Source organism: Rhizobium sp. No.120, assembly GCF_054558365.1.
The window spans coordinates 555,128-610,817 of sequence record NZ_BAAJNQ010000001.1; the positions used below are offsets into that span (position 1 = coordinate 555,128).

The following is a 55,690-nucleotide window of genomic DNA, read 5'->3' on the forward strand; positions in this document are numbered from 1 at the left end:
TCCGTGCGGAATTGGCGGGCGATCTGCCATTGATGGCCGGTGATCGTGTCCAGCTTCAGCAGGTGCTTCTCAATCTCATTATGAATGCGATGGAAGCCTTGGCGGAGGTAGAGGCGGAAACGCGGGAGTTGCTGGTCAGCGCTGCCGCGGACGAACGGAAGGTGACCGTCAGCGTGCGCGATACCGGCAGCGGCATCCCGGCCGAAAGGCTCGACAACATATTCGAAGCCTTCTACACGACCAAGCCGAAGGGCATGGGGATGGGGCTTGCCATCAGCCGGTCCATTATCGAGGCGCATGGCGGGACCATTTATGCCGCGCCGAATTTTCCGCGCGGAGCCGTCTTCGGTTTCACCTTGCCGTTCGGCGGAAAGGCGAAGGGGTAGGAAATGCAGGGAAAGCAGCCGACCGTTTACGTCATCGACGACGATCCATCCGTACGGGAGGGACTGGACAGCCTGTTGCGCTCCGTCGGTTATGAAACGCGTGCTTTTGCGTCGCCGCGGAATTTCCTGGCATCCTCCCGGCCTGCGGGGCCGGCCTGCATCGTGCTTGATGTTAGGATGCCGGATGCGAGCGGTCTTGATTTTCAGGATGAGCTTGCGCGGATGGGTTATGCGATCCCGATCATTTTCCTCACCGGGCACGGCGACGTGCCGATGTCCGTCAAGGCGATGAAAGCGGGCGCGGTTGAGTTTCTTCTAAAGCCGTTCCGGGAGCAGGATCTTCTCGATGCAATCAGGCAGGCACTTGAAATCGATCGCGCCCGCCTGCTTAAGCAGGCGGCGGAAGTCGATCTTCAGGAACGTTTTTCCACACTTACGCCACGCGAACGCGAGGTGATGGCGCTCGTGGCGCGAGGGCTCCTCAACAAACAGATCGCTGCCGAGATCGGCCTCAGTGAAATCACCGTAAAGGTCCATCGCGGGCAGGCCATGCGGAAGATGCGCGCCGACTCCGTCGCCGATCTCATCCGGATGGCGGATAACCTCGGCCTCACAGACGGCAAAGCCAGTGATACGGCGCATGGGCTCCGCTAACCTTAGTGCATTTACAGCAGTCGCAAGGATTTCATGGCTTGCAAAGGTGGTGCGCCGGGTTGCCATATTCAGTCCTGCGGAACCGTGGGCGTTCCCTGGTGGAAGATCATCTGCCACCGCCCATCGATGCGCTGCCAGATCGAACTCCGTAGAGTATGCCGCTCCAGGCCACTCTCTCCGGCCTGTCGGATGCTTCGATAAGTGACGAGGATGGCATTGGGCGAGATCGATCGAAAGGCGTAGTCGCGGGAAATGATGGGCGGAGCGGCTTCTTCCGATTTTTCTGCAGCCAGACCTGCCATCAGTTCATCCCTGTTGTCGTAGACCGTACCGGAACTGCCGAATTCAACGAAGCTTTCGGCCAACAGTTCCGCCACGACTGCCGGCGACCGCCGAATTTCGGGGAGATGCAGCTTCTGCTCCAGAAGGCGGATTTCTTCAAGCTCGTGCTGGGGGACGTTCATGGTTTCGGCGACCTCCCGTGAATATCGATGTTTGTATGTCGTGAATCTCAGTATGTCGCGGATGCTTCCAGTTTTCTCTCCCGCTCGAACTTGCGGTTTTGATCATAGTCAGCTTCTCTGGATTGCTCCAACGCAGAGACGAAAAGTTCAGCGGCGTCACGACCCGCTTGTGTTCTGTCATCTTCGATGACCGCCGCTATCCGCCGGAACAATTCGGACTCAAAGCTACCGGCGTTGTTTGAGGTATTCGGCCGCGCCAGCCTCGCGCCCCCATTCAGTCTGATTGCAGACACATAGAATTCGTCCTCGTAATCAGCTCCTGCTGAGGTCAGCTCAGCACGCCCGTATAACAGCAACCCGCTTTCCCAACGATCGCATAGGCGTATGCTGAGTTCATCGAACGAATATTCGTAGGAGAATTCCGGAGCGTACATCATCATTCTCCCACCGTGGCGATCCACGATAGTCCAGCGATGCCAGCTCCCCTGAGGGTATCTGCCAGTGCAATGATGAAAGCATTCGCCCTTCTCGGCATGAATGACACTCTCCTTCCGCGGCCCTAAGGCCTTTCCAATCGTTACACTTGGCCTTTCCGGTTTCGCTGACTTCGGGCGAGATCTTGCTCTTGCCCGGGCTCATTCCATTCAGGGCCAACGGCTCTTATCGGTGAAGTTGCCATTCAACATGATATATGTCAACATATTTTATGTTTATTGTGTAGCTCAAAAAATATGTCTGTGGCTAAATTGGTTCTATTTGCGTGCTATATGACCGCAGATTCGGCCGATGATCGTCAAGCGGTCCAATTCGACGGTGAAAGTTTCGAGTGCCGGATTGTCGGAGATGATCTTGACTTCGCTCGGCCGGCTAAAGGGAACTCGCTGGAGCCGCTTGATCTGCGGTTCCGTATAACCGTCGCTGATCGCATAGACGGTATCGGTGGTCATTTGGTTCTGGGATAGATCGACGATGACGCGATCGCCGGGCATGTAGGTCGGCTGCATGGAATCGCCGACAACTTCCATGATGATCGTGTGGTTTGGGGAAGCCTTGGCCTCGTTTCGCAGATAGCCTGTGGGAATAAGCCACTCCGCGACAATCTTGTGCCCTGCAACATTGCCCGAGCCGACTGGAAGGTTGATGACTTCGCCGACAATGCCGCTGCCGGCGCCGAGCTTGACATCCACCTCCGGTGTTGCGCCTTCGATCTGCGGCTTCCAGTGCTCCCGGCTGTAGCTGAGTACGTCGCCGCTCTCGGCAAATCCATCGTGATCCTGCTCGTCGGGATCGAAGGACATGACGATGTTCGGTGCTGGGCGTGCCGTTTTGCGCACGCCTTCGCCGGTCAGAAGATAAGCCGCGGTCGTGCCAAATTTCTTGGCATAGCGATTGGCAATTTCGGCGCTGAATTCATTCTGACCGTTTTCATGTGCGCGATAGGTGGACAAGCTCACGCCCAGCGCTTCTGCCGCCTTCGTGGCTGATGGATAATTTGCGGCTTCCCGCGCCGCCCTCAGTCGTTCGCCCATGGATTTCTGCATCTTTCAACCCTTGCAAAATTTATGACACAAATCATGTTGACAACATCATTATTATCAACATAATTTGTGTTTATCAAGGCGCCTATGGCGGAAGCCGCTAATTGGCACGTGAGCAGCTGACGCGTACGCGGCAGATAATGTTTTTAGAGGTGAAGTCATGATTATAGGCAGTGGGAGCAGGAGGGCGGCGTCGCGGGCTGGATATTTCGATCGTTTCTGGGGGTGCCCCGGATGCCTCCGAATTTTGTCGATCGCGGAGATCATCGAGCTGCATTGTGAGAATTGTGATGCAGCTGTCGAGCCTGCGGAAATGACGGAGATCAAGTCTTCTTTCGAAGCTGCTGATCAGGAGATGCTGCCATGATCGAAATGCTTCAAAGCCTCCTCGCTTGTTTTGGCGCGGCGTTGTTTTTCGTCGCTATGGTGATTGCGATGAAGTCGGCCATTCGGAATTCGCCAAAGCCATCCTTTGAGGATGAAGACTCCGGTGCTCCGGAGGGAGACCAAATTCACTTCCGCATTGTCGAATGCTCCACGCTTGAGCCCAGGGAGCCGGCACGACCGGCGAAACTGCGCAGACAGTAGGCGGGCACCCAAACGTCAAAACCCAATCGGAAACGCTAGAGATAGACCTGGCCAAGTGAGCCGGGGGAGGTTGCTATGAACGAATTTCAAATTGGAACAGAGGCCGTTGCCGGTGGTCACCTCGGCTGGATCCGCAAGGTTCACCGAGCCACACATGAGATCCTTCGAGATAATCGGGGTGAACCGATCATCTTCGCAACGCAGGATGCTGCCAAGGCTGCAGCCGGCGAGGCGATGGTCGCTTATCTCAACACGCCTATGCTGCGCGACGGGGCGAGGGTGGAAGCGATTTCCAAGGCGGAGGCCTTCTTCAAACCCAAATCGGCCAACGCTACCGCCGCCATCGGAAGCGCCTCGTGAGCCCTCCAGGGATGGAAGAGGCATTAAATTTACCAACGAAAGGAGTTGAACTGTCATGACCAAAGGCAGGCTGGACCTTCTTCTCGATGGGCTCGGCATCAAGCTGGTTCCGGTTCATCGGCGCCGCGCGCCGGCGGAGAGCCATGCGCGCGGTACGATGCAGGAAATCCGGGGCCGCTACGGTGACGGCCATCTAGTCTTTGTTCTGCGATGCATCCGGCAAACCGGGAGCAATCGCGATGAACTCTGGTCGGACACGATCGGTGCGGTATCCGATGTCCTGGCGCAGCGACAGGATTGGGCGCTGCAGCGCCCAGGCGATCTTCTGGGCGCTTTCGACGACATTGCGCTCGCCACATTGCGTACGGATGCGGTGGCGCGGCGGCCGTGGCCCGTTCGCGCGACATTGCGAACGCTGATTTATCAGGAATTGGAGAAACGACTTGATGCACCGGTCCGCCTCGCAGTTTGATGACCTGTCCCTTCGCGCGGCCGAGATCGCCGATCTGAGCCTGATCATCCGTGCACGTTTCGTCGAAGCTGCCGATACGATGGTTCATCTCGACGTACGCGGCATCCGGCCCGACAGAATGCGGACGCTCTGGCCAGAGGTTTTGCCCGAGCCGACGGATCATGCCGATATCCGTATTCGCTACCGGCCAAGTGCTGCGGCCATCAGCCGGGCAGAGGAGGTTTTGCAGGAATGGCTCAGGGTTCACGTCCAGGATGAGGAGCGGCGCATCCTGCTTTCGCGATGGTCCATTTGTCTCGCCGCGCCCTATATCGCCGGTTCGTTTCGAGATTTCTGCGCTCGAACCGGACGCGTCCGACGCACCGCCGAGCGGCACATTCAGAGCGAATTCCAGAAGCTTGCGGATGTGCTTCTCGCTGCCTCACCCATGCTGCAGGAGCCGGATTGGTCGCGCATAGCGCCAATGATGCCGAATGCGCCCGGCGGGCTCGACCGGGTAAAGCCCAAGGCGCCCAAGCATGAAACACATTGGCTGCCGGATGATGCGCGGCCTGTCTTCGATGCGGGAAGTCCGGAACTTGCCGAACTGGCCAAGCGGCTGGAGCGCGGGAACCGTAGGCGCGCCAGGATGAAAGCCTAGTCTTGGCGTCAATGCGGTCCGAACCCGCATTACTGCCGAATATCCCCGATTGGTGACTTCCTCTATTCGAAGGCGAAGACGCCGGCTGGTCCGGTGCTTGCGATATCCTTGCCGAAATCCGAGACCGCGTATTCTGCGAGCAGTCGAAGACGCGACGTAGGCAGATGAGCCCGCCAAGGGTCGCCGATCAGAATCATAATTTCCCGAGTCAGGCAGCGATCCAGAAATGCAATGACGCTTTCCGCAAGGGCTGCCTGATAGAAAAGATCTCCGACGCATATGACGTCGACCTCAGGCGGCTCGCCTTCCGTCAAATCGGCGAGCAGCGAATCGATCATCACATCATTGAGTGCGGCGTTGAGCTCGGTAGCTGCGATTGCGTAGGGATCGACCTCGGCGGCATATACTTTCGCAGCGCCTGCCTTTGCGGCGGCAATCCCGACAATTCCCGAGCCGGCGCCAAGATCTAATACGCGGCGACCCGCCACGCTTTCCGGCCTGTCGAGAAGAAAACGAGCCAGAACCAGACCTCCTCCCCAGTAATGCGCCCAGTAAGGTGAGTCGAATTGCGGATCTTGTTCTGCGAGGCGCCGCAGCCCGCTTTGCGGGCCTGCTTTGTGCAGGCGCATATCGGGGATACCGGGAACAGGCAGGACCGGGAGATTGGCGGCGATGAACCGCCGAACCCAATCTCGACTCACGGGACCATCGCGATCGTCATCTGGTGTTGATCTGCTCAAGCGCTTCCCTCGACTGCATTTGATCGCCAACGGTAAGGGTTGAAGGGTATGTCGTTCAATTTGTCGGACTGCAAAGTTCTATATTTTCATGAAGTTTCAGTATGTTATTGGCAGTTCCCGTCAAAGTCCTCATTCCTTGCGCGCTGGTCGGTCTTCAAGGGTGTCGCCAATCGCACCGAAATGAAGTATCTATTTTGGCATGATGAGAACAGTTGCAGCGACGCACTGTCGATCGCAAGCGTTGATTTGAACTGTTTGTTTTCTTTCAAAATTCCATCGGAAATCTGAAGCATGACCAATGCCGACAAGCCGGTCGAGCCGCGCAGGCCGCGTGCGCGCCGTCGCAAGGCCGTGTCCGCCGACGACACACCGCTTGACTACATGTTGAAAGTGATGCGCGACGACGAGGCGGACCAGAAGCGGCGCGATGAAATGGCGAAGATCGCCGCATCCTATGTTCATCAGAAACCTAGTGAGCGCGCCGGGGCCAAAGGAGGCCGCGGCGTCACCATCGACCTAACCAATGCCACGGATGAGCAGCTTGCGATACTCGAATCTCTCTTCGGTCCGCTTGTCGGATCCGGCGACGATGATGGCAGCGATTCAAGAGGAGAAGGCGAGGCGGAGAGCTGAGCGCGAGCAAGCCGCGCATGCCAGACAGCTTGCGATGGACGCGGAACAAATTCGCGCCAACTGCCAGTCGCTGGCCGGCTTCGTACGGGAGGCCTGGCATGTCGTCGAGCCCTCGGTCGATTATGTCCATGGCTGGCACATCGATGCCATCTGCCGGCATCTCGAGGCGGTAACATCTGGCGAGATTACGCGGCTATTGATCAATGTGCCGCCGGGCACAATGAAATCGCTCCTATGCGGCGTCTTTTGGCCGGCATGGGAATGGGGGCCGAAAGGCAAGCCGCAACTGCGTTACCTCGGTGCGTCTTACTCGGAACATTACGCCAAGCGTGACAATAGGCGCATGCGCGACCTCGTTGCCTCCGAATGGTATCAGTCCCTGTGGGGTGATCGGGTCAAGCTGACGAGAACGGGCGAGATGGCTTTCGCCAATAGCTGCATCGGCTCGCGGCAGGGTGTGCCGTTCTCCAGGTTGACGGGCGGCCGCGGTGATCGCGTCATCATCGACGATCCGCATTCCGTCGATGGGGCGGAATCGGAGGCCGAGCGCCTGTCTACTGTTCGCACCTTTCGTGAATCCGTCCCGACGCGGCTCAACGATCCTCAACGCTCGGCGATCGTCGTCGTGATGCAGCGGCTGCACGAGGCGGATGTCTCGGGTACCATTCTGGCGCTTGGGCTCGGCTACGAGCATCTGATGCTGCCGATGGAATTCGAGCCGGAGCGCCGTTGTCGGACCTCGATTGGATTTGCTGATCCGAGGACAGAGGAGGGCGAACTGCTCTTTCCTCAGCGTTTCCCTCGGGCAGTGGTCGAGCGTGACAAGATCCCACTCGGTTCCTATGCGGTGGCCGGCCAGTTTCAGCAGCGGCCTGCACCTCGCTCGGGTGGTCTATTTCAGCGCGGCGATTTCGAGATCGTCGAAGTGCTGCCTGCAGGTGCAAAGCGTTGCCGCGCCTGGGATTTCGCGGCTTCGAAAGCGCGTCCCGGTCGCAAGCCAGACTGGACCGTCGGTCTACGCATGGCTTGCGTCGATGGTATCTTTTACGTCGAAACCCTAGCGCGGGGACGCTGGTCTCCGGCCGAGGTGGAGCGCAATCTCAAGAATACGGCATCGCAGGACGGGCCGACGGTGACGATCCGCATGCCGCAGGATCCGGGAGCGGCCGGCAAGGCCGATGCGGAAACCAAGATCAAGCTGCTCGCCGGCTTTCCTGTAAAAACCATATCACCAACCGGCGACAAGGCGACGCGCGCCAAGCCGGCCTCGGCGCAGGCTGAAGCGGGAAACGTCAAGCTTTTGCGCGGGGATTGGAACGAGGCATTTCTGGATGAGATCTGCACCTTCCCGAATGGGCAGTTCGACGATCAGGTCGATGCCTTCGCTGATGCTTTGAACGAACTCGCGCTGAGTTCGTCCTTCAGCTTCAACAACTTCTAGGCTGGTCTCGTGCGAGCCTCTTCATCACAGCATATCAAAGGACAATCCATGGGGCAGGTATTCTCGATGGTTCGCGACGGATTGGTGAGCCTTGCATCCCGCATGGGCACCGAACGCGATAAGGCGGCATCAGTTTTCTATACGCAGCCGATCCTGACAGACGAGCAGATCATCGCCGCCTATCGCGGCTCCTGGCTGCCGCGCAAGATCATCGACATTCCGGCTCTCGATAGTTGCCGGAAATGGCGAAACTGGCAGGCTGCGAGCGATCAGATCGAATTGATCGATGCCGAGGAGCGCCGGCTCAATCTTCGCGGCAAGCTGCTGGAGGCGTCGACGAAGGCGCGGCTTTTCGGTGGCGCTGCCTTGTTCATCGGGTCCGGGGACGGCGATCCAGCCTTGCCATTGGAGATGGAGCGGATCGGAAAGGGTGGCCTCAAGCATTTGACGGTGCTGACGCGACGCCAATTGGCGGCCGGCGATATCGACAGCGATCCGACCTCGGAATGGTACGGCACGCCGAAATTCTACACGCTGACCGGTGCCAATGGCATGCAGGTGACTATCCATCCGTCTCGGCTCGTCATCTTCAAGGGGGCGATGGCGCCCAGTGAAGAGTTTGGCGTGATGGGTAGTCAGCCTTGGGGCGAAAGCGTGCTGGCCGCGACACTCGACGCGATCAAGAATGCCGACAGCACGGCCGCCAATATCGCCAGTCTGGTCTTTGAAGCCAAGATCGACATCATCAAGGTTCCGCAGTTCTCTGCCAATATTGGTAATCAGGCCTACGAAGATGCCGTGCTGCGCCGCTACGCGCTTGCCAACACCATCAAAGGGGTCAACGGCACGCTGATCCTTGACGCTGAAGAGGAGTACGGCAGCAAGAGCGCGCCACTCTCCGGCCTGACTGACATTTTGATGGCCTTCCTGCAGATCGTCGCCGGCGCGGCCGACATTCCTGTCACGCGATTGCTCGGCCAATCGCCAGCCGGAATGAACGCGACCGGTACGGCCGATATGAAAAAAATTGGTTTGATCTTTTGCCGGGACCGACGGAGGTCAATCGGATTCTCGACGCTCTGCACGGTAAAGTCGGCCTCAATGGAGATTTCGGCAACTGGGAGCGAGAGGGCAAATATGAAGATTTAGCAAAGATCATGGGCCGCGCCGAACTCTGCCACGCAAAGGGACAATATTCAGCAGCAGGCCTCGATAAGGAGGATTATATTCGCTGCGTTAAGCTTTCCAGCTCGGCTGGCTATCAAGGTCCTTTCACGCTGATCTACGACTCCGCTTATCATCAGGATGAATGGGCAGGGATCCTCGAAGAGCGAGACTGCATCGCCAGCGTCTTGGGAGAGAAGTCCGTAAAATAAAGGTCACTCCCGCCGCATCTGCGGATGCGCTGCTGGAAGATTGTGCTCAGGTTTTAGATGTAAAGCTGGTCGGCTGCGCAAGGCATCAATGCAAATCGTAATTGTGTAATGCGCGAAGCAGCTGATCCTGTGTTTGATAGCCAGCGTTATAGAGGTCAATCGCCACATTGGCTGCAGACAGACCTTCCTGACTTTGCAATTTGATACAGCGCTCGGCACACCATGCAAAAAGTGCGCCTGCGAGGACATCGATGTCATCGGGGGAAAGCGGCGCATTGACCATCATAGACATTCGCTACACCATTCATGTTGGAGCTTGGCATTAGGGGTGAAGGGAACACTGCTTTGGTTTTGGAAATTTGCAACGAAGTTTACCGCGCGACGTTAATGGTCGCCTGATGTGGGATAGACTCTGTATCTGAACGTAACACACGTTCATTATGGGACACATTATTGCCGGTTTTGATGCCGCTCGGGCTGTGCCAGAGAATGGGTAAGCTTGTTACCTGTATCGTGAGGTGCAACCAGCAACACAATGCCGAGCGCAATTGCCAGCGCCACTAAGACGGATAATATCAGCCTTGGCCGGGAAGGCATCATTGAGGCATGGGATGCGACGCTTTAACCGCGGCCTCTATCAACTCTTCGGCGTATAAAAGTGCCGACGCCGTATCTTCTCCATCAAGTTTCAACTCTTTACATTTACGATGCATAGCTCTGCGAATTTGGGCCAGCAACGCTGCATCGATATCGACTTCCCCTTCTTCGAACACATGCATTAGCGCGGACTGGGCGACAATTTCCAGAACCGCAACCCGGCCTTCGATTTCACCTAGAGAGGGTATCGCGTTCCTCTTCACATGCTGTTTACAATCGCGATGGGTAGTAAGCATCTCGGTCACCTCCTTCACGAAGAAGAATAACTATCGAGAAAGGAAAAAGTTCGACCGCTTCTAAAAAAACTGCGCTCTCGCAATGCGCGCAGTTATGTTGCGCTGGAGTTATACATTCTCGACAGCCTTGTCATTTCATAGGGCAAAGCTTGGGATCCGATAGTACATCGGCACAACGGGGTGAGCGGCGAAAATCATCATAGTAAAGCGTCCATATAGTGGTATCCGCGGCGCGATAGGGGCCGAATTTGAAATATTGGTTCTGTCCCAACCCGTGATCTGCGTGTCCTATATGGCCTGTGACAGTAACGATCCATTTATTGTTGGCAAATATTTCGATATGACCCGAGCCATCCGGGCCTGGTTTGCTGTAAATGGCAAAATCGATCCAGCCAGATGCGGGCGTTGGCAACTTGTTTCCACGATTTATTACTTTTATCGCGTCTGTGCAGCCTGTAAATTCTTGCCCATCGGCTTCGCCCCAATTGGCGTCCGTGGCTACCAATGCGCGCATTTGATTAGTATCGGGACGAAACCAGACGGGCGCCTCATCATCGTTGCAGGCCTTGCCTTTATTTCCAGGCTCCTTGTTCTTGATGGGCGCAACGTAGTTGGTTTCGACGGTCGCGAAGAGCTTCCCATTATTGAGTCGCAACGCAAGAAAGGGACTGAAGTCCCCTTCGGCTTTCGGCCCGATTTCCCGCTTCCATTGAGCAATGAGGTAGCGATGGTCGCCAGAGGGTATGGGATCGGCAAACTTTACGGCGAAACCGTACCAAACTCCCTGATTGTAAGGCACGCGATATTTAGTGCGCTCCCAGATCTCCGCTCTTTCGCTGCAGTTTGTTTTATCCGGCGGGCAAAATGGCCGGACGCTCAGTTTCAATGCACCCGTGCCGGTACGTTTCACATCTGATTGAAATTCGATCGTTCCGGCCTTTTGTTCGTCATTATCGCGATAGTAGAGGCGCCCAGATCGAGCGAAATCCTTGCCATCGAAACCGTCGCGCAGCACTAATTGCGCTGGACTGTCGGCCAGAGCCGATGTTGTTGCACAGGTGCAGGCCAGTATGGCGGGCAGCGCATATTTTGCATTCATGCTGGAGTATTCCTCTGGCGGGACATTCGTAGAGCTTTATCAATGACCTGTTCGCTTTCTGCAAGCAAGCAAGAGCGCCATACCGTCAAGACCGGATAGATGGCTTTTCGAAATACCAAAGAGATAGATGGACAAATCGTTCTCTCCGGGTTTGATAGGCCAACCCAATTTTTAGAGAAGGTTTCCATGACGATCGACCAGGATCTCGCTCGTATCGAGCTGCAAGAGGAAATGCTGCGTTTCGATGCTTTTGACCTTTCGACCGCTTGGGTGCTCGGCAAGCTGCTTCACGACCTCGCCAGCGAGCGCAATATGGGCGTTGCCATCGATATCACCCTGCATTCCATGCCGGTTTTCTATATAGCCTTGCCCGGTTCGACACCTGATAATTCCAACTGGATTCGCCGGAAGCGCAATATGGTGCTGCGCTACTTCCGCAGCAGCTACGCCAGCACGTTGCGGCTGCAGCAGCAGGGCAAGACGATCGAGGATAACGGGCTTTCAAGTACAGAATATGCCGCTTCCGGCGGCAGCTTTCCGATCTTCGTCAATGGCACGGGCTGCATCGGCGCCGTCACCGTTTCAGGTCTGCCACAGCGTGAAGATCACAATCTCGTTGTCGAAGCCCTCGCTCTCACTCTTGGCCACGAGCTCCACAATCTCAGCCTCGCATAGAGGACGAGGCGGCGCGCCACACGTCGAGCGCGCCGCTACCGATCTCAGATCTTGCCGCCAGCCTCGGCGATGACTTTGGTCAGGCTTCCTGTTGCCGGGAAGAGGGGGATGAGGCAGGCCTGCAAGGCATGGTAGATATCGCCCTTGCCAGGGAACAGCGTATGAGCGGGAACGAGATCTTCCGTTAGCTCTTCATGCCAGCCGCCATTGACGCGATCGATGAAGGCTTGGCTGATCACACTCCAGATCCTGCGGTAGCTCTCTTCGTGGAAATCGCTCGGGACGTGTTCGTTCAGATAATGGGCGGCACCAGCCCCCTCGCAGGCAGGCCACCAAAGCTTGTTGCGCTTTGCGGGCACATCTTCCCAATCAAGTGTATAGAAGAATCCGCTCTTCTCATTGTCCCAACCAAGCGACATGGACTGAGAGAAGAGACCCTTGGCGGCTTCAGGCATCCAGTCATGCCGCTTGTCTCCAAGCGCCCAAAGCTGCAAGATCAGACGCGCCCATTCCAGCCAATGCCCTGGCGTCGTACCCGACGGGCGAAACATCTCATTGCCGCGGTAATTCTTATCGAGCACCCAGTCGGCGTTGAAGTGTTCGGCAACGCGCCAGCCGACGGACCCCGCCGAACGACGAATGACGAGATCGGCGATGCTCTCTGCCTTCTCTAGATATGCCTTGTCACCGGTCGCTTCGAAAGCAGCCATCAGCGCTTCTGTTAGGTGCATATTGGAGTTCTGGCCACGATAGGTACCGCCGTCGATCGATGACCAATCCCGATTGAATTCCTCCGCAACTGCGCCGTGTTTTTCTTCCCAGAACTTCGTATTCAGAATTTCCGTGACATCCGCGAGCATGCCATCAGCCAGCGGATGTCCGATCGTCTTCGCGGACGAGGCGGCAAGCAGCACGAAAGCGTGACCATAGCCTTGCTTGCTGGAATCGACGGGGCCGTCGTTGTTCAGCGACCAAAAATAGCCGCCACACTCGGTATCGCGATGATGATTCCATAGATAGTTCATGCCGTGGTCGACAATTTCGTTTGCACCGGGACGGCCGAGTAACGATCCGATCGAGAAGCAGTGTACCATGCGGGCGGTCGAATGAATGCCACGTATGGGATTTGCTGCATCCAACGGCTTGCCGGCATCGTCCATATCGTAAAAGCCGCCTTTAGGATTGACGGCGCGATACTGGAAGAAATCAAAAAGCGCATCCGCTTGATCAAGCAGCCAGCGCCGGTGATAGGCGCGCGTGCTCCAGTTTCCGAGCGCTGCGGGTTCAACCTGTATATTCATACCGTCATCCTCCATGAATTTTTTCTTGAAGCCGTATAGCGCCGCCCGAAAGCGCTGTCATGGCGTTATAGATGAAACTGTGTCGTCAGCACCGCATTGTCCATGGTCGGATGGGCAATTGGTCGAGAGGCGCGGTTATTTTCCTAAAATAGCCTGGAGTAGGAAAGCATCGTGCTTGCTGACTGATAGGTGAAAGCATAGATATGTTGACATAAAGATATCTTTATGTGATTTGTTTGAGGAGTCGCAATCAGGCCAGAGGAATTCGCTTATGTTTGACAATCTTTTTGGTTCGGAAACGGCGAAGCGAGACGGCAGCGAGGTGTTCAAAGCTTTGAAAAAGGCTGCGAGCGAACGAATCCTCGTCCTTGATGGCGCTATGGGCACGCAAATCCAGGGCCTTGGGTTCGATGAGGATCAGTTTCGAGGGCATCGTTTCATCGGCTGTGGGTGCCACCAGAAAGGCAACAACGACCTTCTCATTCTGACTCAGCCTGATGCGATTGAGGATATTCATTATCGCTATGCCAAGGCCGGTGCGGATATCCTTGAGACCAACACTTTTTCCTCCACCAGCATCGCGCAGGCGGATTACCAGATGGAAGGGGCGGTTTACGATCTCAACAAGGAAGGCGCGGAAATCGTGCGCCGAGCCGCACTCCGCGCCGAGCGCGAGGATGGAAAGCGCCGTTTCGTGGCCGGTGCGATCGGTCCGACCAATCGGACAGCGTCCATTTCCCCCGATGTCAACAATCCTGGTTATCGTGCGGTGACGTTCGATGATCTGCGGCTGGCCTATGGCGAGCAGATCGATGGTCTGATCGACGGCGGCGCTGATATCATCCTGATCGAAACGATTTTCGATACGCTGAACGCCAAGGCGGCGATCTTTGCTTGCGAAGAGCGCTTCGAGGCCAAGGGTATCCATTTGCCCGTCATGATTTCGGGCACGATTACCGATCTTTCCGGCCGCACGCTGTCTGGCCAGACACCGTCGGCATTCTGGAATTCCGTGCGCCATGCCAGCCCCTTCACGATTGGTCTCAATTGTGCGCTCGGGGCTAACGCGATGCGGCCGCATCTGCAGGAGCTTTCGGCGGTTGCGGACACCTTCATCTGCGCCTATCCGAATGCCGGTTTGCCGAACGAATTCGGTCAGTATGATGAAACGCCAGAGATGATGGCGGCCCAGGTCGAAGAGTTTGCGCGCGAAGGACTCGTCAATATCGTTGGCGGCTGCTGCGGATCGACGCCAGAGCATATTGCGGCGATAGCTCAGGCGGTTTCGAAATATCCGCCGCGCCAGCTTGCCGAACATCGTCCATTCATGTCGCTTTCCGGGTTGGAGCCGTTCGAGCTCACCAAGGACATTCCCTTCGTCAATGTCGGCGAGCGCACGAACGTCACCGGCTCGGCGAAATTCCGCAAGCTCATCACCAATGCCGATTACACGGCTGCACTTAGCGTCGCCCGCGACCAGGTCGAGAACGGTGCGCAGGTGATCGACATCAATATGGATGAGGGCCTGATCGATTCCGAAAAGGCGATGGTAGAGTTTCTCAACCTCATCGCCGCCGAACCGGATATTGCCCGTGTTCCTGTCATGATCGACAGTTCGAAGTTCTCAATCATCGAGGCCGGCCTGAAATGCGTTCAAGGCAAACCGATCGTCAATTCCATCTCTCTGAAGGAAGGCGAGGAGAACTTCCTCAAGCAGGCTCGTTTGATGAGGATGTACGGCGCGGCCGTCGTCGTGATGGCGTTCGATGAACAAGGGCAGGCGGACAGCTATGAGCGCAAAGTCGAGATCTGCTCGCGTGCCTACAAGCTGCTGACGGAAGTGGCGGGCCTGTCGCCGGAAGATATTATCTTCGATCCGAACATCTTCGCTGTGGCGACCGGTATCGAAGAACACAATAATTACGGAGTCGACTTCATCGAAGCGACGAGGACGATCCGGAAAACCATGCCGCTGGTTCATATTTCCGGCGGCGTCTCAAACCTATCCTTTTCATTCCGTGGCAACGAACCCGTTCGCGAGGCCATGCATGCCGTATTCCTGTACCACGCCATTCAAGCGGGTATGGACATGGGCATCGTCAATGCCGGGCAGCTCGCCGTTTACGATAATATCGATCCGGAATTGCGGGAAGCCTGCGAGGACGTTGTGCTCAACCGCCGCCCCGACGGCACGGAGCGCCTGCTAGAAATCGCCGAGCGTTTCCGTGGGTCTGGCAGCAAAGAGGCCAAGGCGCAGGATCTTTCCTGGCGTGAATGGTCGGTCGAGAAACGGCTCGAGCATGCGCTGGTCAATGGCATTACCGAGTACATCGAAGCCGATACCGAGGAGGCGCGTCAGGCCACCGAGCGGCCGCTGCATGTCATCGAAGGTCCTTTGATGGCTGGTATGAATGTCGTCGGCGACCTTTTTGGTTCGGGCAAGATGTTCCTGCCGCAGGTGGTGAAGTCCGCCCGTGTCATGAAGCAGGCGGTTGCCGTGCTGCTGCCTTATATGGAAGCCGAAAAGCTCGCCAATGGCGGTAGCAGCGAGCGGCAGTCAGCCGGCAAAGTGCTGATGGCGACCGTCAAGGGCGACGTGCACGACATCGGCAAGAATATCGTCGGCGTCGTACTCGCCTGCAACAATTACGAGATCATCGATCTTGGCGTCATGGTGCCGGCAGCGAAGATACTGGAAACGGCGGTCGCCGAAAAGGTCGACATCATCGGCTTGTCGGGATTGATCACGCCATCATTGGACGAGATGGTGCATGTTGCTGCGGAGATGGAGCGGCAGGGCTTCGATATTCCGCTGCTTATCGGCGGCGCAACCACCAGTCGTGTCCATACGGCGGTGAAGATCCATCCGAGCTATCATCGCGGGCAGACGGTCTATGTGACGGATGCAAGTCGTGCTGTCGGTGTTGTCTCAGCTTTGCTGTCGCCCGACGCGCGACAAGCCTATATCGATACCGTCCGAGCCGAATATTCCAAGGTTGCTGCCGCGCATGCGCGGAGCGAGGCCGAGAAGGTACGCCTGCCGATCGCAAGAGCGCGTGAGAATGCCGAAAAAGTGGATTGGTCGGGCTATAAGCCCGTCAGGCCACAGTTCTTCGGAACCAAGGTATTCGAGACCTACGATCTGGCTGAACTAGCGAAATATATCGACTGGACGCCGTTCTTTCAGACCTGGGAACTCAAGGGGCGTTTCCCAGCCATTCTCGAGGACGAGAAGCAGGGGGAGGCGGCACGGCAGCTCTATGGCGACGCACAGGCGATGCTGGAGAAGATCATCGCGGAAAACTGGTTCCGCCCACGCGCGGTTATCGGCTTCTGGCCGGCGGGCGCGGTCGGAGACGATATCAGGCTTTTCACGGATGAAAGCCGTAAGGAGGAACTTGCGACTTTCTATACGCTGCGCCAGCAGCTGTCGAAGCGCGACGGCCGGCCCAATGTTGCTCTATCGGACTTTGTCGCACCGGTTTCCAGTGGCATCGGTGATTATGTTGGTGGCTTCGTCGTCACGGCCGGCATTGAAGAGATGACCATCGCCGAGCGCTTCGAGCGTGCCAATGATGATTATTCGTCGATCCTCGTCAAGGCGCTGGCTGACCGTTTTGCAGAAGCCTTTGCCGAGCGAATGCATGAGCGAGTGCGGCGTGAGTTCTGGGGTTATGCCCCGGACGAGAATTTCTCAAGCGAGGAACTTGTTCTCGAAGCCTATGCCGGTATCCGTCCTGCACCGGGCTATCCGGCGCAGCCAGACCACACTGAGAAGGATACGCTTTTCCGCCTGCTGGATGCCGAAGCGACAACGGGCGTAAAGCTCACGGAAAGCTATGCGATGTGGCCGGGCTCTTCCGTTTCGGGCATCTATATCGCTCACCCGTCATCCTACTATTTCGGCGTCGCCAAGATCGAGCGCGATCAGGTGGAAGATTACGCTGCCCGCAAGGGCATGGCCGTGGGCGAGGTGGAGCGCTGGTTGGGGCCGGTTCTCAACTATGTGCCGGAGAAGCGTGAAGCCCCGGTCGATGACGCGGCCTGATCGCGAGTCATGTCAAAGACTTGCAGTGTTTAATTTAGAATTTGATTCTATATACAAGCGCCACCTCAGCCATTCGGTTGGGGTGGCGTTTTTTTGATTCTGGGATTTTTACGGTTTCGCAGGCGTCGTTAGTTCGCGCCGATCGTCAGTTCCGCGACGAAGTCATAGGCGTCACCGCGATAGAGCGACCGTGTGAATTCCACTGCCCGGCCGGAACCGAGATAGGAGATGCGCTCGATCGAAAGGCCGGCCGCGCCGACGGGAACGCCGAGCAAGCCCGCATCGGCCTCCTTCATGTTGGTCGCGGATATGCGCTGCACCGCACGAACAGGGCGCACCTGACGCTTTTCCAGCTCCGCGTAGAGCGATGTGGTCACGACAGACGGATCCGGCAGGAATTCGCCGGAGACACTGGCATGCTCGATCGCCAGTGGCTGATCGTCCGCGATGCGGAGACGGCTCAGCCGCGATACCTTTGTGTCGGCGGCAAGGCCGAGGATCATCATTTCATCCGGGGAGGGCGTGTGAATACCCTTGTGCAGCCATTCCGAACGAGCCGTCATCCCGCGCCTCGCCATGTCCTCAGTAAACGATGTCAGCTGCGAAAGCCGCTGCTCCACCTTGGAAACGGGCTTTGCGACGAATGTACCCGAGCCGTGGCGACGAACGAGGATGCCTTCAGCCACAAGGTCGTCGATCGCCTTGCGCACCGTGACGCGGCTGACCGCAGCGAATTCGGCAATGTCGCGCTCAGGGGGAAGCGCGTCCCCATGCTTCAGTCTACCGACCTTCACAGCCTCTTCCAGCGTGCGTCTTAGTTTAACATAAAGCGGACCCGTCCCACCTCCGGAAAGGCGCTCCGGCGAGAAGATCGCGCTCAAATCTTCGGTCATGCCCTGTTTTCCTCTCCACCCCGCAGCAATTTCGCCGCCAGTTCTACTGCTCCGCGCAGAACGTCCCCTCTTGGCTCCGCGAGAATCGCCTTGTGGCGTTCATCAAGCCAGGGACGATAGGCTTGGGCAAGTCCGCCGAGAAGGCAAATCGACGGGCATTCCGGCCAAAGCAGCGCGTCCAGGCTTTCGGTTATCGATTTGGCCGCAGCTCTCACGATGTCGATGGCGACCGCATCCTCCAGGCCTGCATATTCGAAGATAACAGGGGCGTAGCGGGCGAAATCCTTCGGCTTGGAGGCGTGCGCAAATTCTACGATCCGTTCAGGATCATTGCCGTATTCCGCCATGATCGATGCCGTCAGTGCTGAGGCCGGCGTCACCCGGTCATGCGCCAGAAGTGCTCTTTCCAGCAGATCACGGCCGAGGCGGGCGCCGCTCGCCTGATCGCCAATGACGAAACCCCAGCCGCCGATGCCCCAAATGCTGCCGTCGCGGCGGGCGTTGTAGACGGAGCCGGTGCCGAAAGCGCCGATGATCCCGTCGGCATCGCCAAGTGCGCCCTGCAGCGCTATCGTTGCATCTGTGACGACACGCGTGCTTGCAAAGGGCAGGGCGCCTTCTACCTGTTTGCCGTAGTTGCCGATATTGGCTCCTGCGGTTCCGATGACGGCAGGTAGCGTCTGCAGCAAATCGGGGGCGAGCCTAGCATCGATCAATGCTTTTTTTGCCGAAGCGACGATATGGACCAGCGAGTTTTCCAGATCCGAGAGAATGTTCGCCGCGCCCGCCTTGCCGGTACCGAGCACCTGCCCGCTATGATCTATAATGGCTGCACGACAACTCGTGCCGCCGCCATCGATACCAATCGCAAACTGCCCCATCATGCCTCCGGATGCCGCCTGTTCCCCGTTTTATATACAATACCAAAAAAATACCATTTACCAATAGGTAAGGCGGGCATTTTTGTTTGTTTTCATCCTATTGAATTATCTATATAAATTAATGGACTTCAATCTTTTTGAGCCTGAAGGTTAAATTCGGCTGGACAATTGGTATTTTTTTGGCCTTAATTCAGTTCAAGGGAACAGAGCGAATAGACATCGGCGAAGCCAGCAAAAGAACAACAGCGGGTGGACAAGGCGAAAAGGCATGCACCTCCTCGTTGTCTCAAGCCGTCAAGATCAGGAGGATCTCGCTTCGGCGTTCGTCATGAGTTTCCCATGTGGTTCTTGCAGCGTTCCGCCCAATGGCGGCAGGTGGCAGTTGATCTGGCTGATGGGCCGATGCCTTTGAAGCCTTTTGCATCGAGGGGTCGGCAGGATTGCCGGTCCCTTTGGAGCGCTGACCGTTTCCTCGGATAGGCCAGCGGATTTTCAGATCGAGAACAGCGCCTTGCTATGGCGCGGAAAACAGGAGAGGGAAATGAAAACCAATGTTCTGAAAGGCTTGCTTCTCGCATCGAGCTTGCTGACCTCAGTCAGCCTGGCACATGCGGCCGATGTGACGCTGACGGTTGAAAGCTGGCGTAACGACGACCTGCAGATCTGGCAGGAAAAGATCATCCCGGCTTTCGAGGCGAAGAATCCGGGCATTAAGATCGTCTTCTCGCCAACGGCGCCGACTGAATACAATGCATCGCTGAACGCCAAGCTCGATGCAGGTTCCGCAGGTGACATCATCACCTGCCGTCCATTCGATGCTTCGCTCGACCTCTTCAACAAGAAGCATCTTGTCGATCTGACGAGCCTGAAGGGTATGGAAAACTTCTCATCTGTCGCAAAGGCCGCATGGTCGACCGATGACGGTAAGTCCACCTTCTGCGTTCCAATGGCTTCCGTCATCCATGGCTTCATCTACAACAAGGACGCCTTCGACAAGCTCGGGCTCAAAGTGCCGGCGACGCGTGACGAGTTCTTCGCCGCTCTCGACAAGATCAAGGCCGACGGCACCTACATCCCGATGGCCATGGGCACGAAGGACCTCTGGGAAGCCGCAACCATGGGCTACCAGAATATCGGTCCGAACTACTGGAAGGGTGAGGAAGGCCGCAAGGCTCTCATCGCTGGCAAGGAAAAGCTCACGGACGCACCGTGGGTCGACCCTTACAAGGAGCTGGCCAAGTGGAAGCCCTATCTCGGCGACGGCTTCGAAGCACAAAGCTATTCCGATAGCCAGAACCTCTTCACACTCGGCAAGGCCGCGATCTATCCGGCTGGTTCCTGGGAAATTGCTCTCTTCAACACCCAGGCTCAGTTCAAGATGGGTGCATTCCCGCCGCCGGTCGCCAAGGCTGGTGACACCGCCTATATTTCCGACCATCCGGATATCGGCGTCGGCCTGAACGCTAAGAGCAAGCATCAGGAAGAAGCGAAGAAGTTCCTGAGCTGGGTCGCTTCCGACGAGTTTGCCAACATCTACGCCAACTCGCTGCCGGGCTTCTTCAGCCTGAACTCGCACCCGGTAAAGATGAGCGATGCGCTTGCGCAGGAATTCGTTTCCTGGCGTGACAATCACAAGTCGACCGTTCGCTCGACCTATCAGATCCTGTCGCGCGGTACGCCGAACCTGGAAAATGAAACCTGGACCGAATCCGCAAACGTGATCAACGGCACGGATACGCCGGACGATGCTGCCAAGAAGCTCCAGAAGGGCCTCGACAGCTGGTATAAGCCCGGCAAGTAACGGCTGAGTTCTACGGGCTAGGGGTCTTCAGGCTCCTCGCCCTTTTCGTTATTTAGATAATCGGATTGGCGATCGTTCGCCTTTGCATTCGACACGCCTGATGTTGTTTTCATTCGGTTGCAGGGCCGGGCAGCGGGCGGATTTGAACCATTGAGCTGCCGCCTCACCAAGCAGCCAAGAAAAACAGGCAGAAAGCCATGAGCGACGCCGCGACATCAGATGCCCTTGAGGTCACGCCGATCAGGCGCTCCAAGCGCTGGCACATCCTCGTTTTCCTTTTCCCGGCCTTCGTTGTCTATACGGCGGTTATGATCTTGCCGCTGATCGAGACATTGCGGCTGTCGCTTTATAATGTCGTCGACAATCAGTCCGTCTTCGTCGGGCTCAATAATTTCAAGGTCCTGTTCGGCGATGAACGGTGGGCGCATGATTTCTGGAATGCGCTGCGCAACAACCTGATCTTCTTTGCCATCCATATGTGCGTGCAGAATCCGATCGGTGTCGCGCTGGCAGCACTCCTGTCCCTGCCGAAGCTGCGCTTCGTCGCCTTCTACCGCACGGCCATTTTCCTGCCGACGCTGCTCTCTTTCGTCGTTGTCGGCTTCATCTGGAAGCTGATCCTCTCACCACTCTGGGGCGTCGCACCCGAGCTGTTGAACGTGATAGGTCTGAAATCGGTTTTCGCGCCCTGGCTCGGCAAGCCCAGCACGGCGTTGATCGCCGTGGCCCTGATCTCAGTCTGGCAATATGTCGGCATCCCGATGATGCTGATCTATGCCGCGCTGCTCAATATCCCTGAAGAGGTCATCGAAGCCGCCGAATGCGACGGCATTACCGGCTGGAGCCAGTTCTGGAAGATCAAGCTGCCGCTGGTTCTGCCGGCAATCGGCATCATTTCGATCCTAACATTCGTCGGTAATTTCAACGCGTTCGACTTGGTTTATACCGTGCAGGGTGCGTTGGCGGGGCCGGACGGCTCGACGGATATTCTCGGCACGCTGCTCTACCGCGTCTTCTTCGGCTTCCAGCTGCAGCTGGGCGACCGCTCGATGGGCGCGACGATTGCGACGGTGATGTTCCTGATCATCCTGGCCGGTGTGTCCTTCTATCTTTTCATCGTCCAGCGGCGCATCCGCCGCTATCAGTTCTGAGGAGGGCGCTCCATGTCCAAGGCACGCACTTCCCTTGTCCGCACTGGCTTCGTCCATCTGGCGCTTATTGCCTATACGCTGGTCGCCATCTTTCCGGTGTTTCTGACCGTCATCAACTCCTTCAAGGATCGCGCGTCGATCTTCCGTGCGCCCTTGAGTGTCCCGACACCATCCTCCTTCAGCATGATCGGTTATGATACCGTTCTAAGGCAGGGAGATTTCCTGACCTATTTCCAGAATAGCTTCATCGTGACGATCGTCTCGATCATCCTGACGCTGTTGTTCGGTGCCATGGCTGCCTTTGCGCTGTCGGAATATCGTTTCCGCGGCAATACGGTCATGGGTCTTTATATGGCGATCGGCATCATGATCCCGATCCGTCTTGGTACGGTCGCGATCCTGCAGGGCATGGTGGCTGCCGGCCTCGTCAACACGCTGACGGCACTGATCCTCGTCTATACGGCGCAAGGCTTGCCTCTCGCGATCTTCATCCTGTCTGAGTTCATGCGCACGGTTTCGGACGACCTGAAGAATGCCGGCCGCATCGACGGTCTCAGCGAATACGCGATCTTCTTCCGCCTGGTCCTGCCGCTGGTCCGCCCGGCCATGGCGACGGTTGCCGTCTTTACCATGATCCCGATCTGGAACGATCTTTGGTTCCCGTTGATCCTGGCGCCGAGCGAAGCGACCAAGACCGTGACCCTCGGATCGCAGATCTTCATCGGCCAGTTCGTGACCAACTGGAATGCGGTGCTGGCAGCGTTGACGCTCGCCATCCTGCCAATCCTCATCCTTTACGTCATCTTTTCGCGTCAACTCATTCGCGGCATTACCTCGGGAGCAGTCAAGTGAGCCCATCCGAAAAGCCGATCCGCGTTCTCGTTGCCGGCCTTGGCAATATGGGTCGCAGCCATGCGCTGGCCTATCATAATAATCCCGGCTTCGAGATTGTCGGTCTCGTCAACCGCTCCAAGCCGGAACTGCCCGAGGCGTTGCGGGGATATACGATCCATCCGGATTTCGAGGTGGCATTGAAGGAGTTGAAGCCGGATCTTTGCTCCATCAATACCTATTCCGACAGCCACGCCGATTTCGCCGTCATGGCCTTCGAAGCCGGCTGCCATGTCTTCGTCGAGAAGCCGCTGGCCACTACGGTGGAGGATGCCGAACGCGTCGTCGCTGCCGCCAAGACGGCCGGCAAGAAGCTGGCAATCGGCTATATCCTGCGTCACCATCCCTCGTGGATGCGGCTGATCGCCGAAGCCCGCAAGCTCGGCGGCCCCTATGTCTTCCGCATGAACCTTAATCAGCAATCGAGCGGCCCGACCTGGGAGACGCACAAGGCGCTGATGCGCACGACCTCGCCGATCGTCGATTGCGGCGTGCATTACGTCGACGTCATGTGCCAGATCACCGATGCCAAGCCAGTCGAAGTGCGCGGCATGGGCCTGCGGCTATCGCAGGAGATAAAGCCGGACATGTACAACTATGGTCATCTGCAGGTGATATTCGAGGATGGCTCTGTCGGCTGGTACGAAGCCGGCTGGGGGCCGATGATTTCGGAAACCGCATTCTTCGTGAAGGATGTGATGTCGCCGAACGGCTCGGTGTCGATCGTCATGGATCAGAACGCCAAGTCCGATGATATCGACATGCACACCAAGACCTCGGTCATTCGGCTGCATAGCGCCGAAACTGGCCCGAATGGCCAGTTCATCCGGCCGGATCAAGACCTGCACATGGATGGCGAGCCAGGCCATCAGGAGCTCTGCGACTTCGAGCAGGCCTTCATGCTGAAGGCCATCCGCGAGGATCTCGACCTCAATCGCCATATGGCCGATGCCGTTCAATCGCTGCGCATATGCCTCGCCGCCGATGAGAGCGTACGCACCAGCAAGCCCGTTTATCTATAAGGACAAAAGACTGTGGGATCGCTTCAACTGAAATCCATCCGCAAGGCCTATGGTACGCATGACGTGCTGAAGGGCATCGACCTCGAGGTGAGGGACGGTGAGTTCGTCATCTTCGTCGGCCCCTCCGGCTGCGGCAAGTCGACCCTGCTGCGCAGCATAGCAGGTCTCGAAGACGTGACCTCCGGTGCGGTGCTGATCAACGGCCAAGATGTGACCGTGACGCCGCCTGCCAAGCGTGGCATCTCGATGGTTTTCCAGTCCTATGCGCTCTATCCCCATCTGACCGTCAAGGACAATATGGGCTTGGGTCTCAAGCAGGCCGGCACTGCGAAGGCGGAAATCGACAGCCGCGTCGAAAAGGCTTCCGGCATGCTCTCGCTTGCGCCCTATCTCGCTCGTCGTCCGGCCGAACTTTCCGGCGGCCAGCGTCAGCGCGTCGCCATCGGCCGCGCCATCGTGCGCGAGCCAGAACTCTTCCTCTTCGACGAGCCGCTGTCGAACCTCGATGCGGCGCTGCGTGTCCAGACCCGTCTGGAGATCGCCCGGTTGCATCGCAGTCTCAAGGCAACCATGATCTACGTTACCCACGATCAGGTGGAGGCAATGACGCTTGCCGATAAGATCGTCGTGCTCAATGCCGGTGCGATCGAGCAGATCGGCTCGCCGATGGAGCTTTATAACCGCCCCGCCAATACCTTTGTGGCCGGCTTCATCGGCTCGCCGCAGATGAATTTCATCGCGGCCGAGCGTCTCGGCGAAAGCGGCGCCAAGACCGTGGGCATTCGCCCCGAGCATATCACGCTGTCGCGCGATCAGGGCACATGGGCCGCCAAAGTGATCCATGTCGAGCATCTCGGTGCGGACACGATCATCTATCTGGAGTCGGAGGCCACCGGTCTTCTCACCGCGCGTCTCTTCGGTGAACACAAATACGAGCCGGACGAGATGGTTTATGCCACCCCGGATGCGAATCAGATGCATCGTTTCGATGTGAACGACAAGGCGATCCGGGCGTAAGCTGCCTCCTGCCGCATGTTACGATCGGTTATTCGCCGTGCGGCTTTGAGGGATTGCCTATTGCCAATGCAGCTCGTTCTATGACTTCGCCGATATGGCTGGAAAGGGCGGGATCGGAGACAGCGCGAGCAATGGTGACGCCGCCGCTGAGCGTAGCGAGAAGAACGATGGCGCGATCCTCTGCCGTTGTTTCACCAGAGCTTGTGCTCTCCGGCAGGCCGGCGGCGACGTCGGCGATGAGTTTCTTCAATTCCACCGTATAGACGCGACGTGTTTCCTCATCGGCGCGCATGACATCGGGAGAGAGGCTTGGCAGTGTGCAGCTGTCACCGAGATCGCAAGTGCGCTTGTAGCCGAGGTAGAAGCTGGCAAGTGCCTTCAACCAATCTTTCGGCCGATTTTCTCTAAGCGTCAGGATTCCTTGGCGTAATTCTTCCAAACCCTCCATGATGGCAGTGCGAAAGGCTTCGCTCTTGGACTTGAAGTGTCCGTAGAAGGCGCCGTTGGTAACGCCGGCCGCTTTCGTCAGCGCATCGATCCCTGCGCCGCCATAGCCTTCCCTTCGAAAAACTTGCCCTGCAGCGGCAACGACTCGCGTCCGGGTCTCTTCCTTGTGTTCGGCACTGTAGCGCATTGTCGTCTCCATTGAGAGCGATCTCTCTTTATTGCTTGCATAGAGAGTGATCGGTATGTATCGTTAAAGAGTGATCGGTATATATCAATTGCCGTCACAGGTCCAATAAGGAGATACCTCATGCCCATTACACTCACCGTATCCGAAGGACTGCTTTCATCCGAAGCACAGGCGCAAGCCTTTGCCGGATTAACGGACGCAGTTCTCGATGTTGCCGGCTTGACCGGGAATGAATTCATGACGGCCAATGTCATCGGCTCGATCAATGTGCTTCCGGCCGAACATGTGCTGGCAGCCGGAAAGCCCGTTGCCGCGGCATTCATCGAACTCAAGCTGCCCGAAATCGCACTCGTGACCGCCGAAGCCAAGCGCGCTTTCATTGCAAGGGCGACCGATGTCATCGAGCAGGCAGCCGAAGGGCGGATCAAGCGTGAGCATATCTGGTCGAATATAGTTTATGCGCCCGAGGGAGCCTGGGGCATTGCTGGGCAAAGCTACAGCAATGCCGATCTGGTCGGTGCCATTGCGAGCGCCGCAGCGACTGATGTCCAAGCTCATCGCGCCTGAGACGGGGTAATTGGCATCAATACCGGGCGGCCGCGCGGGCCGCTCGTCCGACAACAAGGGAGGCAGGAGATGCAACTCGCCAATTATCTGTTTTTTACGACGCATTGCGAGGACGCGCTTGCCTTTTATACCGCCTGCGGGCTCGGCCAAGTGACGCTGTTGGTCCGTCATGGTGCGGATGTGGTGCCACTTGCCAATGAAGCGATGCGCGGCAGGGTCATGCATGGTCGCTTTGAGGGGTCAGGTGTCTTGTTCTTCGCCTCCGACAATTATGATGCTGAGCCGATGAGAGGTTCCGCTCATATGCTCATGGTGGATGATCGCGAGAGTGCCGAGAGGATTTTTGCGCGATTGGCAGAAGGCGGCAAGGTGACGACAGCACTCGCCGTTCAGCCTTGGGGGAGCTACTACGGCAAGCTGACGGATCGGTTCGGCGTGCAATGGATGGTGGACTGCCTGCAATAGGAGCCAACCGATCACACGTGAAGGGTTATAACTATTAGTCCGGTCGTCCGGACGAATTCACATGAGTGTCATGGAGCTCGACTATCAAGATGTCGGTTAACTCTAACAGCGAGAGCATCATGACGAGCGTAGCAACGACCTATGCAACCTGGCACAAGGAACCACAGGGCGACGCCGCAATGGCAGAATCGCATAGCCCTTATTGGCGCCACTTCATCGAGACCGTGCCGGAGCGGGATTTCTCTTCGAAGACCGTCCTGGATTTCGGCTGCAACCGGGGCGGCTTTCTGCGGCTGCTTTATGCCATGCGGCCGTTCCGACGCGGTGTCGGCATCGATATCGCTTCGGAGTCTGTGGCTGCTGCTGTCGAAGCTGCAGGCAACATGCCGCTCCAGTTTCATGTCACGACCGATCTGGCGCCCTTTGCCGACAGTTTCGACGTGGCCTTCAGCTATGAGGTGATCTATCTGCTGCCGGAGTTGAGAGAGCATGCCGAGGGGATGTTCCGGGTCCTGCGCAATGGGGGCGTCTATTACGCTGTGACCGGGTGCCACAATGAAATGCCGCTTTGGCCGAAGTGGCTCGATCTGATCGGCAACAATAGCAATGCGCCCATGCAGAATCGCTCGCCACAGGACTATATCGAAGCCTTCACGGCGGCAGGCTTTGATGTTTCCGTCAGGCGCTTCGGCTATGATGGTTTTGTGCGTGCCACCAAGGATCGAAAATATTATCCGAGCATTCTCGATGCGTTGAGCTATCCAGCCGAATACAAGCTGCTGTTCCGGCTGGAGAAACGTATCTGATATGGAAACGATCGACCGAAAGGGCGGCAGCGCGCTCTGGCATCAGATCGGCGAGATCCTGGCGGCCGATATTGCCGCTGGGACTTTCGCGCCCGGAGAGAAATTGCCAACCGAGCCGGAGCTGATGCAGCGATTTGGCGTCAGCCGTTTCACCGTGCGCCAGGCGCTGGGGCACTTGGAGCAGCGTGGATTGGTCCGCGCCGAACAGGGGCGGGGAACCTTCGTTCATAGGGGTGTGCTCGACTATACGCTGTCGAAACGCACCCGTTTTCACAAGAACCTGATCGAGCAGGGGTTCGAGCCGGGCGGCGAGCTGCTCGTTCACGAGATCGTGCCGGCGACCGAACGCGTCGCGGCCTATTTGAAGATCGCAATCGGCGCGCCGGTTATCCATCGTCGCGGTGTCATGACGGCCGACGGTATTCCAGTGGAATTGGGGGATTCCTATTATCCTGCCGAACGTTTTCCCGATTTCGATCAGACTAGGTTGCGGCATCCGACAATCTCCGCAGCGCTCGCCAGCTACGGCGTCACCGACTATGAGAGGCTATCGACGGAGATCGAGGCGCGTATGCCGACGGCCAACGAGGCGCGGATCCTGCGCCAGCCGAAATCCACGCCGCTTCTGGTGAAGCGCAAGGTGGATGCGGATACCAACGGAGTGCCGATCACCTATTCGGAATCGATCTGGCCGGCCGAGCGCACCACATTCAATCTCGATCTGCGGTGAGGGTTCTCGGGGAGCCCTTGAAGCTCTCCGTGAGCTTGAACTAGCGATGTGAGAGGATATTGACGACCTTGCCGAACGGGTCGCGGACATAGAAGCGGCGAACGCCCCAAGGTTCGTCTGTCAGATCATACAATATGCCGAAGCCCATGGATGTAGCGCGGTGATAAAGTGTGTCGACATCGTCGACTTCGATGGAAAGGTCGGGGACGAGCGTTCCCGAACCGCCTTCGCTGGCGACGCTGATCTGCGGCACCGTTGCCGCTTCGGAGGCGAAGGTCAGGATCCAGCCGTGATCCATGACGATGTCGAGGCCAAGCAGGTCGTGGTAGAAAAGACGGGCCGTGGCGGGATCGGCGGCGGGCAGGTTTGGGATGATGCGTAGGACGGTCAACTGACGTTTCTCCCTTGTGGACATGGAGGCGGGTCTTCACCGCGCCTCCACTATGCAGGCTTAGACTGTGACAGCTGGCAGCAGCTTGGCGCGTTCCGCGAGAATATGGCGGCAGGCGCTGGCGGCTTCCCGGCCTTTGATGATGAAATGTTCCTTGAAGAACTGGATGTGGGCTTCCGACTCCTGGAAGTGATGCGGGGTCAGGACTGCCGAGAGGATCGGCACGCCGGTGTCCAGCTGGACTCGCATCATGGCGTCGAGAACCGTGTTTGCAACGAACTCATGGCGATAGATGCCACCGTCGACAACGAAAGCGGTGGCGACGATTGCGGAATAACGGCCATTGCGTGCAAGCGTCTGGGCGTGCAGCGGAATTTCGAGCGCGCCGGGGACATCGAAAATGTCGATCGGCGATGCGCCTTCCACTGTTTGCCATTCGGCAACGAAGGAGTCGACCGAACGATCGACAATATCGGCATGCCAACGAGCCCGAATGATCGCGATGCGGCTCGGCTGGGTAGAAATCGAAATGGTCATGAATTTTGCCTTTCAAGGGTTGTTGTCAAATATCCCTTGGGCGAACACGCAAGATCGCGGCACCCCTCGCGCAGAGGAGGTGCGATTCTGCTTGCTCTCTTCCATCCGGACTATACCGTCGGCTCCGGCATCTCACCGGATCTGCTGACCCTTCCGAAATCTCGGAAGGCGCTCGCGGGCTCGAGGAAACTCCCCATACCGCCGGTGGGGAATTGCACCCCGCCCTGAGAACGCGTGAACTATAGATGTTTTGCCTCAGGAAAATCAAAGAAAAACGCCGGGCTTTTGACCCGGCGTTTGCGAATAATTTTTCAAAGTTTCCCGGTAGCGCGGAGGCGTACTCAATCCTGAATGACGAGCAGGTCGGAAGAAGCGAAGCGCAGCGTCACCTTCTCGCCGACGCTCGGAGGCATCATGCCCGGGCTATTGAACATGTCGAAGGAAATCGTATTGCCGGCGACATTCATGCGGGTGCGGATGACCGAGCCCAGGAAGTGTGCCGAAGAGACTTCGCCCGTGAGAGCCGTATCGCCTTTGGCCGATTCCGCCAGCGAACCGGCTTCCGGACGCAGGGCAAGCGATACAGTATCGCCCGGCTTATAGGCCGTCACCGACTGCTTCAGGGTTACGCCCTGATCGCCGATCATAATACGGTTGCTGTCGGGATCGATGACCTTGCCTTCGATCAGGTTCAGCGTGCCGACGAAGGAGGCGACGAAGCGGGTTGCCGGCGTGTTGTAGATCTCGAAAGGCGTGCCGATCTGATCGGCGCGACCGGCATTCATGACGACGATGCGATCGGAGATCGATAGGGCTTCTTCCTGGTCGTGGGTCACGAAAACGGTGGTGATGCCGAGCTGCTGTTGGATGGCGCGGATTTCTTCGCGCAGCGAGACGCGGATCTTGGCGTCAAGCGCCGAAAGCGGCTCATCAAGCAAAAGCACCTGAGGCTTGACAGCGATGGCGCGGGCAAGTGCCACGCGCTGCTGTTGGCCCCCGGACATCTGATAGGGATAACGGCTGGCGAGATGGTCGAGCTTGATGAGAGCAAGCATCTCCTTGACGCGCTTGTCGATGTCGGGCTTCGCCATGCCTGCAACCTTGAGGCCGAAGGCGACGTTGTCGTGCACCGTCATGTTCGGGAACAGCGCGTAGGCCTGGAAGACCATGCCGATATTGCGTTGGTTCGGCTTCAGGGCGCGCTGGTCCTTGCCGTTGATCGACAGGGTGCCGGCGGTCGGCGTTTCGAAACCGGCGATCATGCGCAGCACGGTCGTCTTGCCGCAGCCCGATGGTCCAAGGAAGGAGATGAATTCTCCCTTCTCGATTTGCATATTGAAATCGTGAACGACCTGAACTTCGCCGAATGATTTCTTGATGTGGGTGAGTTCGAGAAAAGCCATGGTGAGAAGCCTTATGCCTTAATCGGAGCGGATTTTGAGAAACGGGAAACAAGCTGCAGCAAGCCCATGCTGAGCCAGGTAACGGCAAGTGCGATAATGGCCAGAGCAGAGGGCTCGTAAGCTCTGTTGGCACCCATGAGCTGCATGTAAGGCCCGAACGCGGGACGGTTGAGCAGCGATGCCATGGTGAATTCGCCCATGACGATCGCAAGGGTGATAAACGCTCCGGAAAGCACACCGCTCATCACATTTGGAAAGATGCATTTGAACATGATGGTTGTCCATTTTGCACCAAGGCTTTCGGCGGCCTCCGTCAGCGTGCCGACATCAATGGTACGCATCGCCGTATCGACCGAGCGATACATATAGGGCAGCGACAAGACAATGTAGGAGCAGACGAGCAGAATGTTCGTCGTCGAATTATAGCCGGTCAGCGGCAGGATCGACGACGAATTATAGAGTCGCAGATAACCGAACACGATGACGATGGCCGGAATGACCAGCGGCATCAACGTGATGAATTCTACGAGAGGCCGAAGCTGCGGCAACCGCAACCGCACCCAATAGGCCGTGGGCACAACGAGCAACATGCCGAAGATGATGGTCAGAAGCGCCATCAACATGGAGAAGCCAAAGGCTGTTATGAAGCCGAAATCCGAAAAAACGGAGGCATAGGCGTCGAAGCTGTAAGCGTTGCGCCGCATGCGCAGCGAGAATTCCAGCGTGCCGATAAGCGGAACGATGAAATAAATGGCACCGATGGCAATGGCGATCCAGGCGAAGAATTTTTGCAGCTTCATTTCTGCCACCGTTCAGCGCGCATGCGCATCAAGATATAAATGACGTTCGAAATACCGGTGATGACGATCATGCCGAGCGCCAGTGCATAGCCCAGGTTGGCATTGTGCAGCACGTCGCCGCGAATCTGCGCATAAAGTACGATCGGAACGATATTCAGCGAGCTGCCTGTAAGTGCAATTGCCGTCGCGATGGCGCCGAACGAATTTGCAAACAGCAGCAGCGTCGTACCTAGCAGGCTCGGCCAGAGGATCGGCAAGGCGACCATCCACCAATATTGTCCATTAGTTGCGCCGAGAATGGATGCGGCTTCGTGCCATTCCTTCTTCATGCCGTCGAGCGCGGGCGTAATGATCAGCACCATCAGTGGAATCTGGAAGTACATGTAGGTAATGGTCAGACCGAAGAAGCTCAGCAGGTTGAAGCCGGTGCCGTAGAGGTTGAAGCCGAAGTGAGCGAGCAATATCGTGACCAGACCTTGGCGGCCCAGGGTGGCGATGAAAGAGAAGGCCAGTGGCACGCCGGCGAAATTCGATGCGACCCCTGAGAAGGTCAGGAAGGCGTGACGGATCCAGGTAGGAAGCCCGCCAAGGACCAGCGCCCAAGCCAGGTAAAAACCGATGATCGCGCCACCGAGCGCCGAAGCAACCGAGATTTTGATACTGATCCAATAGGCGCTCATGATCGTCGGCGTGAACAGATCGCCGATATTCTTCAGCGTCAGACTGCCGTCCGGCGTCAGAAAGGCGCCTGCAACCAAATAGATTGTCGGCAGAATCAGAAACAGCAGCGCGAAGATCAGGAAGGGTGCGATGCCCAGCCAATCGACGACCACGCGTTTGTTGATCATCGGAGTGGAACTGACCGTTGATGTTGTGACGATGCTCATGACTGGTCCAATCCGCGGCGTCGAAAAAAATGGAAAACCTCCCCGCCGAAGCGGGGAGGTCATGCGAGGTCGGATTACTGTACGTTCGAACCGACGACAGAATCCCACTTAGTGGTGATGGCGGTCTTGCCGGCAGCCTGTTCATCGAGCGTCGGGAAGACGGCCTTTTCGTAAGCGGCAGCCGGCGGCAGCTTGTCGAGAAGTTCCTGCGGGACCTTCTTGTTCTTTGCCAGGTCGTTGAAGCGGATCGGGTGGCAATAGCCCTTCAGCCAGCCGATCTGGCCTTCGTCGGAATAGAGGAACTCCATCCAGAGCTTGGCAGCGTTCGGGTGCGGAGCGAAGGCCGAGATCGCCTGGACGTAGACGCCAGCGATAACGCCCGAGGCCGGAACGGTGACGTCAACCGGCGGGTTGCCGTTCAGGCTGTCGCGCCAGGAGAGACCGTTGTAGTCCCAGGCGACGACGATCGGCGTTGCGCCCTGAGCCAGCGAAGCGGACTTGCCGATGACCGGAACGAAGTTGCCGGCCTTGTTGAGCTTCGCGAAGTAGTCGAGGCCAGCGGCGCCGACTTTGGTGGCATCCTTCTCGCCGGCAGCGAGGCCGGCGGCGTAGACGGCCTGAACGGCCTGGTTCGACGTGCGCGGATCGCCGGCGAGCGAAACGGTGTTGGCATATTCCGGCTTCAGGAGGTCAGCCCAGTCCTTCGGCGGGTTCTTCACAACGTCCTTATTGGTGACGAAGGAAAGAACGCCGTAATAGTCGCCGTACCAGTAGCCTTCGGCATCCTTGGCGCTGTCCGGAATGGAATCCCAGGTCGACACCTTGTACGGCTGCAGCAGGCCTTCCTTCTTGGCCGTCGGGCCGAAGGAGAGACCGACGTCGATCACATCAGGAGCCTGCGGGCCGGTGTTGCCCTTGTTGGCGCGGATTGCTTCGACTTCATCGCCCGAACCGGCATCCGGGTTCAGTTCGTTGACTTCAATGCCGTATTTTGCCTTGAACGCAGCGATCAGGTCGCCATAACCGCACCAGTTGTGGGGCAGGGCGATGGTGGTCAGCGTGCCTTCCTTCTTGGCGGCAGCGATGAGATCGGCGCTCGGTTCTGCGGCGGCAATTGCCGTCGAAGCGACGAGCATCGCCGTAGAGATTGTCAGAAGACGATGAATTTTCGAGATCACTGCATTTCCTCCTTTTGGGTTTTCAGTGTCTGGCGTTGCTGTTAATGACGTTACATGAAGCTTGTGTGACGGCTTCAAAGCGTTGGGTTTGCTGAAAACGCAGTCGATTTTTGCTTCTAATCGACAAGTATGACAGTCGCTGTATTTCACATTCTCCGCGGGCCGTTATTTTCTGTTTTATTCCCCTTCAGCTTAGCTTGCGAAACAGCTTCGTTTGTTCGAAAAGACCTTCCAGTGTCTTCATGCGCTCGCTCGTTTCGTCCCATGTCGAGCTTTGGACGGCTTCGATCAGAGCTTCGACGATGAACAGGGTGACGACCGATGAATCCCAAGCGGATGGCGCCTCGATTTGCACGCGGAACGTGTGCTTGGCGTGCTTAGCGGCCGGCGTTGCCCACTGATCGGTGAAGACGATGATTTCAGCGCCATGGCGGCGGGCGGCAGCCGCCAGATTGACCATTTCCTGCTCGTAGCGCCTGATATCGAAGATCACGAGCAAATCGCCCGGATTCATGTTCAGGACATATTGCGGCCAGGCACTTGAGTTCGAGGAAAGCAAGGTCGTATTCGGCCGGATGACCTGCATATGGGTGAAAAAATATTCGGCAAGCGCCCCAGTAATGCGGCCGCCCACGAAATAAAGAGCGCGTTTTCTTTCTGACAGCAGTGCTGCGACGCTGTCGAAAGTCGCTACGTCGAGGTCCGATAGGGTCTGCCGCAGATTGCCTGTGATTGTATCGGCAAAGCGATTTAAGATGTGGGTGCCTGGAGCGTTCGATGCCCAGCGATCGTGCTTTGTCAGCGGGTTGGAGATCGTCGCCTCGACTTCTTGATGAAGATGGGCCTGGAAGTCCGGATAGCCTTTGTATCCGAGTTTCTGCACCATGCGGGCGACTGTGGGGGTTGAAACCCGGGCATTTTCGGCGACGGTGGTGATGCTGCCCAATCCGGAAACGGGATAGTTGTCGAGCAAGCTCTTGGCGAGCTGCTTTTCGGCGCGCGTCAAGGTGTCAAAGCGCGCATTGATCACGTCCGAAACTGTCTTCGACGCATTGCTCACTCGATTTTTGCTCCCCGAACGGTCTGATGCCGCTTTCTTTCCACGATATAACAACGCTGTCACAATTCGAGTCAATGTCACAAATGAAGAAATAATTTCAGTTTCCAGTTGACAGCGGAGAAAACCTGAAGAATTCTTTTCTTATAAAGATTTTATTAATCGGCATGAGGCGTCTCTGATGCTTGCGCAGCAAGGCATTTTGTCGAAGGCGGACGGCGGTTGCGTTGCGGTCGAAAGGCCGGACGGAAGCAGCGCAGTTTTGCTCATTTGCGAGCATGCTTCGCGTGAGATTCCGGAGCGGTTCGGCGATCTCGGGCTTTCAGCCGAGGCGCTTTCCAGTCACATCGCTTGGGACCCGGGTGCACTAGCGGTTGCAAGGGGAATATCCGCGGGCCTTGATGCCACTCTGGTGTTTCAGCGCTTTTCGCGTCTCATCTATGATTGCAACCGGCCGCCGGAAAGCGCCGGCGCCATGCCGGAGACGAGCGAAATCTACACGATTCCCGGCAATCAGCATCTTGGCGAAGCCGACAGGCAGGCTCGCACGGAAGGGCTCTACATCCCGTTTCACGACTGCATCCGGGCGCTTCTGAAGGAGAGGGCGGCGCGCGGACAAAAAACCTTGATCGTGACAATCCACAGCTTTACGCCGATCTATAATGGCAAACCGCGAGCTGTAGAGCTTGGCATTCTGCACGACGAAGACCGCTGGCTGGCCGATCGCATGTTGGACACAGCGGCCGAGGCGCCACTCTACAAGACTGAACGCAATCAGCCTTACGGGCCTGAAGACGGCGTCACCCATACGCTGAAACTGCATGGGCTTGCCAATGGTCTGCATAACGTGATGATCGAGGTCCGCAACGACCTCATTCGAGATGACGTCGGCCAAGGGGTCGTGGCCGATTATCTGACGAGGCTTCTCCAGAGCAGTCTGGAAGCCTGAACATACAAGAAAAAGACCCCGGGGAGCAGTTCAACTGCGATCAGGCCGCATGGTGAAATGCCAGCGGTCAACGTGACACATGGTTTTCCGCAATCCCGCGGACGACCGGGCTTTTAGGGGGAATGGCATGTCTGATTATTCAGAGTTAGACAAAAAGCAGGATATCCAGATCCTGCACTCCATGGGCTATGCTCAGGAACTGGAACGGCGGATGAGTTCATTCTCGAATTTCGCCATTTCCTTCTCCATCATCTGCATTCTATCCGGCGGTATCAATTCGCTCGCACAGGCAACTTCGGGCGCTGGCGGCGCGGCAATCGGTATCGGTTGGCCGCTCGGCTGCCTGATTTCAGGTGTTTTCGCGCTCTCAATGGCGCAGATTTCCTCGGCTTACCCCACGGCCGGCGGCCTCTATCACTGGGGCTCGATCCTCGGCAATCGGTTCACCGGATGGCTGACGGCTTGGCTCAATCTTCTTGGTTTGATCACCGTGCTCGGCGCGATCAATGTCGGGACGTGGGGCTTCTTCAGCGGCTCCATCGCCCCATGGTTCGGCATCGCCGTCGACACCACGACTTCAGCCGGTTTCGCGAACCAGATCATTTTCGTCGCCATCATCACCGGTCTGCAGGCTTTGATCAATCATTTCGGCATCAGGCTCACCGCAAAGCTGACCGACATGTCCGGCTATCTAATCTTCGCTGCCGCGATCGCGCTGACCATCGTCTGCCTGATCGGCGTGAAGAGTTGGGACATCAGCCGCATCTGGACCTTCACCAATTATTCCGGCACGCCGGAAGGCGATGCCTCCGTCTGGCCGAAGATGGACAACATCTGGTACGTCTTCGCCCTTGGTCTGCTGTTGCCGATCTACACGATTACGGGTTATGACGCGTCGGCGCATACGTCAGAAGAAACCGTGAAGGCTTCCAGCTCCGTGCCGCGCGGCATGGTCTCGTCGGTTTGGTGGTCGTCATTGTTCGGCTACATCATGCTGTTGGCCTTCCTTCTGGCCATCCCGGACATGAACGAGGCATCGAAACAGGGCTGGAACGTCTTCTTCTGGACGATTAACAGCATCACCAATCCCGTCGTTGCCAATATCCTCTATATTGCGATCTTCATCTCGCAGCTGCTGTGCGGCCTGGCGACGGTCACCTCCGCATCACGCATGATCTACGCCTTCTCGCGTGACGGCGGCCTGCCATTCTCGAGGTCGCTCGCCAGTGTCAGCCCGAAGTTCCGCACGCCTTCGATTGCCATCTGGACGGCTGCTATCCTGGCGGTACTGTTCGTCTGGGGCGCTTCGCTCGTGACCATCGACGGCTCTTCCGCCTATACCATCGTCGTGTCGTGCACCGTCATCTTCCTGTTCCTTTCCTTTACCGTGCCGATCGTCCTCGGCATCAAGGCGATCGGAACTGCGAAATGGCCGAAGATGGGGCCTTGGAACATGGGCATCGGCACCTATAAGCTGGTCTCCGTTCTGGTGGTCATTGCTATGGCAGTCATCTTCATCATCGGTGTGCAGCCGCCGAACGAATGGGCGCTCTATATCACGATCGGCTTCCTCGTCTTGACTGCAATCATCTGGTTTGCCTTTGAGAAGCGCCGTTTCCAGGGGCCGCCGATCGGTGATGTGATCGCCAAGCGTCAGGCCGATATCGCCGCCGCCGAACGAGCTGTCGGCGAAGTGTAATCCTATCCATTTCAATCCGGCAGGGGCCGCAGCCGCGGCCCTCATTCAACTTGACAGCGGCTTAGAGATATATCCGACAAATGCCGCTGGCCGACCCACTTCTATCTTTCAGGCGGACCAAATTATGAGCAGCAGCTATACGTTCGACGACCTCAAGCGAGATGTGGCCGAAGGGCGCATCGATACGGTTCTGGCATGCCAGGTCGACATGCAGGGCCGGTTGATGGGCAAACGCTTTCAGGCGGAATTCTTTATTGAAAGTGCCTGGAAGGAAACGCATAGCTGCAACTATCTGCAAGCGACCGATATCGAGATGGAAACCGTCTCCGGCTACAAGTCGACGAGCTGGGAGAAGGGCTATGGCGACTATACCATGAAGCCGGACCTTGCCACGCTGCGCCGCATTCCCTGGTTGGAGGGCACGGCCTTGGTGCTCTGCGATGTGCTCGACCATCATACGCATGAGGAAGTCGCACATTCGCCGCGTGCGATCCTTAAGAAGCAGGTCAAGCGCCTTGAGGCGATGGGCATGAAGGCCTACATGGCTTCCGAGCTTGAATTCTTCTTGTTCGACCAGAGCTATGACAGTGCCCGGGAATCCGGCTATCGCAATCTCAATCTCGTCAGTGGCTACAACGAGGATTACCACATCTTCCAGACCACTAAGGAAGAGGATGTGATGCGGGCGATCCGCAAGGGGTTGCAGGGCGCCGAGATCCCCGTTGAAAACTCCAAGGGCGAGGCTTCGGCAGGGCAGGAGGAAATCAACGTCCGCTATGCTGACGCCCTGACCATGGCGGACCGCCACGCGATCATCAAGAACGGTTGCAAGGAGATTGCCTGGTCGAAGGGCAAGGCCATCACTTTCCTGGCGAAATGGAATTACAGCGCGGCCGGCAGCTCCTCGCATATCCATCAATCGCTCTGGAGCGCCGATGGCAAGACGCCGCTGTTCTTCGACAAGGAACAAGAACACGGTATGACGTCGCTGATGAGGCATTACGTCGCCGGCCTTTTGAACCATGCCAGCGAAATCACCTATTTCCTTGCGCCCTATATCAATTCCTACAAGCGCTTCGTTGCCGGCACCTTCGCGCCCACCAAGGCGATCTGGAGCACGGATAACCGCACTGCCGGTTATCGTCTGTGCGGTGCCGAGACCAAGAGCATCCGCATCGAATGCCGCGTCGGCGGCTCCGACCTCAATCCTTATCTGGCTTTTGCTGCCCTGATTGCCGCCGGCATCGACGGCATCGAGAACAAGCTCGAACTGGAGGCGCCCTTCGTCGGCGACGCCTATGGAGCACGCGAAGTTCGCGAGATACCGCGCACCCTGCGCGGCGCAACCGAGGCCCTGACCAATTCGAAGATGCTGCGTGCCGCCTTTGGTGATGATGTCATCGATCACTACACCCGCGCTGCCGAATGGGAGCAGGAAGAGTACGATCGTCGCATCACCGATTGGGAAGTGGCGCGCGGATTCGAAAGAGCGTAAGGCTTTTGCGATCTGCCTCCTGCCCGATTTTTATTCTCGGATCGGACAGGGGCGTCGGGATGCTTGTTGACTTGCTGTTTCATCCTAGAGGCGGCCAAAGGTTCTGCAACATCCGGGCAATCAATGGATGACCAAGAAAACAGGAATTCGATCATGACCATGATCACATGCGTCTCCCCGGTGAACGGAGAGGTTTATGCCGAGCGTCCGGTGCTGTCGCTGGAAGCCGCCAAGGACGTTGTGGCACGCGCTCGCAAGGCGCAAAGGGATTGGGCGCGTCGCCCGCTAGAGGATCGTGTCCAGCTCGTGCTGAAGGGTGTGGCCCGGCTCAACGAGATGGCAGACGTCGTCGTGCCGGAGCTTGCCTGGCAGATGGGCCGGCCGATCAAATATGGCGGTGAATATCGCGGCTTCAATGAGCGCTCGAACTATGTAGCCTCGATCGCCGCCGATGCGCTTGCTCCCTTAATCGTCGAGGACAGTGCGAATTTTGCGCGCCGCATCGAGCGCGAGCCGCATGGCGTCGTCTTTGTCATCGCTCCCTGGAACTATCCCTACATGACGGCGATCAACACCGTCGCACCCGCGCTGATGGCTGGCAATACCGTCATCCTCAAGCATGCAAGCCAGACGCTGCTCGTCGGTGAGCGGTTGGTCCAGGCTTTCGTCGAGGCCGGCGTTCCCGCCGATGTCTTCCAGAATGTCTTCCTCGACCATGAAACGACCTCGGCGCTGATCGCGGCCGGCAGCTTCAATTTCGTCAATTTCACCGGCTCCGTCGAAGGCGGCCGGTCGATCGAGCGTGCTGCTGCCGGTACCTTTACCAGCCTCGGCCTCGAGCTTGGCGGCAAGGATCCGGGCTATGTCATGGAAGACGCCGATCTCGACGCAGCGGTCGATACGCTGATGGATGGTGCGACCTACAATTCCGGCCAGTGCTGCTGCGGCATCGAACGCATCTATGTCCATGAATCGCTGTATGACAGCTTTGTCGAGAAATCGGTCGCTTGGGTTTCGAACTATAAGCTCGGCAATCCTCTCGATCCCGACACGTCGCTCGGGCCGATGGCCAACAAGCGCTTCGCCAAGGTCGTGCGAGAACAGATCGCCGATGCGGTTGCCAAGGGCGCCAAGGCGTTGGTCGATCCGAAGCTGTTTCCGGCCGATGACGGCGGCGCCTATCTCGCGCCGCAAATCCTTGTCAACGTCGATCATTCCATGGCTTTCATGCGGGAAGAAACCTTCGGCCCGGCCGTCGGCATCATGAAGGTTAAGAGCGATGCGGAAGCGCTGGAGCTGATGAACGACAGCCCCTACGGCCTGACGGCTTCACTCTGGACCAAGGACGTGGAGCGCGCCTCGCGCCTCGGTCGCGAGATCGAAACCGGCACCGTCTTCATGAACCGCGCCGATTATCTCGATCCGGCTCTGTGCTGGACCGGCGTCAAGGAAACTGGTCGCGGCGGTTCACTGTCGATTATCGGCTTCCACAATCTGACGCGCCCGAAATCCTATCATCTGAAGAAAGTAACAGCATGAGCACTATCTCTGCCAATTGGAGCTATCCGAACGCCTTCAAGCTCGGCCGCGGCCGCATCAAGGAGCTCGCGGACGCCTGCAAGAGCCTGGGCATGAAGAAGCCGCTCCTGATCACCGATCGGGGACTTGCCTCAATGGCGATCACGGCGACGGCATTGGATATTCTGGAAGATGCAGGTCTCGGCCGCGCCATCTTCGCTGACGTCGATCCGAATCCGAACGAGAAGAACCTCGAAGCCGGCGTGAAAGCGTTCAAGGATGGCGGCCATGATGGTGTTGTTGCCTTCGGCGGCGGCTCCGGCCTCGATCTCGGCAAATGCGTCGCCTTCATGGTCGGCCAGACGCGCCCGGTCTGGGATTTCGAAGATATCGGCGACTGGTGGACCCGTGCCAATGTTGAAGGCATCGCGCCGATCGTCGCCGTGCCGACGACCGCCGGCACCGGTTCGGAAGTCGGCCGCGCCAGCGTCATCACCAATTCCGCTACGCATGTGAAGAAGATCATCTTTCATCCGAAGTTCCTGCCGGGCGTCGTCATTGCCGATCCGGAGCTGACCGTCGGCATGCCCAAGATAATCACCGCCGGCACTGGCATGGATGCCTTTGCGCATTGCTTGGAAGCCTATTCCTCACCCTTCTATCATCCGATGTCGGCCGGCATCGCGCTGGAAGGCATGCGGCTCGTCAGGGAATTCCTGCCGCGCGCCTATCGCGAAGGAACCGATCTCGAAGCGCGGGCCAATATGATGAGCGCCGCCGCCATGGGCGCGGTCGCGTTCCAGAAGGGTCTTGGCGCCATTCACGCGCTCTCGCATCCGATCGGCGCCGTCTACAACACCCATCACGGCATGACCAATGCCGTCGTCATGCCGGCTGTCCTGCGCTTCAACCGCAAAGCCATCGAAGAAAAGATTGCCCGCGCCGCCGCCTATCTCGGCATTTCGGGCGGTTTCGACGGCTTCTATGACTATGTACTGCAGCTGCGCTCGGAACTCGGCGTGCCGGAAAGCCTTTCGGCTATGGGCATTGCACCTGATCGGATCGACGAACTCTCCGCCATGGCAATCGAGGATCCAAGTGCCGGCGGCAATCCGGTGCCGATGACGCTCGAAAACACGAAGGCTTTGTTCCGCGACTGCTTCTGATACGCCGCCGAACTACGTGACGCGCTCGATGAAAATAGCGGCGCTCTGATATTTCAAGACAAAGAAAAACCGCCGCGGAAACTCGGCGGTTTTTTTGTTTAGGCATGTTTGGCAATCAGTCTACGAATTCGACGACGACGCCGGGCTTGACCATCTTTGCCAGTTCGGTTGCATCCCAATTGGTGAGGCGCACGCAGCCGTGACTCTGCGACTTGCCGATCCGCGAGGGATCCGGCGTGCCGTGGATGCCGTAGGTCGGTTTCGATAGGGCCATCCAGACCGTACCGACCGGGCCGTTCGGGCCAGGCGGAATGTTCAACACCTTGTCGTTGGCGCCTTGCTGGAAATTGATCTTCGGATTGTAGGTGTAGCCCGGATTGAAGGCGACGCGCTCGACCGTGACGGTGCCTGACGGCGAGGGCGTGTCGGCGGAACCGATGCTGGCCGGGTAGGCTGCGATCAGCGTGCCGTTGGCATCATAGGCGAAAACCTGCTTGCGCCCCTTATCCGCCAGGATCTTGGCAACTGTACCGGTCTTGCTAGGGCCTGTATTGACGACCTTGATGGTGCTGCCGGGCACGGTGAAATCGACGCCGGGATTGAGTGCCTTCAGGTAGCCCTCATCCATATGAAACCGTTCGGCCAGCATTTCGGTCGTCGACGTGTAGCCGAGGGAAGGCATCTGGGACTTGGCAGCATAGTCCTCGGGGATCGAGGCGACGTAGGGACCAGCGGCATCGGCAGCGGTGATCGTATAGTTGACGATTGGCATGCCGCCAGACATGCGCAGCTGCTCGAGGATCGCGTCGGTATTGTTCGGGTCAAGCGTCTGGCCGGTCATCTGTTGATAGGCATAGATCGCCTTTGTGACGTTTGCGCCCATTCGTCCGTCGATCGCACCAGGCGAAATACCCTGCCGTGCGAGGAAGACCTCCAGCGCGGTGATCTCCATCTTCGACTTGCCTTTGAGCGTGATGACGGGTTCAGCCGGTGCCGGCTTGTTGACGATGTCAGGCGCGCTCTGCTGAGGATCGATCGACGCATAATCGCTGCCGTTCGGGTTCGCCTGGCCTTGGTTCTTGTCTGGCAAGGGCTGATTGTCGAGCGGCTGGCGCTGGATATCGCCGTCACGCGGAATGCCTCCGGTGATCACGCCACGATCCTGCTGACCGTAACCATTATCGGGAGCGCCGTCGTAATTTCCGTAGCTATCGGTACGATACTGACGATAGTCCTGGTAGTTGCCGTTGTCGGAAAGCTGCGTGTCGCCATAGCGGCCGCCATTATTGCCATAGGTATCGCGGGCTGGGGCGCGGGGATAGTAGGTGCTGGCCTTCATCTCCGTGGCGACGACATTGCCGTAGGCATCGATCAGAACCCGGCGGCCGCGTCCATCGCGTGCCATGGAGTACCCACCACCGTAAGGATATTGATCGAGGATCCGGCCGTCAGGAGTGACAAGGACCGTGTTGCCGTTGCCGCTGCGATAATATTGCGCCTGCGCGTCCGTGAGTGCCAGCATAGATAGAGCGGCAGTCGTTGCCAGGGCAAAACTCAATTTTACGAACCGGTTCACGTCTGTCGGATCCTCGGGATGGTCGTTCGGCTGACACACAGATGGCAATTTTGACGCCAGTATGGAGATTTAGATTATCATGCTGAATAAAATATAAAAATTTATGTGATCAAGGCTTCAAGTTAAGATTTGGTAAGCCAAATAGTCGTTTATTTCAGTCGCGTGCTACCTTGGGACAGCACCTGCGCTCGGCGCCGATCAGGGAGGATTTGGGGGATGATCGATTTTTCTGCGGCCAAGGGGCCGAAATTGACGCTGGATGAGGGCTCCGTCCTGGATATCGGCGCCTGCATCGTCGACGGCAACAACCTTGCGCCCGGAAGCGCCGTTCCCGATGATGGCGATCCGCGTATCAGTCATTCCGTACAGGGCTTCCTCTTCACCTGCGGACCGGATCATATCCGCCACCCCGAGCCGATGTCCGGCGCCTATGAGGGCAAGCGCTACCCGCTTCACGGTTCCTTCTCGTCCCATCCGGCCAAAATTCTCTGGACCAAATTCGAGAATGGCAATGCGGAATGCCGCGCTGATATCGATGTAGTCACCGCTGAGAGGCGAACGGCAAGGCTCGAACGACTTTGGCAGATCGACGGCGCGACGGGCGAGGTCTCGCTTGCGGACCGTGTAGTCAATACGAGTACGGAGGCGATGCCGGTCTTCCTGATGTATCATATGAACATTGGCGGCAAATGGTTCGACAGCGGCACGCGCCTTGCCGGACAGATGCTTGACAATGGCGGCTTTCCCTGGACCTTCGGCGAGGAGGGGGGCGATATCTTCTGCGTGCCGGCGCAGGACAAGGGCGAGGATTGGGCAGAAATCAGCCTCGGCCCCATCGAGGCCATGGGCGGCAAGACTTTGAGGGTGCGCTTCGGCACCGATACGCTGCCATTCCTGCAGGTCTGGCGCAATCAGCGCGCGCCTGCCCATGTGCTTGGCATCGAGCCGGTTTCGCATCGGTGGGTCTCCCGCGAGGAGCTTGAGGAGGCGGGCGAATTCAATATTCTCCAGCCCGGTGAAACCCGCAATTTCATGCTCAACTTTGCCTTTGTTTGAGAGTGCGCCGCGGTTGACGCTTGCTCTGCCGCGGCGTAGATCAAGGCCACGGTTTTAGAGAGGACATGAACCATGGATATCCGCCCGATCGACGATGAATACTCGGTGTCAGGCCAGATCACCGTCGAGGATCTCGACCAGATCAAGGCTCTGGGGTTCAAGTCCATCGTCTGCCATCGCCCCGATGGCGAAAGCCCGGATCAGACGCCGTTCGGAGCCATCGAAGCCCGCGCCAAGGAACTCGGCCTGGAGATCGCCCAGGTGCCAGTGGGTCCGATGGGTGTGACGGAAGAGGCCGTGCAGGGCATGGTTGATGCGCTGGACGAGTTTCCGCTCCCGATGCTCGGCTATTGCCGCTCCGGCGCGCGTTCGACGGCGATCTATCAGAAGACGCATCACATCCGCGGCTGAACGGATCCTTTCCCGGCCTTTTTGATCGCAGGGCGGACCATGGGTCATGCCCTTTTATCTGTCGAAGAACAACATCAGGAGAAAACCATGAGCATCAAGCGCATCGACGTTGGCGCCCGCATGAGCGGCGCTGTCATCCATGGCAACACTGTCTATCTCGCCGGCCAGGTTGGCGAAGGCGAAAGCGTCACCGATCAGTGCAAGTCGGCACTGGCCGAAGTTGATCGCCTGCTCGCTGCAGCCGGTTCCAACAAGTCGAAGATCCTGCAGACGCTCATCTACCTCTCGGACATCTCCTACTTCGCCGAAATGAACGCCGCCTGGGAAGCTTGGGTCGATCCGGCCAACACGCCGGCCCGTGCGACCAGCGAAGCCAAGCTCGCTGCACCGAAGTATAAGGTCGAATTCATCGTGACGGCAGCACTCGACTAAGTCGATCTAGCAGATTCATGAAAAGGCCGGTGGGCTCGCGCTCATCGGCCTTTTGTTTGCGCGATTTCCGTCAGGGTGCGGGAGGGCGTGATCGCTGCCGGATCGAGCGCGATTTCGATGATCGCCGGCTTGCCGCTAGCGCGCGCCCGTTCGAAGGCCGGGCCAAACTCTTCCGTCGCCTTCACCGTCTCGCCATGGCCGCCACAGGCGCAGGCAAGGGCCGCAAAATCAGGGTTGTCGAGCGCCGTGGCGCTGACACGGCCGGGATATTCCCGCTCCTGATGCATGCGGATGGTACCATACATGCCGTTGTTGATGACCAAAGCGATGAGCGGCAGGCCATATTGGACGGCGGTCGCGAATTCCTGCCCGTGCATCATGAAGCAGCCGTCGCCGGCAAAGCAGATCACTTCGCGCTCTGGAAAGAGCTGTTTCGCGGCAACCGCTGCCGGCAGGCCATAGCCCATTGAACCCGATGTCGGCGCCGCCTGCGTGTTGAAACGGCGAAAGCGGTGAAAGCGGTGCAGCCAAGTAGCATAATTGCCGGCACCGTTGGTGAAGATCGCATCATCGGCTGTGTTCGCTTCGATCCAATCCATGATGCGGCCCATATGGACGGCGCCGGGGCTCTTTTCCGGTGTCTTCGACCAGGCAAGATAGGCGGCGTGCATACGCTCGGTTCGGTCCGCCCAAGGCATTTCGTGCAGTGGCTCCAAATCCGCGAGAGCCGCAACGAAATCCGCCGGGCTGGCGCAGATTGCCAGGTCCGGACGATAGACGCGGCCCAGTTCCGAGGGATCGGGATGGATGTGGACAAGCTGCTGGCGCGGATAGGGGATATCGACCAGCGTATAGCCGGAGGAGGGCATCTCGGAGAGGCGGCCGCCGAGAAGGATCAGCAGATCCGCTTCCTTGATTTCCTTTGCCAGTGCCGGGTTGATGCCGATGCCGACATCGCCGGCATAGTTCGGATGCAGATGGTCGAACAGCATCTGCCGGCGGAAGGAGCAGCCGACCGGCAGCTTGAGGCGCTCGGCGAATTGCGTGATGCCGGCAACGGACGCTTCGTTCCAGCGCGTGCCGCCGAGAATGACCATCGGCCGCTGCGCAGTCGCAAGGCGCTGGTTAAACTCTGCAAGCTGGCCGCGGCCCGGATGCGCGGCGACAGGGACATAGGGCAGTGCTTGCGGTGCTTCGACTTCGTCACGTAGCATGTCTTCGGGCAGCGTCAGCACGACCGGACCGGGGCGACCCGATGTTGCCACAGCAAAGGCCCGCGTGACGAATTCGGGAATGCGGGCGGCATCGTCGATCTCGCCGACCCATTTGGCGAATTCGGTAAAGGCGCGGCGAAATTCCACTTCCTGAAAAGCTTCGCGTTCGCGGGCCTCACGCTGGACCTGACCGATGAACAGGATCATCGGGATCGAGTCCTGCCGTGCGATATGAAGGCCGGCGGAGGCATTGGTAGCGCCGGGGCCGCGGGTGACCATGCAAATACCCGGTTCGCCGGTTAAGCGGCCCCATGTATCCGCCATCATAGCCGCGCCACCCTCCTGGCGACAGACAAGCACCTTGATATCGCTGTCATACAGGGCGTCGAGCACGGCGAGAAAACTCTCACCCGGCACGCAGGAAATGCGCTGCACACCATTTGCCTTCAAAGCCTCGACGATGAGCTGCCCGCCCGTTCGCTTCATGTGATCGCCTTTCCCTCCAGCTCGACCAATTCAGCCAGAACTTCCTCCTGATGTTCCCCGAGGCGCGGGCTCGGCCGCGTATAGATTAGCGGCGTTTCCGACAGTACGATCGGCGTGCGGACGCTCGGAATGACAGTGCCGGCGCTATCTTCGAGATCGATCCTCAGGCCACGTGCCACAATCTGCGGGTCGGCGAACATATCCTCGATCGTGTTGATGGCGCCGGCCGGAACGGCGTTGGCCTCGCATGCTTTCAAGAGCTCCGCCTTGTTCCACTTCAGCGTCTCCGCCGAGACGAAAGCCCGTACCTCGTTGCGGTTGGCGACGCGGGCCTTGTTGGTCGCATAGCGCTCATCGTCGGCACGCGCCTCCACGCCGAGAATGGTACAGAGGCGGCGGAATTGCCCGTCATTGCCGACCGCAAGAATGAGATAGCCGTCGGCCGTGGGCACAACTTCATAGGGCGAGATATTCGGATGGGCGTTGCCGAGTCGTACGGGCGGCTTGCCTGAGATCAGATAGTTCATGTTCTGGTTGGCGAGCACGGCCGATTGCACGTCGAGCAGTGCCATGTCGATGAGTTGTCCTTCTCCGGTCTTCAGAGCGTGGATCAGTGCGGCCTCGATTGCCGAGACGGCATAGATGCCGGTGAAGATATCGGCGATCGCGACGCCCGCCTTCACCGGCTGTCCGTCCGGTTCGCCCGTGATCGACATGAAGCCGGACATGCCCTGGACGATATAGTCGTAACCCGCGAGACCGGCATAGGGTCCGGTCTGCCCGAAGCCGGTGATCGAGCAGAAGACGATGCGGGGATTGATCTTCCTCAAGCTTTCGTAATCCAGTCCGTATTTGACAAGGCCGCCGAGCTTGAAATTCTCGATTACCACATCGGCCGTTTTTACCAGCCGGCGTACCAGTTCCTGCCCTTCCTCGGTCTTGAGATCTGCGGTGATGGAACGCTTGCCGCGATTGGCGGAATGGTAATAGGCGGCGGAGAGATTTTCGCCATCCTTGCCTTCGACGAAGGGCGGGCCCCATTGACGCGTGTCGTCGCCGCCGTCGGGATTTTCCACCTTGATGACATCGGCGCCGAGATCGGCCAGCATTTGCCCCGCCCAGGGGCCGGCAAGGACGCGGGCAAGCTCGATAACGCGAATACCGGACAGCGGAGGTCTCTTGGTCTTTTGTTCTGTCATGTCTGTCCGCTCTCCCGCTTAGGGCGTGAATGCTGTTTCAGATGTATCTGATACCGGTCTGGAAGCAAAGCGTCGCTCGCGCCAGAGGATGTATAGCCCGGAGCCCATGATGATGAGGATGCCGAGCCATTTGATCGCATCCGGGAAATTGTCGAAGACGAGCCAGCCGAAGATCGTGGCGGAAACGATCTCGAAATACTGCAGCGGCGCAAGCGTCGAGGCTTGTACTGCGCGATAGGCATACACCGTTAGGATACCGGAGGCGGCCGCAGTCGCGCCGACGCCAAGCAAATAGAGCATTGCCCCCAGATCCGGAATAACCGGATAAAGGATTACGGATCCCGTCGCCTTGCCGATGCCAAGCAAGATCAGACTGAAGCCTATACCCCATAGTCCCGTTTGGAACTGCAGCGGCCACGCATCTTCGGTGTGGGAGACGACGCGCGTAATCATCACATAAACCGCAACGCAGAGTGCCGTAACAACGGGCAAAAGGGCTACGAAACCGACTTCCTGAAAGCTCGGCTGGATGATTAGCATGGCACCAAGAAAGCCGACAGCGCAGGCTGTATAACGCCGCCAGCCAATGGTTTCCTTGAGGAATATACTGCTGAGGATGGTGAGCATCATCGGCTCGACGAAAAAGATGGCAATGGCATCGGCCACTTCCATGACCTGCAGCGCGGTCACGAACGAGACCATGGACAGCGTCAAAAGGGTGGCGCGGATCGCGTGCACGCCGCTCTGGCGCCACGACCATACGCCCCACTGCCCGCGCAAGGCCATCATGGGCAGGGCAAAGAGCGACTGGAAGATGAAGCGTGCAGCGGTGACTTCAGCCGGCGGAATGGTGGTTGCCGCGAGTTTGGAGAAGATATCCATGACCGGCGAGAGGACGACGGATAGAAACATCATCGACAGGCCGAAGGTCAACTCCGATTGCAGCAATCGGACCGAGGAGCCGCTGGAGGTGGTCATTGCAAAATTTCCTTGAGAATCAGGTCTTTGCCGTTACGCTCTTGCACCAGTCGGCGAAGTTGGAAATAGCTTCCTCGGCACCGATTTCGTTGATCGTCTCGTGCCGCATGTCGGGATAGATCTCGGTGGTGATACGAGGGAAGCCGGCTCTTTTCAAATGCTTTGCCAACCAGGAAATCGCTTTCGCATTGTTTGTCGCCGGATCCTTGCCGCCGCCGACGAGATGGATCGGCATGTCGCGTTGAAGCCGGTCGAGATAGATCTTTCGCGGTGCCTGGAAGGTAAGCTCGAATATATCGAGCCAGAGCGAAACTGAGGCATCGAAGCCGCAAAGCGGATCGGCGATATATTTGTCCACCTGCTCCGGAATACGCGAGAGCCAGTCAAAATCGGTGCGGCGGTTGGTGATCGATTTACCCCAGGTGCCGAAGGTCAGTCTCGGCAGCAGTCCGCTCGGGACGTCCGACCCCTTGAACATGCGCTCCGTTTTCAGGATGAGCTGGGCGGCGCGGCCGGCGAGGCCCGGATTGAAATTGGAATTCCAGACGGTGACCGCATCGAACTTGTCCGGATGCGTGACGGCCGCGTTCAGACTGATCAATCCGCCCATGGAATGCCCGAACAGGATGATCGGAAGGTCGGGATGGGTACGTGCGGCAAGCTCGCGCATGGCGAGCACATCGGCGATCACCTGAGCAGCGCCATTTCTGCGGGCAAAGCGGCCGATGGGGGCATCAGGGGCGGTCGTTTCGCCATGGCCGCGATGATCGTGGGCATAAACATGGAAGCCTTGGCCTGCCATCGCATCGGCGAAGGTCTCGTAGCGGCGTGAATGCTCGGCAAGGCCGTGCGATATCAGCAGGATGCCGCGAGCATCGGTTACCGCCGGCAAATGATGATAGGCAAGAGTTGCGCCCGTCGGACTTTTCAGGCGCTTCGTCTCGACGAACATAGATCCGTTCCTCCCCACTTGGACGTAAGGTTATCATCTGCCCGATTGCAATGGATAGGTGGTAAAGCTCACAGAAATAAATCTTTCCGAGCGCTGCGATTCAGGATTGCGCCCGCTCGCTCAAACTGCTTATTTGTTCCCATAATGTTCTAGTTGGAGGCAAGAATGAAGCAGTGGCTTCGGGTATTTGCAGTTGTATTTATTTCTATTGGGACGGCGGCGGGCGCCGTCGCACAGGAACATAGCCGCGGGCGGACGCGCTTTATCCTGGCGGCGAGCTGGGAGCCGGCATTTTGTCAGACGAACCAGAAGAAGGCGGAATGCCGGAACCAATCGTCAAACAATCATGATGCCACGAATTTTTCGTTGCATGGTCTCTGGCCGATGCGGCAGGAATATTGCGATATTTCCGAGGATCTGAAGCAGGCAGATCGCGGCCGCGACTGGAAAGACCTGCCGGCCGTGCAGCTGTCTCAGGACGTGAAGGCGAAGCTGGACAAGGTGATGCCGGGCACACAATCGGGCTTGGAGCGGCATGAATGGATCAAGCACGGCACCTGTACGAAGCTGAGTGCCGATCAATATTTCTCCATCGCCGCCGGCTTGATTGCCGAACTCAATACATCGGCCGTGAGGGATCTCTTTGCGCAGAATATCGGCAAGGAGCTGGATGCCGAGAGCATCAAGGCAGCCTTCGACCAGAGCTTCGGCGAGGGCGCCAACGCGCGCATCAAGATGAGCTGCCGCCGCGTCGGCGACGTCAGGATGATTTCGGAGCTGACAATCGGTCTCTCGGAAGATGCGATCGATCCCCCACAGAGCAATGAGCCGCGCCTCGCCAAATTGATCCAAGGTGCCGGCAGCACCGCCTTCGGCTGCGATCGGGGTGTGGTGGACGCGGCCGGCTTCTGAGAAATACGGCCTTTCTGACGCGGATAATGCCCTCGGACAAGGTTTCGCCGTTGCCCGAGGGCAGGGTTTCGCCTACATAGCGGCACAAATCGCAACGCTATTCGTCCGTGGAGCAACCCAAGCTATGGCACGTCAGTTCATTTATCATATGGCCGGTCTGAATAAGTCCTATGGCGCCAAGAAAATTCTCGAGAATATCCATCTCTCCTTCTACCCCGATGCCAAGATCGGTATTCTCGGTCCGAACGGCGCAGGTAAGTCGACCGTGCTGCGCATCATGGCCGGCCTCGACAAGGAATATACCGGCGAAGCCTGGCTGGCCGAAGGCGCCACCATCGGCTACCTGCCGCAGGAGCCGCAGCTCGATCCTAACAAGACGGTTTTCGAAAACGTCATGGAAGGCGTTGCCAAGAAAACCGAAATCCTCAATCGCTATAACGAATTGATGATGAATTATTCCGACGAGACGGCGGAAGAGGGCGCCAAGCTCCAGGATATCATCGACAGCCAGAACCTCTGGGATCTGGAAAGCCAGGTGGAAATGGCGATGGATGCATTGCGCTGCCCGCCGCGCGATGCCGAAGTTACCAGCCTTTCCGGCGGTGAGCGCCGCCGTATCGCGCTTTGCCGTCTGCTTCTCTCGCAGCCGGACCTGCTGCTGCTCGACGAACCGACCAACCATCTCGACGCCGAGACCATTGCCTGGCTGGAAAAGCACCTGCGCGATTATCCTGGCGCCGTGATGATGATCACCCACGACCGCTACTTCCTCGACAATGTTACCGGCTGGATTCTCGAACTCGACCGCGGCCGCGGTATTCCATACGAAGGTAACTACTCCGCCTATCTACAGGCCAAGGCCAAGCGTATGCTTCAGGAAGCTCGCGAAGAAGCCGGCCGCCAGAAGGCGATCAGCCGCGAACAGGAATGGATCGCCTCCAGCCCCAAGGCCCGTCAGGCTAAGTCCAAGGCGCGTATCAATGCTTACGAACAGCTGGTCGATGCTGCTGAAAATCAGCGTCCTGGTGACGCCCAGATCATCATTCCGGTCAGCGAGCGTCTCGGACAGGTGGTGATCGAGATGGAAGGCATCACCAAGGGTTTCGAAGGTCGCACGCTGATCAACGATCTGTCGATCAAGCTGCCGCCCGGCGGCATCGTCGGCATTATCGGTCCGAACGGCGCCGGCAAGACGACCCTGTTCAAGATGATCACCGGGCAGGAAAAGCCGGATTCCGGCTCGATCCGCATCGGCGAGACGGTGCATCTCAGCTATGTCGACCAGAGCCGCGACGCGCTTGATGGAAACAAGACGGTATGGGAGGAAATCTCCGGTGGCGCCGAAATCATCAAGCTCGGCAAGTTCGACATGAACTCGCGCGCCTATTGCGGCGCCTTTAACTTCAAGGGCGGCGACCAGCAGCAGAAGGTTGGCAGTCTCTCTGGCGGTCAGCGCAACCGCGTTCACCTGGCCAAGATGCTGAAGTCTGGCGGCAACGTGCTTCTGCTCGACGAACCGACCAACGACCTCGATACGGAGACGCTGGGGGCGTTGGAAAGCGCGCTCGAAAACTTCGCCGGCTGCGCCATCATCATTAGCCACGATCGCATGTTCCTCGACCGCCTGGCCACGCATATCCTGGCCTTTGAAGGTGACGGCCATGTTGAATGGTTCGAAGGCAATTTTGAAGATTACGAACAGGACAAGGTCCGCCGCCTCGGCCCCGATGCTCTCAATCCGGGCAGCCAGGCACACAAGCGCCTGACACGGTAAGTTTGCTGTCTTTCCGTCATAGAGAACCCCGGCAGGTCCGGGGTTTTTCTTTGCCTCAGGCAAGAGGTATATGTTCCCTAGCCGACAGAAACTAACAGATTTCCGACGCTCCGCCGGCCTCTTCGATGATTAGCCCTTGCGGAACCCATTCAAATCACATAAAGATATCTTTATATCTTGATTGGGTGTGAAATGACGGATCTGGTTAAACTCGGCTTGGATGACGTGGTAGACGTGCTGAAGGCGGTCGGCGAGCCGACCCGGCTGCGTCTTCTGGCGCTACTGGCGGCCGGCGATCTGACTGTGACCGACCTTACCGAAATCCTCGGTCAATCGCAGCCTCGCATTTCCAGGCATCTGAAGCTACTCGGCGAAGCCGGCCTGATCGATCGTTACCAGGAGGGCGCCTGGGCCTATTTCCGCCTGAAGCAGGAGGGCAAGGCAGTGACGCTGGCGCGCAGCCTGCTGCGCCATACCGCCGAAAAGGATACGGTGCTGCTGCGTGACGGGGAGCGTCTTGCTTCCGTAAAGCGCATCCGGGCCGAGCGCGCTCAGGCCTATTTCAGCCGGAATGCCGCCGAGTGGGATGAGCTGCGCCGCCTCCATGTCGCCGACGAGGATGTCGACAAGGCGCTGATCGATCTCATCGGTCCGCAGCCGATCGACTCCTTTCTCGATCTCGGTACGGGCACTGGCCGGATGCTGCAGCTTCTCGCTGGGCATTATCGCCGCGCCGTCGGCATCGATGCCAGCCGTGACATGCTGGCCGTTGCCCGCGCCAATCTCGACCGGGCCAATATTACCGCTGCCTCGGTGCGGCATGGCGATATTTTCAACTTGCCGCTCGAGCAGCAGGATTTCGATCTCATTACCATCCACCAGGTGCTGCACTTCCTTGATCAGCCGGAGGTTGCCATCAATGAGGCGGCGCGAATGCTGCGGCCCGGCGGTCGCCTTGTCATCATCGACCTCGCGCCGCACGGGCTTGAATATCTGCGTGACGAGCATGCGCATCTGCGCCTCGGCTTCTCGCATCAGGCGATTTCGGATTGGCTGAAACTCGCAGGGCTGGATGTAGAGCGCGTACAGGATCTTCATTCGGGGAGGGAAGGCGGACAGGCGCTGACCGTTACCATCTGGCTGGCGCGCGACCCGCGGTTGCTGATTGCGTCCGACCAGGGCCACCAGTCATCCCCCATTCTTGCCGGGAGAGTTTGACATGTCTTCGAGATCAGAAAGCCATAGCGACGGTATCCGCATCTCCTTCGAGTTCTTTCCGCCGAAGTCGGAAGAGGCCGAGCAGCAGCTGTGGAACACCGTTGAGGAGCTCAGCGATTGGGACGTTGAGTTCGTTTCAGTCACGTATGGGGCAGGCGGTTCGACCAAAGCGCCGACGCTTTCTGCCGTGCGCAAGATGATCCATGAGACGCCGTTCACAACCGCGTCGCATCTGACCTGCGTCGGTGCGACGCGTGAGGACACGCACCGGGTGATCGACGAATTCCTTGCTGCCGGCGTTCGCCGTTTTGTCGCTCTGCGCGGTGATCCGCCTGGTGGCGTCGGCTCGGCCTATCAGCCGCATCCGGGCGGTTATGCCAATGCCGCCGAACTGGTTGGCGCTTTGCGCGAGCGCGGCGATTTCGATATTTCCGTTTCCGCCTATCCCGAAAAGCATCCGGAAAGCCGCGATACGGCAGCCGATATCGATATGCTGAAGCGCAAGGCGGAGAATGGTGCCGATCGGGCGCTGACGCAGTTCTTCTTCGATAACGATGCCTTCGAGCGTTATCACGATCGCGTTCGCGCCGCCGGTATCAAGATCCCCGTTGTGCCGGGCATCATGCCGATCCAGAACCTGACGCAACTCAAGCGCTTCGCCGGCGCCTGCGGCACGAATATTCCGGCCTGGCTCGACGAGCGGTTTGATGGTTTGGATGAGGATATTGAGGAGCGCGCCAAGGTCGCAGCTGATGTTGCGGCCGAGCAGATCCAGGATCTGGTGCGCCGTGGCATTCACGAGTTTCATCTTTATACGATGAACCGTTCGGCATTGGTTTCCGCCGTGCTTGAACAGCTGGGTCTTGAGCGTAAGGTGGATGCACGGGCTGGCGCTGCTGCCTAGAGCGTCTTCATCCAGGGGGATGATAAAAAGCGCATATCCGGCGGGGCATGCGCTTTTCTAATACAACAGGGGTTTTGTTAGCTTCTCGGAGTTTGGTCGGCTGCGAATTACACTAGAGCCGTCAGATAAAAAGCATCGTGACGACGAAAGCGAAGGCCGCACCGACCACTAGGACGTTGATGGATCGTGTTAATCCCATGTCTTCCTCCTCAGTCAGCCGTTAAATTTTATGTCGAAAACGTGTCGCTTGGAAAGAACATTCGATGTTGCGACGCGGTATCAAGTTCACGAAATGAATCATGTCTAATTCATAAGACATTGAATTTATTAAATAATTTTAACTTACTATTCAATAACGAGATGTGAATAATTATTAACGTGCTGTGAGCTTGGCTATCCGGTTACGAGCAGCAGATACAAAAAAGGCGGCCCTGGGCCGCCTTTTCGATCCAAGCACAGGAGAAATCAGAGTGCGTTGAGCAGTGCCGTCGTTGCCCAGCCGTCGGCCGGCATACCCAGGCGGAACTGTTCCTTCTGGATCGCGACACGCGTGCCGGAGCCGAGGATTCCATCAATCTTGCCGACATCGTAACCGCGGGCCACGAGCTTGGTCTGAAGAGCCTTCATATCGATATCGTTGAGGCCCGGCTCGGGATTACCCTTGTTATAGGGCGGCGCGCCGGCAAAACGTGTCGCGAAATAGGCGGCTGAGGTCGTGTAGATGAAGGACTGGTTCCAGCCGAGATAGGTATTGTAGTTCGGATAGGTCAGGAAGGCAGGTCCCTTGCGACCTTGGGGCAGAATGAGGGCAGCTGGTAAAGAGCCGAAGCTCGTGTTGCCGTCGCGTGGCGTGACGCCGAGCTTGAACCAATCGCCTGCCGTCAGCGTACCGCCGATGCCGGATTTTTCCCAGGGAAGATTGTCCGGAACCGCTACTTCCTGCAGCCAAGGCTGACCACGCTGAAAGCCGAGATGTTGGAGGAATCTGGCCGTCGTCAGGATCACGTCCGGAGCGCTGGTCTTCAGATTGACATGACCGTCGCCATCGCCATCGGTGCCGTAAGCGATGATATCGGGCGGCAGCATTTGCGTCTGGCCGATTTCACCGGCCCATGCGCCCGTCGTCGTTGCCGGGTCTACATCGCCGCGCTGGACGAGCTCGATCAGTGCGATCAGGCGAGGGCGGAAGAAGTCCGGACGGCGGCAATCGTGCGAGAGGGTGACCAGCGCGTTGCGGGTGTTGAAATTGCCTTGAACGGCGCCAAAATCGGTTTCCATCGCCCAGAAAGCGGTGATAACGCCAGGAGGTACGCCATAGTCCTGTTCGGCTTT

General features: G+C 57.8%; 55 protein-coding genes, 2 pseudogenes and 1 riboswitch (2 of these 58 cut by a window edge). Of the genes and pseudogenes, 33 read left to right on the plus strand and 24 right to left on the minus strand.

What is annotated here, in order from left to right; genetic code table 11:
* On the plus strand, positions 1-386 hold the 3' end of the coding sequence (locus tag ACYJRZ_RS02755) for a sensor histidine kinase (protein ID WP_459455849.1). Its footprint begins 679 nt before the window's first position; 386 of the gene's 1,065 nt are visible here — the last part of the coding sequence; the start codon falls outside the window, past its left edge; its stop codon occupies positions 384-386.
* Between the two features lie 3 nt (positions 387-389).
* Complete coding sequence (locus ACYJRZ_RS02760) at positions 390-1,040, plus strand: response regulator transcription factor (RefSeq protein WP_459455851.1); 651 nt, start codon at positions 390-392, stop codon at positions 1,038-1,040.
* Between the two features lie 68 nt (positions 1,041-1,108).
* Here ACYJRZ_RS02760 and ACYJRZ_RS02765 read toward each other — a convergent pair whose 3' ends face one another.
* From ACYJRZ_RS02765 to ACYJRZ_RS02775, 3 genes are all read right to left on the minus strand, one after another.
* Positions 1,109-1,504, minus strand: a complete 396-nt coding sequence (locus ACYJRZ_RS02765; protein ID WP_459455853.1) for a nuclear transport factor 2 family protein — start codon at positions 1,502-1,504, stop codon at positions 1,109-1,111.
* 47 nt (positions 1,505-1,551) lie between these two features.
* The gene (locus tag ACYJRZ_RS02770; protein ID WP_459455855.1) at positions 1,552-1,944 is read right to left on the minus strand and encodes a hypothetical protein; all 393 of its coding nucleotides are present in this window, start codon (positions 1,942-1,944) and stop codon (positions 1,552-1,554) included.
* 312 nt (positions 1,945-2,256) lie between these two features.
* Positions 2,257-3,045 carry a S24 family peptidase gene (locus ACYJRZ_RS02775; RefSeq protein WP_459455857.1) on the minus strand — a complete coding sequence of 263 codons (789 nt, stop codon included), beginning with the start codon at positions 3,043-3,045 and terminating at the stop codon, positions 2,257-2,259.
* 360 nt (positions 3,046-3,405) lie between these two features.
* Here ACYJRZ_RS02775 and ACYJRZ_RS02780 point away from each other — a divergent pair, with 360 nt between their 5' ends.
* The 4 genes from ACYJRZ_RS02780 (at position 3,406) to ACYJRZ_RS02795 (ending at position 5,102) form a co-directional block, all read left to right on the plus strand.
* On the plus strand, positions 3,406-3,630 hold the full coding sequence (locus tag ACYJRZ_RS02780) for a hypothetical protein (RefSeq protein WP_459455859.1): 225 nt from the start codon (positions 3,406-3,408) through the stop codon (positions 3,628-3,630).
* Positions 3,631-3,705: 75 nt separating this feature from the next.
* Positions 3,706-3,990 (plus strand): hypothetical protein, encoded by a 285-nt coding sequence (locus ACYJRZ_RS02785; RefSeq protein WP_459455861.1) that lies wholly within the window; start codon positions 3,706-3,708, stop codon positions 3,988-3,990.
* A 55-nt stretch (positions 3,991-4,045) separates the two neighbouring features.
* Entirely contained in the window at positions 4,046-4,462 is a 417-nt protein-coding gene (locus ACYJRZ_RS02790) for a hypothetical protein (protein WP_069612591.1), read from the plus strand.
* Positions 4,437-5,102, plus strand: coding sequence for a DUF6362 family protein (locus ACYJRZ_RS02795; RefSeq protein ID WP_459456918.1), 666 nt, complete (start codon positions 4,437-4,439; stop codon positions 5,100-5,102). The genes ACYJRZ_RS02790 and ACYJRZ_RS02795 overlap by 26 nt, the downstream gene beginning before the upstream one ends.
* Before the next feature lie 62 nt (positions 5,103-5,164).
* Here the strand turns inward: ACYJRZ_RS02795 and ACYJRZ_RS02800 are convergent, their stop codons facing one another.
* On the minus strand, positions 5,165-5,842 hold the full coding sequence (locus ACYJRZ_RS02800) for a class I SAM-dependent methyltransferase (RefSeq protein WP_459455863.1): 678 nt from the start codon (positions 5,840-5,842) through the stop codon (positions 5,165-5,167).
* A gap of 291 nt (positions 5,843-6,133) precedes the next feature.
* On the opposite strand from ACYJRZ_RS02800, the gene ACYJRZ_RS02805 reads away from it, so the two are divergent.
* From ACYJRZ_RS02805 to ACYJRZ_RS02820, 4 genes and pseudogenes are all read left to right on the plus strand, one after another.
* Positions 6,134-6,475, plus strand: coding sequence for a hypothetical protein (locus tag ACYJRZ_RS02805; protein ID WP_459455865.1), 342 nt, complete (start codon positions 6,134-6,136; stop codon positions 6,473-6,475).
* A complete protein-coding gene (gene terL / locus ACYJRZ_RS02810) occupies positions 6,432-7,916 on the plus strand; it encodes a phage terminase large subunit (RefSeq protein ID WP_459455867.1) in 1,485 nt (494 codons plus the stop codon). The genes ACYJRZ_RS02805 and terL overlap by 44 nt, the downstream gene beginning before the upstream one ends.
* Before the next feature lie 48 nt (positions 7,917-7,964).
* Positions 7,965-8,939, plus strand: a pseudogene (locus tag ACYJRZ_RS02815) (DUF1073 domain-containing protein); the annotation flags it as partial.
* A pseudogene (locus ACYJRZ_RS02820) lies at positions 8,939-9,292 on the plus strand (sugar phosphate isomerase/epimerase); the annotation flags it as partial. The pseudogenes ACYJRZ_RS02815 and ACYJRZ_RS02820, both read left to right, overlap by 1 nt.
* A gap of 85 nt (positions 9,293-9,377) precedes the next feature.
* On the opposite strand, the gene ACYJRZ_RS02825 reads toward ACYJRZ_RS02820, so the two are convergent.
* The 3 genes from ACYJRZ_RS02825 to ACYJRZ_RS02835 all read right to left on the minus strand — a co-directional run bounded on the left by ACYJRZ_RS02825 (position 9,378) and on the right by ACYJRZ_RS02835 (position 11,284).
* The gene (locus tag ACYJRZ_RS02825) at positions 9,378-9,584 is read right to left on the minus strand and encodes a hypothetical protein (protein ID WP_459455869.1); all 207 of its coding nucleotides are present in this window, start codon (positions 9,582-9,584) and stop codon (positions 9,378-9,380) included.
* A gap of 304 nt (positions 9,585-9,888) precedes the next feature.
* Complete coding sequence (locus tag ACYJRZ_RS02830; protein ID WP_459455871.1) at positions 9,889-10,185, minus strand: hypothetical protein; 297 nt, start codon at positions 10,183-10,185, stop codon at positions 9,889-9,891.
* Positions 10,186-10,315: 130 nt separating this feature from the next.
* Positions 10,316-11,284: a polysaccharide lyase gene (locus ACYJRZ_RS02835; protein ID WP_459455873.1), complete on the minus strand. Its 969-nt coding sequence runs from the start codon at positions 11,282-11,284 to the stop codon at positions 10,316-10,318.
* A 186-nt stretch (positions 11,285-11,470) separates the two neighbouring features.
* On the opposite strand from ACYJRZ_RS02835, the gene ACYJRZ_RS02840 reads away from it, so the two are divergent.
* Entirely contained in the window at positions 11,471-11,959 is a 489-nt protein-coding gene (locus ACYJRZ_RS02840; protein WP_459455875.1) for a heme-degrading domain-containing protein, read from the plus strand.
* 44 nt (positions 11,960-12,003) lie between these two features.
* Here ACYJRZ_RS02840 and ACYJRZ_RS02845 read toward each other — a convergent pair whose 3' ends face one another.
* Complete coding sequence (locus ACYJRZ_RS02845) at positions 12,004-13,260, minus strand: AGE family epimerase/isomerase (RefSeq protein ID WP_459455877.1); 1,257 nt, start codon at positions 13,258-13,260, stop codon at positions 12,004-12,006.
* 271 nt (positions 13,261-13,531) lie between these two features.
* On the opposite strand from ACYJRZ_RS02845, the gene metH reads away from it, so the two are divergent.
* A complete protein-coding gene (gene metH, locus ACYJRZ_RS02850; protein ID WP_459455879.1) occupies positions 13,532-17,308 on the plus strand; it encodes a methionine synthase in 3,777 nt (1,258 codons plus the stop codon).
* 128 nt (positions 17,309-17,436) lie between these two features.
* Here metH and ACYJRZ_RS02855 read toward each other — a convergent pair whose 3' ends face one another.
* Both ACYJRZ_RS02855 and ACYJRZ_RS02860 read right to left on the minus strand, forming a co-directional pair.
* Positions 17,437-18,201 carry a GntR family transcriptional regulator gene (locus ACYJRZ_RS02855; RefSeq protein WP_047631969.1) on the minus strand — a complete coding sequence of 255 codons (765 nt, stop codon included), beginning with the start codon at positions 18,199-18,201 and terminating at the stop codon, positions 17,437-17,439.
* Positions 18,198-19,082 carry a glucosamine kinase nucleotide-binding domain-containing protein gene (locus ACYJRZ_RS02860; RefSeq protein ID WP_459456920.1) on the minus strand — a complete coding sequence of 295 codons (885 nt, stop codon included), beginning with the start codon at positions 19,080-19,082 and terminating at the stop codon, positions 18,198-18,200. The genes ACYJRZ_RS02855 and ACYJRZ_RS02860 overlap by 4 nt, the downstream gene beginning before the upstream one ends.
* 541 nt (positions 19,083-19,623) lie before the next feature.
* Here ACYJRZ_RS02860 and ACYJRZ_RS02865 point away from each other — a divergent pair.
* The 5 genes from ACYJRZ_RS02865 (at position 19,624) to ACYJRZ_RS02885 (ending at position 24,964) form a co-directional block, all read left to right on the plus strand.
* Positions 19,624-20,883, plus strand: coding sequence for an ABC transporter substrate-binding protein (locus tag ACYJRZ_RS02865; protein WP_459455882.1), 1,260 nt, complete (start codon positions 19,624-19,626; stop codon positions 20,881-20,883).
* A gap of 197 nt (positions 20,884-21,080) precedes the next feature.
* Entirely contained in the window at positions 21,081-22,034 is a 954-nt protein-coding gene (locus ACYJRZ_RS02870) for a carbohydrate ABC transporter permease (protein ID WP_459455884.1), read from the plus strand.
* Between the two features lie 12 nt (positions 22,035-22,046).
* Entirely contained in the window at positions 22,047-22,886 is an 840-nt protein-coding gene (locus tag ACYJRZ_RS02875; RefSeq protein WP_459455886.1) for a carbohydrate ABC transporter permease, read from the plus strand.
* Positions 22,883-23,947, plus strand: a complete 1,065-nt coding sequence (locus ACYJRZ_RS02880; RefSeq protein WP_459455888.1) for a Gfo/Idh/MocA family protein — start codon at positions 22,883-22,885, stop codon at positions 23,945-23,947. The genes ACYJRZ_RS02875 and ACYJRZ_RS02880 overlap by 4 nt, the downstream gene beginning before the upstream one ends.
* A 12-nt stretch (positions 23,948-23,959) precedes the next feature.
* Positions 23,960-24,964, plus strand: coding sequence for an ABC transporter ATP-binding protein (locus tag ACYJRZ_RS02885; RefSeq protein WP_459455890.1), 1,005 nt, complete (start codon positions 23,960-23,962; stop codon positions 24,962-24,964).
* 28 nt (positions 24,965-24,992) lie between these two features.
* Here the strand turns inward: ACYJRZ_RS02885 and ACYJRZ_RS02890 are convergent, their stop codons facing one another.
* Complete coding sequence (locus ACYJRZ_RS02890; protein WP_459455892.1) at positions 24,993-25,598, minus strand: TetR/AcrR family transcriptional regulator; 606 nt, start codon at positions 25,596-25,598, stop codon at positions 24,993-24,995.
* 120 nt (positions 25,599-25,718) lie between these two features.
* On the opposite strand from ACYJRZ_RS02890, the gene ACYJRZ_RS02895 reads away from it, so the two are divergent.
* The 4 genes from ACYJRZ_RS02895 to phnF all read left to right on the plus strand — a co-directional run bounded on the left by ACYJRZ_RS02895 (position 25,719) and on the right by phnF (position 28,166).
* Positions 25,719-26,165: a tautomerase family protein gene (locus ACYJRZ_RS02895; protein WP_459455894.1), complete on the plus strand. Its 447-nt coding sequence runs from the start codon at positions 25,719-25,721 to the stop codon at positions 26,163-26,165.
* Positions 26,166-26,234: 69 nt separating this feature from the next.
* On the plus strand, positions 26,235-26,630 hold the full coding sequence (locus ACYJRZ_RS02900) for a VOC family protein (RefSeq protein WP_459455896.1): 396 nt from the start codon (positions 26,235-26,237) through the stop codon (positions 26,628-26,630).
* A 119-nt stretch (positions 26,631-26,749) separates the two neighbouring features.
* Positions 26,750-27,436 carry a class I SAM-dependent methyltransferase gene (locus ACYJRZ_RS02905; protein ID WP_459455898.1) on the plus strand — a complete coding sequence of 229 codons (687 nt, stop codon included), beginning with the start codon at positions 26,750-26,752 and terminating at the stop codon, positions 27,434-27,436.
* Between the two features lies 1 nt (position 27,437).
* Positions 27,438-28,166 (plus strand): phosphonate metabolism transcriptional regulator PhnF, encoded by a 729-nt coding sequence (gene phnF / locus ACYJRZ_RS02910; RefSeq protein ID WP_459455900.1) that lies wholly within the window; start codon positions 27,438-27,440, stop codon positions 28,164-28,166.
* A gap of 40 nt (positions 28,167-28,206) precedes the next feature.
* Here the strand turns inward: phnF and ACYJRZ_RS02915 are convergent, their stop codons facing one another.
* The 7 genes from ACYJRZ_RS02915 to ACYJRZ_RS02945 all read right to left on the minus strand — a co-directional run bounded on the left by ACYJRZ_RS02915 (position 28,207) and on the right by ACYJRZ_RS02945 (position 34,422).
* Positions 28,207-28,557, minus strand: coding sequence for a VOC family protein (locus ACYJRZ_RS02915; RefSeq protein ID WP_459455902.1), 351 nt, complete (start codon positions 28,555-28,557; stop codon positions 28,207-28,209).
* A 60-nt stretch (positions 28,558-28,617) separates the two neighbouring features.
* The gene (locus ACYJRZ_RS02920) at positions 28,618-29,094 is read right to left on the minus strand and encodes a 6,7-dimethyl-8-ribityllumazine synthase (protein WP_459455904.1); all 477 of its coding nucleotides are present in this window, start codon (positions 29,092-29,094) and stop codon (positions 28,618-28,620) included.
* 89 nt (positions 29,095-29,183) lie between these two features.
* Positions 29,184-29,330, minus strand: a riboswitch (FMN riboswitch).
* A gap of 105 nt (positions 29,331-29,435) precedes the next feature.
* On the minus strand, positions 29,436-30,497 hold the full coding sequence (locus tag ACYJRZ_RS02925; protein ID WP_459455906.1) for an ABC transporter ATP-binding protein: 1,062 nt from the start codon (positions 30,495-30,497) through the stop codon (positions 29,436-29,438).
* An 11-nt stretch (positions 30,498-30,508) separates the two neighbouring features.
* Positions 30,509-31,297, minus strand: coding sequence for an ABC transporter permease (locus ACYJRZ_RS02930; protein WP_459455908.1), 789 nt, complete (start codon positions 31,295-31,297; stop codon positions 30,509-30,511).
* On the minus strand, positions 31,294-32,184 hold the full coding sequence (locus ACYJRZ_RS02935; RefSeq protein ID WP_459455910.1) for an ABC transporter permease: 891 nt from the start codon (positions 32,182-32,184) through the stop codon (positions 31,294-31,296). Before ACYJRZ_RS02935 ends, ACYJRZ_RS02930 begins: the two co-directional genes overlap by 4 nt.
* A gap of 74 nt (positions 32,185-32,258) precedes the next feature.
* Positions 32,259-33,362 (minus strand): ABC transporter substrate-binding protein, encoded by a 1,104-nt coding sequence (locus ACYJRZ_RS02940; protein ID WP_459455912.1) that lies wholly within the window; start codon positions 33,360-33,362, stop codon positions 32,259-32,261.
* 187 nt (positions 33,363-33,549) lie between these two features.
* Positions 33,550-34,422, minus strand: a complete 873-nt coding sequence (locus ACYJRZ_RS02945; RefSeq protein WP_015340394.1) for a MurR/RpiR family transcriptional regulator — start codon at positions 34,420-34,422, stop codon at positions 33,550-33,552.
* Positions 34,423-34,600: 178 nt separating this feature from the next.
* On the opposite strand from ACYJRZ_RS02945, the gene ACYJRZ_RS02950 reads away from it, so the two are divergent.
* The 5 genes from ACYJRZ_RS02950 (at position 34,601) to ACYJRZ_RS02970 (ending at position 41,246) form a co-directional block, all read left to right on the plus strand.
* The gene (locus ACYJRZ_RS02950; RefSeq protein WP_459455915.1) at positions 34,601-35,368 is read left to right on the plus strand and encodes an N-formylglutamate amidohydrolase; all 768 of its coding nucleotides are present in this window, start codon (positions 34,601-34,603) and stop codon (positions 35,366-35,368) included.
* 127 nt (positions 35,369-35,495) lie between these two features.
* Entirely contained in the window at positions 35,496-37,067 is a 1,572-nt protein-coding gene (locus tag ACYJRZ_RS02955) for an amino acid permease (RefSeq protein WP_459455917.1), read from the plus strand.
* A gap of 124 nt (positions 37,068-37,191) precedes the next feature.
* Entirely contained in the window at positions 37,192-38,562 is a 1,371-nt protein-coding gene (locus ACYJRZ_RS02960) for a glutamine synthetase family protein (protein WP_459455919.1), read from the plus strand.
* 153 nt (positions 38,563-38,715) lie between these two features.
* Positions 38,716-40,101 (plus strand): aldehyde dehydrogenase family protein, encoded by a 1,386-nt coding sequence (locus ACYJRZ_RS02965; RefSeq protein WP_459455921.1) that lies wholly within the window; start codon positions 38,716-38,718, stop codon positions 40,099-40,101.
* Entirely contained in the window at positions 40,098-41,246 is a 1,149-nt protein-coding gene (locus ACYJRZ_RS02970; RefSeq protein ID WP_459455923.1) for an iron-containing alcohol dehydrogenase, read from the plus strand. The genes ACYJRZ_RS02965 and ACYJRZ_RS02970 overlap by 4 nt, the downstream gene beginning before the upstream one ends.
* 115 nt (positions 41,247-41,361) lie before the next feature.
* Here the strand turns inward: ACYJRZ_RS02970 and ACYJRZ_RS02975 are convergent, their stop codons facing one another.
* Positions 41,362-42,822: a L,D-transpeptidase gene (locus tag ACYJRZ_RS02975; RefSeq protein ID WP_459455925.1), complete on the minus strand. Its 1,461-nt coding sequence runs from the start codon at positions 42,820-42,822 to the stop codon at positions 41,362-41,364.
* Positions 42,823-43,038: 216 nt separating this feature from the next.
* On the opposite strand from ACYJRZ_RS02975, the gene ACYJRZ_RS02980 reads away from it, so the two are divergent.
* The 3 genes from ACYJRZ_RS02980 to ACYJRZ_RS02990 all read left to right on the plus strand — a co-directional run bounded on the left by ACYJRZ_RS02980 (position 43,039) and on the right by ACYJRZ_RS02990 (position 44,721).
* Positions 43,039-43,878 carry a DUF4432 family protein gene (locus ACYJRZ_RS02980; RefSeq protein ID WP_459455927.1) on the plus strand — a complete coding sequence of 280 codons (840 nt, stop codon included), beginning with the start codon at positions 43,039-43,041 and terminating at the stop codon, positions 43,876-43,878.
* Between the two features lie 72 nt (positions 43,879-43,950).
* Positions 43,951-44,289: a protein tyrosine phosphatase family protein gene (locus tag ACYJRZ_RS02985; RefSeq protein ID WP_459455929.1), complete on the plus strand. Its 339-nt coding sequence runs from the start codon at positions 43,951-43,953 to the stop codon at positions 44,287-44,289.
* 87 nt (positions 44,290-44,376) lie between these two features.
* On the plus strand, positions 44,377-44,721 hold the full coding sequence (locus ACYJRZ_RS02990) for a RidA family protein (protein WP_095435300.1): 345 nt from the start codon (positions 44,377-44,379) through the stop codon (positions 44,719-44,721).
* 41 nt (positions 44,722-44,762) lie between these two features.
* Here ACYJRZ_RS02990 and ACYJRZ_RS02995 read toward each other — a convergent pair whose 3' ends face one another.
* Genes ACYJRZ_RS02995 through ACYJRZ_RS03010 form a run of 4 tightly spaced genes read right to left on the minus strand, consistent with a single transcriptional unit; the run spans position 44,763 to position 49,550 of the window.
* Positions 44,763-46,421: a thiamine pyrophosphate-binding protein gene (locus ACYJRZ_RS02995; protein WP_459455931.1), complete on the minus strand. Its 1,659-nt coding sequence runs from the start codon at positions 46,419-46,421 to the stop codon at positions 44,763-44,765.
* Positions 46,418-47,620, minus strand: coding sequence for a succinate--glutarate CoA-transferase (caiB, locus tag ACYJRZ_RS03000; protein ID WP_459455933.1), 1,203 nt, complete (start codon positions 47,618-47,620; stop codon positions 46,418-46,420). The genes ACYJRZ_RS02995 and caiB overlap by 4 nt, the downstream gene beginning before the upstream one ends.
* A gap of 18 nt (positions 47,621-47,638) precedes the next feature.
* Positions 47,639-48,598, minus strand: a complete 960-nt coding sequence (locus ACYJRZ_RS03005; RefSeq protein WP_459455935.1) for a DMT family transporter — start codon at positions 48,596-48,598, stop codon at positions 47,639-47,641.
* 19 nt (positions 48,599-48,617) lie between these two features.
* Positions 48,618-49,550 (minus strand): alpha/beta hydrolase, encoded by a 933-nt coding sequence (locus ACYJRZ_RS03010; RefSeq protein WP_459455937.1) that lies wholly within the window; start codon positions 49,548-49,550, stop codon positions 48,618-48,620.
* A gap of 165 nt (positions 49,551-49,715) precedes the next feature.
* Here ACYJRZ_RS03010 and ACYJRZ_RS03015 point away from each other — a divergent pair, with 165 nt between their 5' ends.
* From ACYJRZ_RS03015 to metF, 4 genes are all read left to right on the plus strand, one after another.
* Positions 49,716-50,462, plus strand: coding sequence for a ribonuclease T2 family protein (locus ACYJRZ_RS03015; RefSeq protein WP_459455939.1), 747 nt, complete (start codon positions 49,716-49,718; stop codon positions 50,460-50,462).
* A gap of 124 nt (positions 50,463-50,586) precedes the next feature.
* Positions 50,587-52,236, plus strand: a complete 1,650-nt coding sequence (ettA, locus tag ACYJRZ_RS03020) for an energy-dependent translational throttle protein EttA (RefSeq protein WP_069612556.1) — start codon at positions 50,587-50,589, stop codon at positions 52,234-52,236.
* A 192-nt stretch (positions 52,237-52,428) separates the two neighbouring features.
* A complete protein-coding gene (locus ACYJRZ_RS03025) occupies positions 52,429-53,454 on the plus strand; it encodes an ArsR/SmtB family transcription factor (protein ID WP_145316689.1) in 1,026 nt (341 codons plus the stop codon).
* A gap of 1 nt (position 53,455) precedes the next feature.
* Positions 53,456-54,358 (plus strand): methylenetetrahydrofolate reductase [NAD(P)H], encoded by a 903-nt coding sequence (metF, locus tag ACYJRZ_RS03030; protein WP_459455942.1) that lies wholly within the window; start codon positions 53,456-53,458, stop codon positions 54,356-54,358.
* Between the two features lie 465 nt (positions 54,359-54,823).
* Here metF and ACYJRZ_RS03035 read toward each other — a convergent pair whose 3' ends face one another.
* Positions 54,824-55,690 carry the 3' portion of a lytic murein transglycosylase gene (locus ACYJRZ_RS03035; RefSeq protein ID WP_459456922.1) on the minus strand. 324 nt of this gene lie beyond the right edge of the window, so the window shows 867 of its 1,191 coding nt (coding positions 325-1,191); its start codon lies off the right edge, out of view; the stop codon is at positions 54,824-54,826.

Excerpts from the sequence above, each read along its gene's own strand:
- ACYJRZ_RS02760 (WP_459455851.1), top strand. The coding sequence starts at position 390 with ATGCAGGGAAAGCAGCCGACCGTTTACGTCATCGACGACGATCCATCC.
- ACYJRZ_RS02765 (WP_459455853.1), bottom strand. The coding sequence starts at position 1,504 with ATGAACGTCCCCCAGCACGAGCTTGAAGAAATCCGCCTTCTGGAGCAG.
- ACYJRZ_RS02770 (WP_459455855.1), bottom strand. The coding sequence starts at position 1,944 with ATGATGATGTACGCTCCGGAATTCTCCTACGAATATTCGTTCGATGAA.
- ACYJRZ_RS02775 (WP_459455857.1), bottom strand. The coding sequence starts at position 3,045 with ATGCAGAAATCCATGGGCGAACGACTGAGGGCGGCGCGGGAAGCCGCA.
- ACYJRZ_RS02780 (WP_459455859.1), top strand. The coding sequence starts at position 3,406 with ATGATCGAAATGCTTCAAAGCCTCCTCGCTTGTTTTGGCGCGGCGTTG.
- ACYJRZ_RS02785 (WP_459455861.1), top strand. The coding sequence starts at position 3,706 with ATGAACGAATTTCAAATTGGAACAGAGGCCGTTGCCGGTGGTCACCTC.
- ACYJRZ_RS02790 (WP_069612591.1), top strand. The coding sequence starts at position 4,046 with ATGACCAAAGGCAGGCTGGACCTTCTTCTCGATGGGCTCGGCATCAAG.
- ACYJRZ_RS02795 (WP_459456918.1), top strand. The coding sequence starts at position 4,437 with ATGCACCGGTCCGCCTCGCAGTTTGATGACCTGTCCCTTCGCGCGGCC.
- ACYJRZ_RS02805 (WP_459455865.1), top strand. The coding sequence starts at position 6,134 with ATGACCAATGCCGACAAGCCGGTCGAGCCGCGCAGGCCGCGTGCGCGC.
- terL (WP_459455867.1), top strand. The coding sequence starts at position 6,432 with ATGATGGCAGCGATTCAAGAGGAGAAGGCGAGGCGGAGAGCTGAGCGC.
- ACYJRZ_RS02825 (WP_459455869.1), bottom strand. The coding sequence starts at position 9,584 with ATGTCTATGATGGTCAATGCGCCGCTTTCCCCCGATGACATCGATGTC.
- ACYJRZ_RS02830 (WP_459455871.1), bottom strand. The coding sequence starts at position 10,185 with ATGCTTACTACCCATCGCGATTGTAAACAGCATGTGAAGAGGAACGCG.
- ACYJRZ_RS02835 (WP_459455873.1), bottom strand. The coding sequence starts at position 11,284 with ATGAATGCAAAATATGCGCTGCCCGCCATACTGGCCTGCACCTGTGCA.
- ACYJRZ_RS02840 (WP_459455875.1), top strand. The coding sequence starts at position 11,471 with ATGACGATCGACCAGGATCTCGCTCGTATCGAGCTGCAAGAGGAAATG.
- ACYJRZ_RS02845 (WP_459455877.1), bottom strand. The coding sequence starts at position 13,260 with ATGAATATACAGGTTGAACCCGCAGCGCTCGGAAACTGGAGCACGCGC.
- metH (WP_459455879.1), top strand. The coding sequence starts at position 13,532 with ATGTTTGACAATCTTTTTGGTTCGGAAACGGCGAAGCGAGACGGCAGC.
- ACYJRZ_RS02855 (WP_047631969.1), bottom strand. The coding sequence starts at position 18,201 with ATGACCGAAGATTTGAGCGCGATCTTCTCGCCGGAGCGCCTTTCCGGA.
- ACYJRZ_RS02860 (WP_459456920.1), bottom strand. The coding sequence starts at position 19,082 with ATGGGGCAGTTTGCGATTGGTATCGATGGCGGCGGCACGAGTTGTCGT.
- ACYJRZ_RS02865 (WP_459455882.1), top strand. The coding sequence starts at position 19,624 with ATGAAAACCAATGTTCTGAAAGGCTTGCTTCTCGCATCGAGCTTGCTG.
- ACYJRZ_RS02870 (WP_459455884.1), top strand. The coding sequence starts at position 21,081 with ATGAGCGACGCCGCGACATCAGATGCCCTTGAGGTCACGCCGATCAGG.
- ACYJRZ_RS02875 (WP_459455886.1), top strand. The coding sequence starts at position 22,047 with ATGTCCAAGGCACGCACTTCCCTTGTCCGCACTGGCTTCGTCCATCTG.
- ACYJRZ_RS02890 (WP_459455892.1), bottom strand. The coding sequence starts at position 25,598 with ATGCGCTACAGTGCCGAACACAAGGAAGAGACCCGGACGCGAGTCGTT.
- ACYJRZ_RS02895 (WP_459455894.1), top strand. The coding sequence starts at position 25,719 with ATGCCCATTACACTCACCGTATCCGAAGGACTGCTTTCATCCGAAGCA.
- ACYJRZ_RS02900 (WP_459455896.1), top strand. The coding sequence starts at position 26,235 with ATGCAACTCGCCAATTATCTGTTTTTTACGACGCATTGCGAGGACGCG.
- ACYJRZ_RS02905 (WP_459455898.1), top strand. The coding sequence starts at position 26,750 with ATGACGAGCGTAGCAACGACCTATGCAACCTGGCACAAGGAACCACAG.
- phnF (WP_459455900.1), top strand. The coding sequence starts at position 27,438 with ATGGAAACGATCGACCGAAAGGGCGGCAGCGCGCTCTGGCATCAGATC.
- ACYJRZ_RS02920 (WP_459455904.1), bottom strand. The coding sequence starts at position 29,094 with ATGACCATTTCGATTTCTACCCAGCCGAGCCGCATCGCGATCATTCGG.
- ACYJRZ_RS02925 (WP_459455906.1), bottom strand. The coding sequence starts at position 30,497 with ATGGCTTTTCTCGAACTCACCCACATCAAGAAATCATTCGGCGAAGTT.
- ACYJRZ_RS02930 (WP_459455908.1), bottom strand. The coding sequence starts at position 31,297 with ATGAAGCTGCAAAAATTCTTCGCCTGGATCGCCATTGCCATCGGTGCC.
- ACYJRZ_RS02935 (WP_459455910.1), bottom strand. The coding sequence starts at position 32,184 with ATGAGCATCGTCACAACATCAACGGTCAGTTCCACTCCGATGATCAAC.
- ACYJRZ_RS02950 (WP_459455915.1), top strand. The coding sequence starts at position 34,601 with ATGCTTGCGCAGCAAGGCATTTTGTCGAAGGCGGACGGCGGTTGCGTT.
- ACYJRZ_RS02955 (WP_459455917.1), top strand. The coding sequence starts at position 35,496 with ATGTCTGATTATTCAGAGTTAGACAAAAAGCAGGATATCCAGATCCTG.
- ACYJRZ_RS02960 (WP_459455919.1), top strand. The coding sequence starts at position 37,192 with ATGAGCAGCAGCTATACGTTCGACGACCTCAAGCGAGATGTGGCCGAA.
- ACYJRZ_RS02965 (WP_459455921.1), top strand. The coding sequence starts at position 38,716 with ATGACCATGATCACATGCGTCTCCCCGGTGAACGGAGAGGTTTATGCC.
- ACYJRZ_RS02970 (WP_459455923.1), top strand. The coding sequence starts at position 40,098 with ATGAGCACTATCTCTGCCAATTGGAGCTATCCGAACGCCTTCAAGCTC.
- ACYJRZ_RS02980 (WP_459455927.1), top strand. The coding sequence starts at position 43,039 with ATGATCGATTTTTCTGCGGCCAAGGGGCCGAAATTGACGCTGGATGAG.
- ACYJRZ_RS02985 (WP_459455929.1), top strand. The coding sequence starts at position 43,951 with ATGGATATCCGCCCGATCGACGATGAATACTCGGTGTCAGGCCAGATC.
- ACYJRZ_RS02990 (WP_095435300.1), top strand. The coding sequence starts at position 44,377 with ATGAGCATCAAGCGCATCGACGTTGGCGCCCGCATGAGCGGCGCTGTC.
- ACYJRZ_RS02995 (WP_459455931.1), bottom strand. The coding sequence starts at position 46,421 with ATGAAGCGAACGGGCGGGCAGCTCATCGTCGAGGCTTTGAAGGCAAAT.
- caiB (WP_459455933.1), bottom strand. The coding sequence starts at position 47,620 with ATGACAGAACAAAAGACCAAGAGACCTCCGCTGTCCGGTATTCGCGTT.
- ACYJRZ_RS03005 (WP_459455935.1), bottom strand. The coding sequence starts at position 48,598 with ATGACCACCTCCAGCGGCTCCTCGGTCCGATTGCTGCAATCGGAGTTG.
- ACYJRZ_RS03010 (WP_459455937.1), bottom strand. The coding sequence starts at position 49,550 with ATGTTCGTCGAGACGAAGCGCCTGAAAAGTCCGACGGGCGCAACTCTT.
- ACYJRZ_RS03015 (WP_459455939.1), top strand. The coding sequence starts at position 49,716 with ATGAAGCAGTGGCTTCGGGTATTTGCAGTTGTATTTATTTCTATTGGG.
- ettA (WP_069612556.1), top strand. The coding sequence starts at position 50,587 with ATGGCACGTCAGTTCATTTATCATATGGCCGGTCTGAATAAGTCCTAT.
- ACYJRZ_RS03025 (WP_145316689.1), top strand. The coding sequence starts at position 52,429 with ATGACGGATCTGGTTAAACTCGGCTTGGATGACGTGGTAGACGTGCTG.
- metF (WP_459455942.1), top strand. The coding sequence starts at position 53,456 with ATGTCTTCGAGATCAGAAAGCCATAGCGACGGTATCCGCATCTCCTTC.